55 protein-coding genes are annotated in these 56,455 nt (G+C 70.7%); 31 read left to right on the forward strand and 24 right to left on the reverse strand.

Translation table 11 applies throughout. The annotated features are described in order from the left end of the window. Nucleotides 1–75: 75 nt before the first annotated feature. From ETU37_RS05395 to ETU37_RS05420, 6 genes are all read right to left on the reverse strand, one after another. Complete coding sequence (locus ETU37_RS05395) at nt 76–621, reverse strand: arsenate reductase/protein-tyrosine-phosphatase family protein (protein ID WP_129986098.1); 546 nt, start codon at nt 619–621, stop codon at nt 76–78. Further along, complete coding sequence (locus ETU37_RS05400; RefSeq protein ID WP_165372410.1) at nt 614–895, reverse strand: PqqD family protein; 282 nt, start codon at nt 893–895, stop codon at nt 614–616. The genes ETU37_RS05395 and ETU37_RS05400 overlap by 8 nt, the downstream gene beginning before the upstream one ends. Then, on the reverse strand, nt 892–1,809 hold the full coding sequence (locus ETU37_RS05405; protein ID WP_129986102.1) for a nucleotidyltransferase family protein: 918 nt from the start codon (nt 1,807–1,809) through the stop codon (nt 892–894). Before ETU37_RS05405 ends, ETU37_RS05400 begins: the two co-directional genes overlap by 4 nt. A 15-nt stretch (nt 1,810–1,824) precedes the next feature. Next, the gene (locus ETU37_RS05410) at nt 1,825–2,337 is read right to left on the reverse strand and encodes a hypothetical protein (protein ID WP_129986104.1); all 513 of its coding nucleotides are present in this window, start codon (nt 2,335–2,337) and stop codon (nt 1,825–1,827) included. A gap of 130 nt (nt 2,338–2,467) precedes the next feature. After that, nucleotides 2,468–2,698, reverse strand: coding sequence for a hypothetical protein (locus tag ETU37_RS05415; protein WP_129986106.1), 231 nt, complete (start codon nt 2,696–2,698; stop codon nt 2,468–2,470). A 56-nt stretch (nt 2,699–2,754) separates the two neighbouring features. Continuing rightward, nucleotides 2,755–3,582, reverse strand: coding sequence for a hypothetical protein (locus ETU37_RS05420; RefSeq protein WP_129986108.1), 828 nt, complete (start codon nt 3,580–3,582; stop codon nt 2,755–2,757). Between the two features lie 227 nt (nt 3,583–3,809). On the opposite strand from ETU37_RS05420, the gene ETU37_RS05425 reads away from it, so the two are divergent. The 3 genes from ETU37_RS05425 (at nt 3,810) to ETU37_RS05435 (ending at nt 7,025) form a co-directional block, all read left to right on the forward strand. Continuing rightward, nucleotides 3,810–4,601, forward strand: coding sequence for a hypothetical protein (locus ETU37_RS05425; RefSeq protein WP_129986110.1), 792 nt, complete (start codon nt 3,810–3,812; stop codon nt 4,599–4,601). 218 nt (nt 4,602–4,819) lie between these two features. Next, entirely contained in the window at nt 4,820–6,142 is a 1,323-nt protein-coding gene (locus ETU37_RS05430) for a polysaccharide biosynthesis tyrosine autokinase (RefSeq protein WP_129986112.1), read from the forward strand. A 43-nt stretch (nt 6,143–6,185) separates the two neighbouring features. After that, nucleotides 6,186–7,025: a beta-keto acid cleavage family enzyme gene (locus ETU37_RS05435; RefSeq protein WP_129986114.1), complete on the forward strand. Its 840-nt coding sequence runs from the start codon at nt 6,186–6,188 to the stop codon at nt 7,023–7,025. A 35-nt stretch (nt 7,026–7,060) separates the two neighbouring features. Here the strand turns inward: ETU37_RS05435 and ETU37_RS05440 are convergent, their stop codons facing one another. Together ETU37_RS05440 and ETU37_RS05445 are read right to left on the reverse strand one after the other, a co-directional pair. Next, complete coding sequence (locus tag ETU37_RS05440) at nt 7,061–7,507, reverse strand: Fur family transcriptional regulator (RefSeq protein ID WP_129986116.1); 447 nt, start codon at nt 7,505–7,507, stop codon at nt 7,061–7,063. A gap of 44 nt (nt 7,508–7,551) precedes the next feature. Beyond that, entirely contained in the window at nt 7,552–7,914 is a 363-nt protein-coding gene (locus ETU37_RS05445; protein WP_129986118.1) for a DsrE family protein, read from the reverse strand. Between the two features lie 128 nt (nt 7,915–8,042). Here ETU37_RS05445 and ETU37_RS05450 point away from each other — a divergent pair, with 128 nt between their 5' ends. After that, nucleotides 8,043–8,543 (forward strand): heme-binding beta-barrel domain-containing protein, encoded by a 501-nt coding sequence (locus ETU37_RS05450; RefSeq protein ID WP_129986120.1) that lies wholly within the window; start codon nt 8,043–8,045, stop codon nt 8,541–8,543. Between the two features lie 182 nt (nt 8,544–8,725). Next, the gene (locus tag ETU37_RS05455) at nt 8,726–9,946 is read left to right on the forward strand and encodes an O-antigen ligase family protein (protein WP_129986122.1); all 1,221 of its coding nucleotides are present in this window, start codon (nt 8,726–8,728) and stop codon (nt 9,944–9,946) included. Nucleotides 9,947–10,016: 70 nt separating this feature from the next. Here the strand turns inward: ETU37_RS05455 and ETU37_RS05460 are convergent, their stop codons facing one another. From ETU37_RS05460 to ETU37_RS05475, 4 genes are all read right to left on the reverse strand, one after another. Then, nucleotides 10,017–10,922 (reverse strand): hypothetical protein, encoded by a 906-nt coding sequence (locus ETU37_RS05460; RefSeq protein ID WP_129986124.1) that lies wholly within the window; start codon nt 10,920–10,922, stop codon nt 10,017–10,019. A 388-nt stretch (nt 10,923–11,310) separates the two neighbouring features. Then, nucleotides 11,311–12,402: a glycosyltransferase family 4 protein gene (locus ETU37_RS05465; protein ID WP_165372411.1), complete on the reverse strand. Its 1,092-nt coding sequence runs from the start codon at nt 12,400–12,402 to the stop codon at nt 11,311–11,313. An 8-nt stretch (nt 12,403–12,410) separates the two neighbouring features. Next, nucleotides 12,411–13,562, reverse strand: a complete 1,152-nt coding sequence (locus tag ETU37_RS05470) for a glycosyltransferase (protein WP_165372412.1) — start codon at nt 13,560–13,562, stop codon at nt 12,411–12,413. Continuing rightward, nucleotides 13,559–14,386, reverse strand: coding sequence for a WecB/TagA/CpsF family glycosyltransferase (locus tag ETU37_RS05475; protein ID WP_129986130.1), 828 nt, complete (start codon nt 14,384–14,386; stop codon nt 13,559–13,561). The genes ETU37_RS05470 and ETU37_RS05475 overlap by 4 nt, the downstream gene beginning before the upstream one ends. A gap of 322 nt (nt 14,387–14,708) precedes the next feature. Here ETU37_RS05475 and gmd point away from each other — a divergent pair, with 322 nt between their 5' ends. The 3 genes from gmd (at nt 14,709) to ETU37_RS05490 (ending at nt 18,161) form a co-directional block, all read left to right on the forward strand. After that, complete coding sequence (gmd, locus tag ETU37_RS05480; protein WP_129986132.1) at nt 14,709–15,752, forward strand: GDP-mannose 4,6-dehydratase; 1,044 nt, start codon at nt 14,709–14,711, stop codon at nt 15,750–15,752. Continuing rightward, nucleotides 15,749–16,720 carry a GDP-L-fucose synthase family protein gene (locus tag ETU37_RS05485; RefSeq protein ID WP_129986134.1) on the forward strand — a complete coding sequence of 324 codons (972 nt, stop codon included), beginning with the start codon at nt 15,749–15,751 and terminating at the stop codon, nt 16,718–16,720. The genes gmd and ETU37_RS05485 overlap by 4 nt, the downstream gene beginning before the upstream one ends. An 82-nt stretch (nt 16,721–16,802) precedes the next feature. Then, entirely contained in the window at nt 16,803–18,161 is a 1,359-nt protein-coding gene (locus ETU37_RS05490) for a YncE family protein (protein WP_129986136.1), read from the forward strand. 17 nt (nt 18,162–18,178) lie between these two features. Here ETU37_RS05490 and manA read toward each other — a convergent pair whose 3' ends face one another. The 3 genes from manA to cysD all read right to left on the reverse strand — a co-directional run bounded on the left by manA (nt 18,179) and on the right by cysD (nt 21,709). Continuing rightward, entirely contained in the window at nt 18,179–19,414 is a 1,236-nt protein-coding gene (gene manA / locus ETU37_RS05495; RefSeq protein ID WP_129986138.1) for a mannose-6-phosphate isomerase, class I, read from the reverse strand. A 127-nt stretch (nt 19,415–19,541) separates the two neighbouring features. Beyond that, nucleotides 19,542–20,792: a sulfate adenylyltransferase subunit 1 gene (locus tag ETU37_RS05500; RefSeq protein ID WP_129986140.1), complete on the reverse strand. Its 1,251-nt coding sequence runs from the start codon at nt 20,790–20,792 to the stop codon at nt 19,542–19,544. Beyond that, complete coding sequence (cysD, locus tag ETU37_RS05505; protein ID WP_129986142.1) at nt 20,792–21,709, reverse strand: sulfate adenylyltransferase subunit CysD; 918 nt, start codon at nt 21,707–21,709, stop codon at nt 20,792–20,794. The genes ETU37_RS05500 and cysD overlap by 1 nt, the downstream gene beginning before the upstream one ends. 238 nt (nt 21,710–21,947) lie before the next feature. On the opposite strand from cysD, the gene ETU37_RS05510 reads away from it, so the two are divergent. Together ETU37_RS05510 and ETU37_RS23820 are read left to right on the forward strand one after the other, a co-directional pair. Continuing rightward, nucleotides 21,948–22,580 carry a hypothetical protein gene (locus ETU37_RS05510; protein ID WP_129986144.1) on the forward strand — a complete coding sequence of 211 codons (633 nt, stop codon included), beginning with the start codon at nt 21,948–21,950 and terminating at the stop codon, nt 22,578–22,580. 37 nt (nt 22,581–22,617) lie between these two features. Continuing rightward, complete coding sequence (locus tag ETU37_RS23820) at nt 22,618–24,384, forward strand: DUF4012 domain-containing protein (RefSeq protein WP_129986146.1); 1,767 nt, start codon at nt 22,618–22,620, stop codon at nt 24,382–24,384. On the opposite strand, the gene ETU37_RS05520 is transcribed toward ETU37_RS23820, so the two are convergent. Both ETU37_RS05520 and cysC read right to left on the reverse strand, forming a co-directional pair. After that, entirely contained in the window at nt 24,362–25,354 is a 993-nt protein-coding gene (locus ETU37_RS05520; RefSeq protein WP_129986148.1) for a sulfite exporter TauE/SafE family protein, read from the reverse strand. The genes ETU37_RS23820 and ETU37_RS05520 overlap by 23 nt on opposite strands. A gap of 30 nt (nt 25,355–25,384) precedes the next feature. Then, the gene (cysC, locus tag ETU37_RS05525) at nt 25,385–26,602 is read right to left on the reverse strand and encodes an adenylyl-sulfate kinase (protein WP_129986150.1); all 1,218 of its coding nucleotides are present in this window, start codon (nt 26,600–26,602) and stop codon (nt 25,385–25,387) included. 59 nt (nt 26,603–26,661) lie between these two features. On the opposite strand from cysC, the gene ETU37_RS05530 reads away from it, so the two are divergent. The 10 genes from ETU37_RS05530 to ETU37_RS23090 all read left to right on the forward strand — a co-directional run bounded on the left by ETU37_RS05530 (nt 26,662) and on the right by ETU37_RS23090 (nt 36,282). Beyond that, nucleotides 26,662–27,621, forward strand: coding sequence for an asparaginase (locus ETU37_RS05530; protein ID WP_129986152.1), 960 nt, complete (start codon nt 26,662–26,664; stop codon nt 27,619–27,621). 75 nt (nt 27,622–27,696) lie between these two features. Then, nucleotides 27,697–29,265 (forward strand): hypothetical protein, encoded by a 1,569-nt coding sequence (locus tag ETU37_RS05535; protein ID WP_129986154.1) that lies wholly within the window; start codon nt 27,697–27,699, stop codon nt 29,263–29,265. Nucleotides 29,266–29,425: 160 nt separating this feature from the next. Continuing rightward, nucleotides 29,426–29,803, forward strand: a complete 378-nt coding sequence (locus tag ETU37_RS05540; protein ID WP_129986156.1) for a helix-turn-helix domain-containing protein — start codon at nt 29,426–29,428, stop codon at nt 29,801–29,803. Nucleotide 29,804: 1 nt separating this feature from the next. Further along, nucleotides 29,805–30,419, forward strand: coding sequence for a hypothetical protein (locus ETU37_RS05545; RefSeq protein WP_129986158.1), 615 nt, complete (start codon nt 29,805–29,807; stop codon nt 30,417–30,419). 95 nt (nt 30,420–30,514) lie between these two features. After that, complete coding sequence (locus tag ETU37_RS05550) at nt 30,515–30,802, forward strand: DUF2516 family protein (protein WP_206053745.1); 288 nt, start codon at nt 30,515–30,517, stop codon at nt 30,800–30,802. 148 nt (nt 30,803–30,950) lie between these two features. Beyond that, entirely contained in the window at nt 30,951–32,414 is a 1,464-nt protein-coding gene (locus ETU37_RS05555) for a sugar transferase (protein WP_206053747.1), read from the forward strand. A 94-nt stretch (nt 32,415–32,508) separates the two neighbouring features. Then, the gene (locus ETU37_RS05560) at nt 32,509–33,507 is read left to right on the forward strand and encodes an ATP-binding cassette domain-containing protein (RefSeq protein ID WP_129986160.1); all 999 of its coding nucleotides are present in this window, start codon (nt 32,509–32,511) and stop codon (nt 33,505–33,507) included. After that, entirely contained in the window at nt 33,504–34,361 is an 858-nt protein-coding gene (locus ETU37_RS05565; protein ID WP_129986162.1) for an ABC transporter permease, read from the forward strand. The genes ETU37_RS05560 and ETU37_RS05565 overlap by 4 nt, the downstream gene beginning before the upstream one ends. An 11-nt stretch (nt 34,362–34,372) precedes the next feature. Next, entirely contained in the window at nt 34,373–34,870 is a 498-nt protein-coding gene (locus ETU37_RS05570) for an O-acetyl-ADP-ribose deacetylase (protein WP_129986164.1), read from the forward strand. A gap of 212 nt (nt 34,871–35,082) precedes the next feature. Beyond that, nucleotides 35,083–36,282, forward strand: a complete 1,200-nt coding sequence (locus ETU37_RS23090) for a hypothetical protein (RefSeq protein WP_165372413.1) — start codon at nt 35,083–35,085, stop codon at nt 36,280–36,282. A gap of 71 nt (nt 36,283–36,353) precedes the next feature. Here the strand turns inward: ETU37_RS23090 and ETU37_RS05585 are convergent, their stop codons facing one another. From ETU37_RS05585 to ETU37_RS05595, 3 genes are read right to left on the reverse strand one after another with little or no spacing between them, the layout of a single operon-like run. Further along, nucleotides 36,354–37,106: an SDR family NAD(P)-dependent oxidoreductase gene (locus ETU37_RS05585; protein WP_129986170.1), complete on the reverse strand. Its 753-nt coding sequence runs from the start codon at nt 37,104–37,106 to the stop codon at nt 36,354–36,356. Continuing rightward, nucleotides 37,106–38,299 carry an acyl-CoA dehydrogenase family protein gene (locus ETU37_RS05590; protein ID WP_129986172.1) on the reverse strand — a complete coding sequence of 398 codons (1,194 nt, stop codon included), beginning with the start codon at nt 38,297–38,299 and terminating at the stop codon, nt 37,106–37,108. The genes ETU37_RS05585 and ETU37_RS05590 overlap by 1 nt, the downstream gene beginning before the upstream one ends. A 41-nt stretch (nt 38,300–38,340) precedes the next feature. After that, the gene (locus ETU37_RS05595; RefSeq protein ID WP_129986174.1) at nt 38,341–39,393 is read right to left on the reverse strand and encodes a LacI family DNA-binding transcriptional regulator; all 1,053 of its coding nucleotides are present in this window, start codon (nt 39,391–39,393) and stop codon (nt 38,341–38,343) included. A 295-nt stretch (nt 39,394–39,688) separates the two neighbouring features. Here ETU37_RS05595 and ETU37_RS05600 point away from each other — a divergent pair, with 295 nt between their 5' ends. The 11 genes from ETU37_RS05600 to ETU37_RS05650 all read left to right on the forward strand — a co-directional run bounded on the left by ETU37_RS05600 (nt 39,689) and on the right by ETU37_RS05650 (nt 52,328). After that, a complete protein-coding gene (locus tag ETU37_RS05600; protein WP_129986176.1) occupies nt 39,689–41,218 on the forward strand; it encodes a sugar ABC transporter ATP-binding protein in 1,530 nt (509 codons plus the stop codon). Beyond that, nucleotides 41,215–42,288 carry an ABC transporter permease gene (locus ETU37_RS05605; protein WP_129986178.1) on the forward strand — a complete coding sequence of 358 codons (1,074 nt, stop codon included), beginning with the start codon at nt 41,215–41,217 and terminating at the stop codon, nt 42,286–42,288. The genes ETU37_RS05600 and ETU37_RS05605 overlap by 4 nt, the downstream gene beginning before the upstream one ends. Next, the gene (locus tag ETU37_RS05610; RefSeq protein WP_129986179.1) at nt 42,285–43,352 is read left to right on the forward strand and encodes an ABC transporter permease; all 1,068 of its coding nucleotides are present in this window, start codon (nt 42,285–42,287) and stop codon (nt 43,350–43,352) included. The genes ETU37_RS05605 and ETU37_RS05610 overlap by 4 nt, the downstream gene beginning before the upstream one ends. Before the next feature lie 5 nt (nt 43,353–43,357). Further along, on the forward strand, nt 43,358–44,401 hold the full coding sequence (gene rhaS, locus ETU37_RS05615) for a rhamnose ABC transporter substrate-binding protein (RefSeq protein ID WP_129986181.1): 1,044 nt from the start codon (nt 43,358–43,360) through the stop codon (nt 44,399–44,401). Between the two features lie 69 nt (nt 44,402–44,470). Further along, entirely contained in the window at nt 44,471–44,833 is a 363-nt protein-coding gene (locus ETU37_RS05620; RefSeq protein WP_129986183.1) for an L-rhamnose mutarotase, read from the forward strand. A 5-nt stretch (nt 44,834–44,838) separates the two neighbouring features. Then, nucleotides 44,839–46,002 (forward strand): L-rhamnose isomerase, encoded by a 1,164-nt coding sequence (gene rhaI, locus ETU37_RS05625; RefSeq protein ID WP_129986185.1) that lies wholly within the window; start codon nt 44,839–44,841, stop codon nt 46,000–46,002. A gap of 1 nt (nt 46,003) precedes the next feature. Continuing rightward, a complete protein-coding gene (locus tag ETU37_RS05630; protein WP_129986187.1) occupies nt 46,004–48,040 on the forward strand; it encodes a bifunctional aldolase/short-chain dehydrogenase in 2,037 nt (678 codons plus the stop codon). Next, nucleotides 48,037–49,503, forward strand: coding sequence for a rhamnulokinase (locus tag ETU37_RS05635; RefSeq protein ID WP_129986189.1), 1,467 nt, complete (start codon nt 48,037–48,039; stop codon nt 49,501–49,503). Before ETU37_RS05630 ends, ETU37_RS05635 begins: the two co-directional genes overlap by 4 nt. Before the next feature lie 5 nt (nt 49,504–49,508). After that, complete coding sequence (locus ETU37_RS05640) at nt 49,509–50,243, forward strand: (Fe-S)-binding protein (RefSeq protein WP_129986191.1); 735 nt, start codon at nt 49,509–49,511, stop codon at nt 50,241–50,243. A gap of 59 nt (nt 50,244–50,302) precedes the next feature. Further along, complete coding sequence (locus ETU37_RS05645) at nt 50,303–51,721, forward strand: lactate utilization protein B (protein ID WP_129986229.1); 1,419 nt, start codon at nt 50,303–50,305, stop codon at nt 51,719–51,721. Next, the gene (locus ETU37_RS05650; protein WP_129986193.1) at nt 51,705–52,328 is read left to right on the forward strand and encodes a LutC/YkgG family protein; all 624 of its coding nucleotides are present in this window, start codon (nt 51,705–51,707) and stop codon (nt 52,326–52,328) included. The genes ETU37_RS05645 and ETU37_RS05650 overlap by 17 nt, the downstream gene beginning before the upstream one ends. 9 nt (nt 52,329–52,337) lie before the next feature. Here the strand turns inward: ETU37_RS05650 and ETU37_RS05655 are convergent, their stop codons facing one another. From ETU37_RS05655 to ETU37_RS05670, 4 genes are all read right to left on the reverse strand, one after another. Further along, nucleotides 52,338–53,621: a TRAP transporter large permease gene (locus tag ETU37_RS05655; protein ID WP_129986195.1), complete on the reverse strand. Its 1,284-nt coding sequence runs from the start codon at nt 53,619–53,621 to the stop codon at nt 52,338–52,340. Beyond that, entirely contained in the window at nt 53,618–54,190 is a 573-nt protein-coding gene (locus ETU37_RS05660; RefSeq protein WP_165372414.1) for a TRAP transporter small permease, read from the reverse strand. The genes ETU37_RS05655 and ETU37_RS05660 overlap by 4 nt, the downstream gene beginning before the upstream one ends. Nucleotides 54,191–54,291: 101 nt before the next feature. Then, nucleotides 54,292–55,335, reverse strand: coding sequence for a DctP family TRAP transporter solute-binding subunit (locus tag ETU37_RS05665; RefSeq protein ID WP_129986199.1), 1,044 nt, complete (start codon nt 55,333–55,335; stop codon nt 54,292–54,294). A gap of 287 nt (nt 55,336–55,622) precedes the next feature. After that, complete coding sequence (locus ETU37_RS05670; RefSeq protein ID WP_206053748.1) at nt 55,623–56,399, reverse strand: GntR family transcriptional regulator; 777 nt, start codon at nt 56,397–56,399, stop codon at nt 55,623–55,625. Nucleotides 56,400–56,455: the final 56 nt, after the last annotated feature.

Consider the following 56,455-nt stretch of genomic DNA (forward strand, 5'->3'; position numbering starts at 1 on the left):
CTGACCGACGCCACAGCGCACTCGGAGGACGCCCGCCAATCAGCCGCCTGGCACCAACGTGATGGCCGGGTACAGCTAGCGGGCCGCGACCAACGCGTCCGCGATGGTCCGGCAGGTGTCGTCGAGCAGGTCCGCCACCTCGCGGTGCACGGTCTCCGACTGCCCCATCGGGTCGGGCACGTCGTGGTCGGGCACGGGCACCCCGGCCCGCAGCCGCGCCGCCGCCCGGACCAGGTCCTGGGGGCTGGTCGCGGCCTCCTTCGCGCGCGGGTCCTGGGCAAGCGTCTCGAACTCACGCAGCGTGAACGCCCGCTTCATCAGCCGCGGCGCCTCCCGCACCACCTGCTCGCGGATCTCCTTCGTGGCCGTCAGCACGAGCTCCGCCTGACCGGCGAGCGCGGGCGTGAACTGCCGCGCCGCAAACCCGGCCCCGTCGCTGCCCAGGCGCGCGAGCTCTCGTGCCGCGTTGGGCTCGACCGGGTAGCCCACCATCGCGCCGACCCCGGCGCTCGCGACCTCGAAGTCGCCTGCCGGCAGCCGGGCGGCCAACAGCCGCTCGGCCAGCGGGGACCGGCACACGTTGCCGACGCAGACCACGAGGACGGCGAACCGCTCAGCCATGCCGGCCGTCCTCCCTGGTGATCAGTCCTCGAGCCTCCAGGTCCTCGAGGAAGGACCGTACGTCGTCGGCGACCGTGTCGGCCGGCACGTCGAACAGCTCGGCCACGCTCGTGATGACGTCCTCGCCCCAGCTGGCATGGCCGATGGTGTGCCAGATAGCCGCACTCGAGCCAGTGAGCACGGCCGGCTCGTCCGGCCGCTTGAGGTCGACGAGGGCGACCCGGGAGGTGTCGCCCACCCAGGCCACGTCCGCGCCAATGGTCCAGTGGCTCACGAGCGGCGCCGCTCTCGTCGAACCACCCGGACAGCGGTAGGGAGGTCTCGCAATCCGGCTCTTAGGCGGCGAATGCGGGCGGTGAAGAGTCCCCATCGACCGGGTGCGGCGTCGGGGAACGAGTTGCGGATCTCGGCTTCGGTCAGCACCAGGGCGTGCCACAGCCGGCCGGGGAGTCTGCGCCAGGGCAGCGCGGACAGTTCGGTCACCCAGCCGACTGTCTTCACGCTGGTCGTCTGGGTGCGAATGCGCCAGGCGGTGGTGTCGAAGGTGGGAGCCGGGAGCGGCGCGACACCCAGCCGCTCGAGCAACGGCGCAAGGGTCTCGTTCGCCCCGGTGACCGCGCAGACCTGGGCGAGCTGGCTCAGGTCGGCTGACGTGAGCTGCGACTCCAACGCCGTCACCAGGTAGTCGAGCTTGGGAGCGTGCGCGTCGGTGCCGTCCCGCAGCCAGTGCAGCGCGGCTACGACGGCGTGGCTGACCACGTCGGGACAGCGCACTGGTTGAGCGCCGATCCGGACGGAGCTGCGGCGTCGCCAGAGCTCGTTGAACACAAGTTCAGCGTCGGCCAAGAAGCCCGGGAACCGATCGTGCAGGTCGACCTCACAGGGCCACAGGCGGTGCCTGAGAGTCCGCGAATGCTGAGGCAGCGCAGTTGCACCCGTGTGGGGAACCGCTTCATGCCAACCGATCGCGGCTAACGCCTCGAGCGCACGGTCACGGTCGGCGGGGCGGACCAGGACGTCGACGTCGACCGACGGGTGCGGCTCCCGCAGCCCCTGTAGCACGAGAGCATTGCCCTTCAAGCAGAGAGCCTCAATGTCGACAGCCTCGGTTGCGCGCAGCACCAGCGGGTGAGCGAGGGCGACCGCTTCGGCCGGAGTGAGTGCGCCGCTTCGCTGCGCCGAGATCACCGGTCCAGGGTAGGTCTACTTGGCACTGAACGTGGTCGAACCCGTTGTCGTGCCACCCGACGACGCCACGACCGAACCGGTGAGTGCCCCGGACTCGGGGCCGCTCGTCGGAGAGAAGTGCGCGGAGAACAAGATCGTCTTGCCCGCGCCGAGCCCGCCCTTCGAGACGACCGTGATGGGGTCCGAGCCGGCGCTGGGTGTGTTCCAGTCGCGATCTGTTTTGTCCGACCACGACTTCCACGTGAGCTCGCGACCGTCGAACTCGATCGTGAGCGTGACCACGCCACACGGGAGGGTGCTGGTGTTGACCACGAGCACCTTGAGGTGGAAGCCCGCATTGCCGGTCCACTGCTGCTTCTCGATGGTGAGGACACACGAGCAGGTCGGGTCGTTGCTGCCGGCGAAGGCCGGCACCGCTGAGACGAGCTGGACTGCCGGCACCGTCCACGCGACGGTCGCGGCTCCCTTGACGAGACTGCGACGGCTGATGCTGCGCGCCTCGGACGGCAAGTGCTGGTTGGCACTCATGAAGTTCCCCCACCCCTGGACTGGTGCGAATGTCGATGAACCTTGCCGCCCCGAAGTGCCCCCACTCGGAGACGGCATCGAGAGGATCGTACGGGTTGTCCGGAATTTGGGGAACCAGGGCGGGCCAGAATCAGCCGTTCGGCCGATCCTCCGCGTCGCGCACCTCCACCACGCCGTCCGCGGCCAGCTCACGGACCAGGTCGGCTGTCGCTTTTTCCGCGCTCCTCCCGTCCGTCGGGGGGCCGACCGCCGCCGCCAGCGACGCCGCGAGCCCGTCCACGTCGGTCCAACCCTCACCTATCAGGGCTAGCAGGCGGGTCGCCAGCGGCGAGAGCACCAGCACCCGACCATCGATCAGCACGGCTGCTTCCCCCGAGCCGTCGCGGTACTCGTCGGTCGATTTCCCCCTTCGCACTTTCACGGCGTCGCCCCCACATGCCGACTCACAACGTCCGCGAGCTGCGCCGCCTCGCCGTACCGCACGCTGACGAGTCCCCCGGCTCGCTCGACGATCGAAGCGACGGTCGCCAGGGGCCGGTCCAGCCGGGTGAGGTAGGAGATCTGCGGTGCCAGGAGCGCAAGCGCGCGCACCGTGGTCACCGGCTCGACCTGTGGCGCCGTACGGGACGGGTCTCGGTCGAGGAGGAAGATGCCCGTCAGCTCGGGCCCCCGTCCTCCGGCGACGATCAGCCCCTCGTCGCTCGGTGCCAGCTGGGTCTTGATGCCGTTGCCGCCTTCCGCGAGCACGGACAGCGGCTTGGGATACGGGAGGACCCTGCCGCCGGCGTCCACGGCAACGGTCTCGTCGGTGAGGTAGCGCATCGTGCGTCCGAGCAGGCGTGATGCTGTCGTCTTGCCGGTACCGGACGGAGCGACGAGCGCGACCGTCCGGCCCGTCCCGGGGTCTGCCAGTCCCGCGGCGTGCAGCATCACCAGGCGGCCGGCGTGCGCCTCGACCAGTGCCGCCGTCAGTCGCGGGCTGAGCACGTGGAGCAGCTCGTCGAGACCGGTTGCCGCGACCGCACCGCGCGCCCCGGCCTGCCCGACCGTGCCTACATCGGGGTCGAGAACGACGTCGAGCGTCACGGACTCCGGGTAGGAGGTCAACCCGTCGCCGAGGCAGTCCGACCAGCAACGCTCGACAGCCTCCCGCGCCTGCCGGGCATGAGCGCCGGCGTAGCGGAGCACGACGGAGAGGCCCATCGCAGACAGATGGGTGTCCGCAGCAGGTCGTGGCTGGGTCACCGGGCGGAGTCTAGTGAGCCGGTCGTTCACGAGCGTTGACCTTCCGCCGGAATGACTACGGCGGAACCACCCGACTGAAGGGCGGGCCGCACTGGACGTTCGGTCAACTTTCCCTCAACCCCTGTGAGTTCGGCTCGCCGCGTGGCACGATCCTGTGTGAAGCCGCGATGCGGCGTGGGGGACCCCGGGGGGCCGGGGCAAGTTCTGTTCCGGTGGGGAGCCACAGCATGACCTTGCAAGAGCACGCTTCCGAGCGTCGTCTGATCGATCGACGGACGGTAGTCCGAGGCGCGGCGGTCGCCGCCTGGACCGTCCCCGCCGTGCAATTGGTCGGCGCCGCCCCCGCCTTCGCCGGGTCAGGGCCTACGTCGTTCTCGGGTCTTTCGGGAAGCGGGTCCTACTCGACTCCATCGCGTCTTCTTCTGCTCGTATCGTTTAACAATGCAGGGGCGAGCCCGGCAACCGGGGTGCAGGTCACAGTGAAGATGCCGAGGGCGATGCCGTCAGCCCCCACGGCCGCCGGATGGAACGTCTCCGGCTCCGGCGACACCTTCGTCTTTACGCTGAACGCAACTGTCCCTGCCGGCCAAAGTCAGAGTCTGCAGGCCGATTTCACAGTGAGCGATACGACGATCGAGGGCACGGCGGCCGTCGCGCTGACGGCGACCAACGTCACGGGAACATCGAATACCAACGCGCCCATCACGCCCGCCTACAAGGTTTCGTACAGCGGCCCGACAGTCAGCAACGTGACGGGCAATCGCCGGGTCTCCGTTACAGCTATCGACAACATCGGCTCGCTGGCCGGCGTCCTTCGAGTGGCGCTGACCTTGGACCGTGCACGAACGCTGGTGGGCGGCGCGCCATCTGGGTGGTCGCATCAGGCTTCGAACGGCAATAGAACGCACACCTTCACCAGGGGACCTTTCGGTCCGAGCGACTCTGTGGTTGCGTGTGAGCCGGTCTTCGACGGAAACCTCATGGTTACATCCCACTCCGTGACCATCACCGCCAGTTGAGATTCGCTCGATTGCCGGACCGGCACCTGAAGTTCCGCCTATCCTGACCTCTGTCGCGTTGCCCGACCCGGGGGAAGAGCGTGGAACTCACTGATTACTTGCGTGTGTTGCGCGCACACTGGCTCGGTTTTGTCGCCCTGATGCTGGTCGGTGTCGGAGCTGCAGCGATCTTCAATCTCACTCAGCCGCGGGTATACGCCGCCGACGCCACTGGCTTTGTGAGCGCAGGTAACGACACCAACCCCGCGTTGGGGTCGGTAGCAGACACCCTGGCGAAGTCGCGCGCCAAGTCGTACGTCGACATCGCCCGCAGCCGCGCCACGGCCGAGGGAGTCATCGACGAGCTGGGCCTCGACGACTCGCCGGCCTCGCTCATCGGCAAGATCTCCGTCGAGCAGCCGCTGGACACCGTGCTGATCAAGGTGACCGCCAGGGACGCCACTCCGCTGGGAGCTCAGCAACTCGCCGACGCGTGGGTCTCGGCGTTAGCGGACCAGGTCGCCGAGATCGAGAATCCGCGCGGCGAAGCGGGGGCCCTCAAGGTCGTCCCGATCGAAGCGGCCGCCCTGCCGTCGGCACCGGTGTCACCCCGCGTCGAGCTCAACCTGCTAATCGGCGGTGTCGTCGGTGTCCTGCTGGGCCTGGCCTACGCGCTGCTGCGCAACCAGCTCGACCGTCGGCTGCGGTCGTCCCAGGCCGTCGAGCGGCAGTTCGGCGTCACCGTCGTCGGCGCGATCCCGACCGCCAGCGACCTCGCCTCGACGGACGGCGCCGGCCCGGTCGCCGTCCAGGACCGCAGCGGCTCGCAGCGCCGCTCGGAGTCGGCCGAGGCGTTCCGCAAGCTGCGCACCAACCTGCAGTTCATGGACGTCGACAACCCGCCCCGGGTCATCATCATCACCAGCCCGCAGCAGGGCGACGGCAAGTCGACGGTCGCGGCCAACCTCGCCGGCGCGCTGGCGGTCTCCGGTGAGCCGGTGATCCTCATCGACGGCGACCTCCGCCGACCCACGGTCGCCGAGAAGTTCGGGCTCGTCGAGGGCGCGGGCCTCACCGACGTGCTGATCGGGCGGGTCGACTTCGAGGACGTCGCCCAGGAGCACCCCGATTACCCCAACCTGCTGCTCCTCGCCGCCGGCGGCGTACCGCCCAACCCGAGCGAGCTGCTCGGCTCCCAGACCATGCGCCAGCTGCTCACCGAGCTGGCCAAGACGGCGCTTGTCATCGTCGACGCGCCGCCGCTGCTGCCGGTCACCGACGCCGCGGTGCTGACCGCCGTCGCCGACGGCGCGTTCGTGGTCATCTCCAGCGGGCGGACGGTCGACACCGAGCTCCGCGACGCCCTGGCGAACCTCGACGCCGTCCGCGGCCGGGCGCTGGGCGTGATCCTCAACCGGGTCGCCCGCCGCGACGCCGCGGCCGGCTACTACGGCGGCACCTACGAGCTCTCAGACAAGGACAAGGTCCCCGCCGCCGTGGGGGCCACCGACGAGGCCGACGCGACCGAGGTCTCGAGCAAGCACCGCCGCCGGACCGCCTGACCCGCGCGTCGCCGTACCGCTCGGCGTCTGCCACGATGCGGCCATGACCGTCCCGTCCGACCGCCTCCTGATCACGCTCGCCCCCACCGGGGCCGAGACGTCCAAGGAGGACTGCCCGCAGCTCCCGACCACGCTCGAAGAGCTCGTCGACACCGCCCGCCGCTGCGAGGCCGCCGGCGCCGCGATGATCCACGTGCACATCCGCGACGAAGAGCACAAGCCCAGCCTCGACCCGGGCCGGCTGGCGGCGACCGTCGAGGCGCTGCGCGACCAGACCAACCTCGTCGTCCAGTTGTCCACCGGCGGCAGCGTGCACGACCCGCTCGACGCCCGGCTCAAGGTGCTCGACGCCGAGCCCGACTCCTGCAGCCTGACCATGGGCACCACCAACTTCGGCGACGATGTCTTCTCCAACCCCTGGCCGTTCATCACCGAGCTCTACCGGCTCTCCCAGGAGCGCGAGGTGGTCCCCGAGTTCGAGCTGTTCGACCTCGGCCACGTCGCCGCCCTGCGGCGGTTGCTGGACAAGCTCGGCCTGCCGTACGGCGGCCGGGTGCACGTCGACCTCGTGATGGGCGTGCCCGGCGGGATGCCCGGCACCGCCGACGCGCTCGTCGCCGCCGTCGCGGCGCTGCCCGAGGCGGTGACGTCGTGGTCGGCCACGGGCATCGGACGGTCGACCCTGGCCGTCGCCCTGGCGTCGCTGAGCAAGGGCGGCCACCTGCGGGTCGGCATGGAGGACGTGCTCACCCTGGCCAAGGGCGTCCCCGTCGAGCACAACGAGCAGCTCGTCTCCCGGGTCGTCGAGCTCGGCCGGATCGCGCAGCGCACCCCGATGACGCCGACTGAGGCGCGCGACCTGCTGCAGGTCAAGCGGCGGTAGCCGGTCGGAACGCGGTTGGGCCGGCCGGGGCGCGGTCAGCCCGCCGGCGCCTCGCAGTCCAGGCAGGTGCCGAACACCGTCAGGTGCGCCACATCGACCTCGAACCCCTCGCCCTCGCGGAACGTCGCCACCAGCTCGGCCGTGCGCGGCTGGGAGAGCTCGCGGACCCTGCCGCAGCGGCGGCACACCGTGTGCGCGTGCGGCGGCGACGTCGTCGAGTGGTAGGTCGGGGCCCGGTCGTGCAGGTGCGCGTGCCGGACCAGCCCGAGCTCCTCCAGCAGGTCGAGGGTGCGGTACACCGTGGACAGGCTGACCGCCGAGGTCGACTTGCGGACCTCGGCCAGCACCTCGTCCGGGGTGGCGTGCCCGAGCGTGTCGACCGCCTGCAGCACCAACTCGCGCTGGGCGGTCAGCCGGTGCCCGCTCGCCCGCAGCCGCTCACGCCAGCTGTCGCCCGCGGTCGCGTCGTGTGTCTCGGCCACCCGCCCATCCTAGGAGCCGGCCGAGGCGCTTCCGTCCGGACGAGTCAGTAGACCAGGGCCTGCGTCCCCTCGGCCAGCGCCTCCTCGACGAACACCGCGGCCCCGGCGATCCGCACGCCCGGCAGGGTGTCGTCCTCGCCCAGGCCACGCCGGGCCGCGCACTGCGTGCACAGGGTGACCTGGCCGCCCTCGCGCACGATCGTGACCAGCGCGCCGGCCGGGGAGGCGTGCGGCAGCCCAAGGTCCGGCGTACGGTCCCCGGTCGCGAACCACGCCGCCTCCCCGGTCAGCCACAGGCTGACATCGGCCCCCGCCGCCACCGCGGCCGACGCCACGGTCAGGCCCTGGTTGCTCCGCTCGGGGTCGTCGGTGCCGCACGTCACCTTGACCAGCAGTCGTCGTGCCATGCCCCGAACACTAGACTCCGCCTCATGGAAGCCGTGTTCATCGCCCTGATGGCGCTGGTCGTGCTGCTCAGCGGCTACGTCAGCCTGCTCGTGCTCTACCGCCTGTTCAAGGCGGACGAGCAGCGGTAATGCCGTTCGAGATCCCGGACAACCTCCACCCCGACTGCGCGCCCGTCGCCTGGCTGCTCGGCACCTGGCGGGGCAACGGGCACGGGGACTACCCCACGATCGAGGCGTTCCAGTTCGGCCAGGAGTGCATCTTCACCCACGACGGCCGGCCCTTCTTCCACTACATGAGCCGCGCCTGGATCGTCGACGACAACGGCGACAAGGTCCGTGACGCCGCCATCGAGACCGGGTTCCTGCGTCCCAAGGCCGACGGCTCGCTCGAGCTGCTGCTCACGCACAACACCGGTTTCGTCGAGATCTGGTACGGCACCGCCGAGATCGGCACCCCGCGCGTCGAGCTCACCACCGACGCCGTCGTCCGCACCCAGACCGCCAAGGAGTACACCGGCGGCCACCGGATGTACGGCATGGTCGAGGGCGACCTGCTCTGGGCCTACGACATGGCCGCGATGGGTCAGGCGCTCCAGCCGCACCTGTGGGGGCGGCTAGTCCGCCAGTAGTCCGATGCTCGTCAGCACTCGTCCAGCCGTGTCACCGTCGCGTCCGTACCGCGCCACGAGGGGGCGCCACCAACGTCGCCGAGCACGTGCTGGGCTAACGTCGCCATAGGTCCTGACTCAGCAGGCTGGGGAGTTCGAACACTTAGCCACGCTCCGGCGTCTGCTCGCGTAGCCTCGTGCGAGTGATTCGGGGGACGGGGCGCTGGGCGCCGCACGAGCTCGCGGTTATCGCGATGGGCTTCCTGCTACCGCTGGGTGGCGACCAGACGGTACCGCCGTGGCTGGCCTACGACTCGGTGAAGTTCCTGACGATCGCGGCTGCGGCCGTGCTTCTCGTCTACAACCAGCTCGGTCAGCGGCCGTCGTTTGCCCTCGATCACCGTTTGCGACGGAGTCTCGTCCCGCTCATCGCCTACGGTCTAGTTCTTGGCGTCGCGAGCCTGGCGTGGTCCTTGCCGGGAAACCGAATGGCACTCTACGTCGCACACATCGTCGCCACGGTCGGCGCGTTCATCCTGGCTGAACGCGGCCGGCCAGGTGCGTGGCTCGACATCGTCTACCGGATCAGCGTGCTGCAGCTGGCCTACCACGCGGTGGTTGGGCAACGGGCCGGACTGTTCGGGGAGGTTGAGCGGCTCAGCGGCGGCCTCAGCGCCGTGTCGCTCGGCTTCGTAGCGGCAATGGTGCTGGGCTACTCGATTCACCGGTTCGAGCGCGGGAAGCGCGCCCTGTCGCTGCTCGTGGCGGGCCTGGCTTTGTACATGCTGTACGCCACGTTCAGTCGGGCGGCGCTCGTCTCGGCGGGGCTCGGGATCTTGCTGGTCATCGCCCTGCGCGGCCGCAGTCGGTTCGTGCGCATGCTTGTCGTGGTTGGTGGCGGTGTGCTCGCGTATCAGGCGGCCGGCGACGCTCTGCTCAATGCGCTCTCTGGCGCCGAGCGGGCTGGCGTGGACACACTCACCGGGCGGGTTCCGATCTGGCAGACGATCATCGACGTCAACGAGCACTGGTGGCGGGGTTACGGATACGCCGCGCTTCGATTCGACGATGGCGCCGGGCCGGACAGTGGCCTCTACGTAGCCACTGGAAAGTTGCCCGCCGAGAGCGGCCTGCTCAACGCACTCGTGATGGGGGGAGTCGTCGCGGCTGGCTTGTGGTTGTGGTTCATCCTCTGCGTATTTCGCGACCTCTGGCGGGCCCGCCGAGAGGCTCCGGTAGCGGCCTACTTCCTTGTCGTTCTGGCGGTGAACGCGGTGTTGTCTAATGGCACCTCAGGTAGTCCGCCCGTCTTTTGGTGGGTGCTAGGCGCCTTGTCCTTGTTGGCTTCGCTCGGCAACAGGGCGGACAGCGGACACGTCAGCGCTGAGCCACCAGCAGTCGTGCAGCGACGCGCATCCTGGTGAAGGTGACGTCGATGCGGTATCGCTGACGAACCGAGGCCTTGGAGGGGGCTTTGCGGTTGCGCTGGCCAAGTCACGGGTCTCTGTGGCTGACGCGGAGAGGTCTGAGTTCCGATGATGATCGGAGACCCTTGTAACGCGACGTGGCTACGACGAGACAAGAGTTGGCCACGAGGATGTTTGAGGCCAGCCCTGGGGCTCCAATCAGACGGCCAAGCAGAAGCGTCGCAGCCAACTCGACGACCGCGATGGCGGCACGAAGAGGGAGCCATCGGCGCCAGCCCCAGCTTCGGCGGACCAGGGTGAGCCAGATCGCCATGCCACTGCCCATGGAGAATCCGAGTCCGAGGAGGACCACGCACAGTCGAAACTCCGCGTTTGGTGGGAACCCAACGGTCTCGAGCGCAGCGGTGGGCAACGCGAACAATATGAGGACGAGCGCGCCTGTCGCGCTGATGGCCACCGCTGTTGTCTGAAGGGCGACCTTGGCGACCGATCTCGCATTCGACAGATCGATACGGGGGATGGCGATTGTCTGAGCCAATGAGCTGTAGAGGCTCAGGGGAGTCACCGCGATGAGGGCGGAGCGGGCGGTGCCGATCACAGACAGGGGGACGATCGTGCTCGCCAGGATGGGTGTCAGCGCACTGAGGCCGTAGGTCAACGATGCTTCGACTGTCAGAGGAGTCGACCCCAATGTCGATGTTTCGCCACGTCCGCGCATGCGGCGTGTGGCGAACCACAAAGCGACAACGGCGCAAAGGGCACCGCCGGCGTAGGAGATGACAACCGCTCCGCCCGCACCGGGAGTCGCCACCAGAAATGAGATGGCCGGCCAGGGCAGGAACACAATCAGCCAAGTCACGTCGCTCAACAAGGCAAGTTGGGCGCGCTGAGCTCCGAACGAACGGACTCGGAGCGTCTCTTGGGCGACGACGAGCGGGATGGTGGCTGCCGCGATATAGAGGTACGTGGGCATGGCAAGCATCGCGACCAGGAGAGTCGACACTGCGGTCGCCCCCACTGTTGTGAGAGAAAGAGTCGCCCGGAGGCGTGGCACCTCATCAACCGAGTGACCCCGGAGGAGTGTCTGGTTCGAGACCGTGCGCGCAATGGCGAGTGCCGCAGCCTGCGGTGCAAGTGTGACGGCGTAAGCGCCTAGGTCCGACACCGAAGTCAGCGCTTGCAGCGTTAACGGTACAAGGGCATTGGTCCCACCACTTACAACGGCGCTGGCGACGACCGCCTGACGCTGCCTCACCGCTTTGACACAGGGAACGTGCGGAATTTCTGCCTGGATCCCACTGCTGTGTGCTGTACCCGTGGGCACGCAGACGCGGGTCGCGCGTTCGAGCGCTGCGGCGTGTTCAACCCCGAGCACTTCCGAGCGCGTTCAAGATCCCTCCTGTGAATCTGTCGGCCATCTCGTCGACCGAGAACATTCTGCTTGATGCGATAGCTCCCTCCCGTAGCGCCGAGAGACGAGAAGGGTCGAGCAACAGGTCGGCCACTGCCATGGCGAAGTCGGCTGCGCTCGCTTCGCCTGGGAGGACGAGCCCGTTCCGACCATCCTCGAGGTACTCGAATTCGGGACTGTGCCAAGGGATCCTGGTCGTGACCATGGGGCTGCCGGAGGCGAAGGAGTCCAGGACTCCCAAGCCGACCAGGCCGGGCATCAGGGTGAGAGACGACGATGAAACCGCCTCGGCCTTCGCCTTCCCGAAGAGTGCTCCTCGGTAGGTCAGCCAGCGTGCCTGACGCGCGGTTTGTTCAACGCGGGCACGGTCAGGGCCGTCACCAACGACGAGCAACTCGAATCCGTCGACGCGCTCGGCCACCAGGGCGGCTGTCTCGAGCAGAAAATCTAGGCGCTTGTGCTCGTGCAGGGAGCCGACATAAACGCAGCGACGGGGGGAGCGTTCAATACCGTTCACCGCGTAGTCCGAGGTGTCGATGGCGTTCTGCACGACTGTGACGCGGTCGCTAGGAAAGCCCGCGCGCCGGACGCGCTCTGCAGACCCTTCTGTGTACGCGAACCACCAGTCCGGCCAGCGGGCGGAGGCCGCTTTGAAGCGTTCCTCAAACGAATCTGGCCTACTGGACTGGAGGTTCGCGCCGTGACCCCAGAAAGCGACATGAGGCTTGCGTGCGACCTTCGACGTCAGAAGCAGCGGGTAATTCAACAACTGCCGATTTGCATGCTCGACGATGGTGAGGTCGGAAGCAAGCGCTTGCTTCAGGGCCGGCTGCCAGACGGCTGCCCGGCGTCTCCCGACCGGCAGTTGGATGGACCTCACGGTCGTCGCCCAGTCAAGGTGAGCCTCATCGCCCCGCATCGCTCGCTGCCCGGATGCTCGACCATGCACCAAGTCCAGTTGGACATCGGCTCGGTTCAGTTGCTCGCGGAGGCGCTCGTAGAACGGCACACGATACTGAGCAAGCAATTCCTGCACGATCACAACGCGAGTCATCTCTGCGTGAGCTCCTGGTAATGCTGAATGAGAGTTCGCACGGACTGTTGCTCTCCATAACGCGTGACGAACCGAGCCCGAGCGCTGTGGCCCCTCGCGTCGAGGTCGGATTGCAGGGCGCGCTCTAGCGCCCCCTCGAGAGGTTCCGAGTCGACACGCCAAACCTCGCCGACGTCCGGATCGACCAGTTCCGGCAGTGCACCTCTATCGGAAACGACCACGGGTCGACCGCCGGCGAAAGCCTCGGCAACGACGCGCCCGAAGGTCTCCGGCCCCAGGGAGGGGACCACGACTAAGCGGGCTCGCTCGCGCGCCTCTGCCAGTTCGACGGTGGTAAGGCTGCCAAGGTACTCAACGGACGGATCACGGGATGCCACCGCTGCTACTTGGTCGACGAGTGGCCCGTGGCCGGCGATGAGCAGCCGTGTCGACGGTGGTCGTCGCAGTCGCTGCCAGGCGTTCAACAGCTGTGACAGTCCCTTTTCCTCCGAGAGTCGTCCTGCGAACAGGACGTGATCCCCGAGCTTTCCGGCATGCCCCGCGTCACGAACACCGTTCGGCTTGATGTAGACGCGCTCGTCAGGGAAACCGATTGCACAGAGGTGGTCCCTGACAAATTGGCTCACTGCCAGGAAGCGACTGACTCGTCGCCAGGAGCCATGATGTGCCACGGCTCCCAAAGCCATCGGAAGTGTCTGGACTGCCGACTCCCGGTAGCAACCGTGGGTCAAAGCAGGCAGAGGCAGCCTCCTACCGACGCAATCCATGCATGCCCGATCGTCGCGAAAGTGTGTGCCCTTCACGCAGCTGTGTCGGAAGTTGTGCACCGTTTGAATGACGGGGACCCCGGCCTCAGTGGCGACGCGGACGATCCACGGTGAGAGCAAGGGAAAGACGTTGTGGACGTGCATTACATCCGGCCGAACGCGCTTCAGCTGCGAGCGGAGTTCGCGAACGGAACTGTGGGAGTAGACGGGGCCTGCGGCCGCAAGTGCAACACGCATTCTCGTCAGGTCGTCGCTGTTTCGCTCCAGCATGTGAACATCAACGCCGCTCTCACTGAGCGCCGTCACCTCCTCGTCCACGACCATGTTCTCGCCACTGGGTACATCGCTTCGGTACCGGTTGTGAGCAATGAGGACCCTCACCGGCCAGCGCGCCCGCGTGAGAATGTGTATCGCAGAGCGATCAAGATGAAGGTCGGATTGCCGAGCAGGTAGCGACGCCAGAGACGTCGCGGCTCCTTCAGGAGTCGGTACGCCCACTCCACGCCACTTCCGTGCAGCCAGCGGGGCGCTTCGCGGACGCTGCCCGCCCAGAAGTCGAAGGCTGCGCCCACAGGCACTGCGGGACCGTCAAGCCTGTCCCTGATGTCGGCGACCAGGTAGTCCTGGCGCGGCGTGCCGAGGCCGATCCAGAGGACGTTCGCGCCGCTCGCTCGGACCCGATCCGCCAAGGCCGCGACGTCAGCCTTGGTCAGGGAGCGGAACGGAGGCGTCTCGGTGCCGACGATGGCGACGCCAGGGAAGTCCCGCTCGAGGCGCGCGCGCATCAAGTCGGCGACACCGTCGTGCCCGCCGTATAGGTAGTGCTTGAGTCCGATCTCCCGGCCGCGGTCGACGACCTCGCCCACCAGCTGCGGTCCGCGCACGGGGGAGTACTGCCCCCTGCGCCGGCCGAGCCAGGCGATGGGCGTGCCGTCGGAGAGGTTGAGATCCGCTTCTTGGAGTGCGGTCATGAGCCGCTCGTCGGAGTCGCTGAGGGTCACGGTGTGTGCGTTGCACAGATGCACCGCGAGCCGTTCGCCGCGGGAGGCGGCCCCCGTGATCCGATCCGCCGCGGAGCCGGGGTCCGCCACGTCGATCGGCACGCCGCACGCGTCGTACCGGGCGATCGCCGTGACGGTGTCGGTGGCCGGGTAATCGCTCGACACCGAGCCCTCCGCCAGGTGCACGACTCGCCGCTTGCGCAAGCCCTTCACTGTGTTCCCCCTTGTTCAGCCGCCGGCTCAGCGAGTCGAACTCGCCTCGGGTCCCCACCGCGGTCGGCTGTCGATGTTTACCTTCGAGAGCGTGAGGCCCTCGGCCCGCCATAATCTACCGACTGGCTGACGCTACGTCCGCGGAACCTGTTGGCTCATCTCTTCGCACGTCAGGCTGCCGATGCGGTACTCACCGATGCCGAGGACCGTCGATTGGCTTGAGTCCGGGTCAGCCGTCGTCCGAGCGCCGGGCAGCGCCTAGACTGTCTCACTGTTTGCCACCGAACCAATGCACGGCCAAGGGGACTCACGCATGACCAAGAAGGCACTGATCACCGGCATCACGGGTCAGGACGGCTCGTACCTGGCCGAGCTCCTGCTCGGCAAGGGATACGAGGTGCACGGCCTGATCCGGCGGGCGTCGACCTTCAACACCTCGCGGATCGACCACCTCTACCAGGACCCGCACGACCCCGAGGCCAAGCTCTTCCTGCACTACGGCGACCTGTCCGACGGTGCCCGACTGGTGACGCTGCTGCACGAGATCGACCCCGACGAGGTCTACAACCTCGCGGCGCAGTCGCACGTGCGGGTCAGCTTCGACGAGCCGGAGCACACCGGTGACACCACCGGCATCGGCGCGATGCGCCTGCTCGAGGCCGTGCGGATGGCCGGCGTCAACTGCCGCTACTACCAGGCGTCCAGTTCGGAGATGTTCGGCGCGACCCCGCCGCCGCAGAACGAGGAGACCCCGTTCTACCCGCGCTCGCCGTACGGCGCGGCCAAGGTCTACGCCTACTGGGTGACGCGCAACTACCGCGAGGGCTACGGGATGTTCGCTACCAACGGCATCCTGTTCAACCACGAGTCCCCGCGCCGCGGCGAGACGTTCGTGACCCGCAAGGTCACCCGCGCGGTCGCCCGCATCCAGGCCGGCCTCGACGACTACGTCTACATGGGCAACCTGGACGCGATCCGCGACTGGGGCTACGCGCCGGAGTACGTCGAGGGCATGTGGCGGATGCTGCAGGCCGACGAGCCGGACGACTTCGTACTCGCCACCGGGGGCAACTTCACCGTCCGCGACTTCGTGGTGACCGCGTTCGAGCACGCCGGCCTCGACTGGGAGAAGCACGTCAAGTTCGACGAGCGCTACCTGCGCCCGACCGAGGTGGACGCGTTGATCGGCGACGCCTCCAAGGCCAAGGACAAGCTCGGCTGGGTGCCGAAGGTGCAGACCGACGAGCTCGCTCGGATCATGGTCGACGCGGACGTCGAGCTGCTCAAGCACGAGGGCCGCCACTGGATCGACCGTCCCACCCTGGAGGACTGGCCGACCTTCGGCACCAGGGCATGAGCGACTCCTTCACGCCCGGCCCCCTCGACCGCGACGCGACCGTCTACGTCGCCGGTCACCGGGGCCTGGTCGGGTCGGCGATCTGGCGGCGCCTCGCGGCGGAGGGCTTCACCCGTCTCGTCGGCGCCACCTCGTCCGAGCTCGACCTGAAGGACCGCGACAAGGTGTTCGCGTTCCTCGCCGAGCACAAGCCTCGGTACGTCGTGCTGGCGGCGGCCAAGGTCGGCGGGATCATGGCCAACAACACCTACCCGGTCGACTTCCTCAGCGAGAACCTCCAGATCCAGCTCAACGTGATGGACGCGGCGCTTGAGCAGCGGGTGCAGCGGCTGCTGTTCCTCGGCTCCTCGTGCATCTACCCCAAGCTCGCGCCGCAGCCGATCCCCGAGGACTCCCTGCTCACCGGGCACTTGGAGCCGACCAACGACGCCTACGCGATCGCCAAGATCGCCGGCATCCTGCAGGTCCAGGCGGTACGCCGCCAGTACGACCTGCCCTGGATCTCGGCGATGCCGACCAACCTCTACGGGCCCGGCGACAACTTCTCGCCGCAGGGCTCGCACGTGCTGCCCGCGCTGATCCGCCGGTACGACGAGGCCGTCCGCGACGGGGCTACCGAGGTCACCAACTGGGGCACCGGCTCGCCGCGGCGCGAGTTCCTGCACGTCGACGACATGGCCCACGCGTGCCTGCACCTGCTGGAGCACTACGACGGGCCCGAGCAGGTCAACGTCGGCACCGGCAAGGACAGCACGATCAAGGAGATCGCCGAGACGATCGCCGGCGTGGTCGGCTTCGAAGGCACCACGAACTGGGACACCTCCAAGCCCGACGGGACGCCTCAGAAGCTGCTCGACGTGTCCAAGCTCGCCAAGGCCGGCTGGACGGCGCGGATCGGGCTCGAGGAGGGCCTGCGGTCCACGGTCGAGTGGTACCGCGCCCACCAGGGCGAACTGCGCGAGAAGTAGCCCGGCGAGGGCGACACGCGTAACTCCGTCGCGTCCGACGCGTTGACCAGCGCAGAGGTACGTCGACCCCCGGAGGACCCGCATGCGCCGAGCGCCTGTCCTGCTCGCCACCGCCGCGCTCGCCGCCGTCACCGGACTGAGCGTGTCGCCGAAAGCCCAGGCCGAACGAGTGACGGCGACGCGTGCTCCCGACGGGCGCGACGTGATGGTCGTCGGCAACAACTGGGCCGGCACCGCGGACGTCGTCGACGCCCGCACCTTCGAGGTCGTCAAGCGGCTCGACATCGTGCCCGACCGCGACGAGCGGATGCGCGAGATCGTCACCGACCCGGCCCGGCTCGGCTTCTACCTGGCCATCCAGCAGGCAGTGGGTGAGGGGCACGACCAGCTCGTCGACGACCTCTTCACCACGCGCGACGGCACGCTGCTCGCCGCGTCCCGGCCCAGCTTCGGCGACGTCGTGTGGATCGACCTGGCCAGCGGCGCGATCGTGAAGCGGCAGCGCATGGACGGCTACCGCACCGACCACATGAACGTCTCGCCGGACGGCCGGCGTCTCGTGGTGAGCGACTCGACCTCGAGGTCGGTGCACGAGTACGTCCTCGGCGGTAAGGGCAACCCGCGCACCGGCACCCGGCTGCGCACCTTCGAGTCCGGCGAGACGCCCCACGAGAGCAACTACACCGCCGACGGCCGTCGCATCTTCCACGCGAGCATCGGCCGCGTCTACACGCCAGTGGACGCGGGCGAGCTCGACCCGGTCGGCGACGTGGTCAAGTCCGACCGGTGGTTCGAGATCGTGCGCACCAAGGACTTCTCCATCGCGCGGCGCTGGGACATGGGCCTCGAGCTCGAGGAGGCCGGCTACGACAACATGAGCTCCGCGGTGCGCCCGATGGCGATCTCGCCCGACGAGCGCTACGTCTACTACCAGGTCTCGTTCTTCCACGGCTTCGTGGAGTTCGACCTGAAGGCGAAGGACCCCACCGGCGGTGGCGACTACACCACCGGCGGCAAGCCCGAGCCTGCCACCGGCAGAGTCACCCGGCTGATCCCGCTGCCCAACCAGGTGCCCGACATGCCGCGCGAGCAGTACGTCCTCGACTCCGCCCACCACGGCCTCGCGATCAACGACAAGGGCACCAAGCTCTGCGTCGCCGGCACCATGGACGACTACGCCGCGGTCGTCACCCGCCGCACGATGCGGGCGACGATCCTCGACGGCCGGGGCGACGCGGAGGACCGCAAGTACCTCAAGCCCTACTGGGCCACCGACGGCCCGGGCAACACCTGCTGGATGTCGATGAGCGGCAACGACGCCGTCGCTGTCATCGACCTGCGCACCAAGCGCGAGATCGCCTGGGTGAAGGTCGGCGACCACCCGCAGCGGGTCCGACCGGGCACCATCGCGCCCGAGGTCGAGGCCGCCTGGCGCTCCTAGCTCCTGAGCTGGTGGCCTCAGTGGGCCGGGCGCCCGACGGCGACCCGGCCGTGCCCGTCGATCGTGGCCGCGCCGTCGCCTGCGCCGACGAAGACCGACTCGCCGACCCTCAGCGCCTCGCTGCCCGCGGCGGTCGAGACGGTGACCTGCCCCTCGAGGCAGAGCACGACCTGCGCGGTGGCGGCGAGCTCCACCGTGCTCGCGAGCCGGTGCACGACGAGCTCGAACTCGGCGACCGGGGGAGACAGCACCGTGCAGGTGGCGTCGCCGTTGGCGGCCCACAGCGGCGGCGGCATCGGGGTGAAGTTCGTGACCTCGAGCAGCTCGGGGATGTCGACGTGCTTGGGCGTCAGGCCGGCCCGCAGCACGTTGTCGGAGGCCGCCATGATCTCCACGCCGAACCCCGACGTGTAGGCGTGGATGACGCCGGCGTCGATGAACATCGCCTCCCCGGGCGCGAGCACGACGTGGTTGAGCAGCAGGGTGACCAGCACGCCGGGGTCGTTCGGGTACCGGTCGACGAGCTGGGTGGTGGCGGCGTACACCCGCACCGACTCGCGCTCCACGGCGGTCGGGTCCTCGTTGAGGGAGCCGCGGCGTCCGGCGACGGCGGCGTGCAGGCCCAGCTCGGCCGAGGCGGCCGCGGCGCGGAGCTGCTGCAGCCGATGGCTGAGATGCTGCCCGGACAGGGCCAGCATGTCGGTGACGACGCCGCGCAGCGTCTGGAACGGCGTCGCGCTGGCCTCGATGGTCGCGGCGATCTCGTCGAGCCACGGGAGGCCCAGACCGCGCAGGATGGCGGCGGTCTTCACCGGGTCGCGGAACCCGGCCATGCCCTCGAAGCGCGTCAGCGCGTAGATCAGCTCGGGCTTGTGGGAGGAGTCCGGGTAGGTGCGCTCCGGGGCGTCCAGCGGGATGCCGGCGGCGTCCTGCGCGGCGTGCCGGATCCGCGCCCGCTCGGAGGTCGGGTGCACCTGGAGGGACAGCGGCTCGGCGGCGGCGAGCAGCTTCATCAGGAACGGCAGCCGGTCGCCGAACGTCGCCCGCAAACGAGGCCCGAGCAGGGTCTCGGCGTCGGCGGCGAGCAGGGCGTCGAGCGTGCCGTCGCCGTCCACCCGGGACGGCGCGGAGGGGTGGGCGCCGAGCCAGAGCTCGGCCCAGGGCTCGCCGTCGGGCGGGACGCCGAGCAGCTTGGGGATGTGCGTGCGAGAACCCCATGCGTAGTGACGCACGGGGTTCTCGAGGCGGTACATGGTGCTCCGTGGGTTGGGGTGGTGGTCTCGACAAGCTCGACCAGCCGGAGGTGGGGCCCGACCGGCCTAACGCACGCACCGCCCGGGTGGTCTCGACGAGCTCGACCAGCCGGGCGGTGCGGGAAGATCAGCTGCCGGAGTTGATCATGCCGGCGCCGACGGTCACGCCGGTCGCCTCGTCGATCAGGATGAACGAACCGGTGGTGCGGTTCTTGGAGTACGGGTCGCACAGCAGCGGGACGGTCGTGCGCAGCTGCACGCGGCCGATCTCGTTGAGCGCGAGCTCCTTGGTGTCCTGGTCGCGGTGCAGGGTGTTGACGTCGAGGCGGTACTGGATGTCCTTGACCATCGCGCGGCCCGTGCGGGTCGTGTGCTTGATCGCGAGCTTCTGGCGCGGGCGCAGCGGCTCGTTGGTCATCCAGCAGATCATCGCGTCGATGTCCTGGCTGGGCTTCGGGGCGTTGTTGACCCGGGCGATCATGTCGCCGCGGCTGACGTCGACGTCGTCCTCGAGGCGCACCGTCACCGACATGGGCGGGTAGGCCTCGGTGATCTCATGGTCGAACAGGTCGATCCCGGCGATCTTGCTGGTCAGGCCCGAGGGGAGCACGACGACCTCGTCGCCGGGCTTCAGCACGCCGCCGGCCACCTGGCCGGCGTAGCCGCGGTAGTCGTGGAACTCGTCGGACTTGGGCCGCACGACGTACTGCACCGGGAACCGGGTGTCGACCAGGTCGCGGTCGGAGGCGACGTGGACGTTCTCCAGGTGGTGCATCAGCGACTGGCCGTCGTACCACGGCATGTTCTCGCTGCGCTTGACCACGTTGTCGCCGAGCTTCGCCGAGATCGGGATGATCTCGAGGTCGGGGATCGACAGCTTGGTCGCGAAAGAGGTGAACTCCTCGTGGATCTTGTCGAAGGTGGCCTGGTCGTAGTCGACGAGGTCCATCTTGTTCACCGCGAGCACCAGGTGCGGCACCCGCAGCAGCGACAGGAGTACGGCGTGCCGGCGGGACTGCTCGGTCAGGCCCTGGCGGGCGTCGACGAGCACGAGGCCGAGGTCGGCGGTGGAGGCGCCGGTGACCATGTTGCGGGTGTACTGCACGTGGCCGGGCGTGTCCGCGATGATGAACTTGCGCTTGGGCGTCGCGAAGTAGCGGTAGGCCACGTCGATCGTGATGCCCTGCTCACGCTCGGAGCGGAGCCCGTCGGTGAGCAGCGCGAGGTCGGTGTAGTCGTAGCCGCGCGACTGCGAGGTCGACTCCACGGCCTCGAGCTGGTCCTCGAAGATCGCCTTCGAGTCCAGCAGCAGGCGACCGATCAGGGTGGACTTGCCGTCGTCGACGGAGCCGGCGGTGGCGAAACGGAGCAGGTCCATCAGAAGTAGCCTTCCTTCTTGCGGTCTTCCATGGCTGCCTCGGAGAACCGGTCGTCGCCGCGGGTGGCGCCGCGCTCGGTCACCTTCGCGATGGCGATCTCGTCGATGATCTCGGCCGTCGTCTTGGCGGTGCTCTCGACGCAGCCGGTCTGGGACTTGTCGCCGACGGTGCGGAACCGCACGGTCAGCGTCTCGGTCTGCTCGCTCTCCTTGGGCACGACGGCGTCGGAGACGGAGAGCAGCATGCCGTCGCGGCGGACGACCTCACGCTCGTGGGCGAAGTAGATCGAGGGGATCTCGATCTCCTCGCGGTGGATGTAGTCCCAGATGTCGAGCTCGGTCCAGTTGCTCAGCGGAAAGATCCGCATGTGCTCGCCGCCGTGGATGCGGCCGTTGTAGAGGCTCCACAGCTCGGGGCGCTGGTTCTTGGGGTCCCACTGGCCGAAGTCGTCGCGGTGGGAGTAGACGCGCTCCTTGGCGCGGGCCTTCTCCTCGTCGCGGCGGCCACCACCGAAGGCGGCGGTGAAGCCCTCCTCCTCGATGGTGTTCAGCAGCGTGCCGATCTGGAGGCGGTTGCGGCTGGTCTTGCCGTCGTCGACCACGATGCCCTTCTCGATGGCCTCCTCGACCGAGGCGACGATCATGCGCAGGCCCAGGCGGTTGACCCAGTTGTCGCGGGTCTCCAGGACCTCGTCGAAGTCGAGGCCGGTGTCGACCTGGAGCACCGGGAACGGGATCTTGGCCGGGTAGAAGGCCTTCTCGGCCAGGCGCAGCATCACGATGGAGTCCTTGCCGCCCGAGAACATCAGGACCGGCTTCTCGAACTCCGCCGCGACCTCGCGGAAGATGTGGATCGACTCTGCCTCCAGCTGATCCAGCTGGCTCAGGCGGTAGTCGGCATGCGTGTTAGACGTCATGAGACTGAGGGGACCTCTCTGTAGAGCAGCCGTCATGCTACCGAGTACCCCGGTTGAGGGCGATTCGCGCCCAGAGCGGGCCGCGGGCCCGGTGACGAGCGTCACCCGGGGTCGGCCGAACGGACATTTTTCGTCTAGTCCCGTAGCGGTGTCCGGTTTGGGTTGTTACCTTTCTGCAGCGGAAGTGGGGGGCCACGACCGTTTCTTCGGTACAACTTTCGACTCTGGGGGATCTTCCATGGTGTCGCTGCTCAAGCGAGTCCTGTCCGCGTGCGCTGCCGTCGCACTCCTGGCGACGGGTTCGGTCGCGTTCGCCGGTACGGCGTCCGCGCTGAACGCGCCGGCCTGCCCGTCGTACGGCACGCCGGCCCAGACGACCACGTCGGTGACCCTGACGCCGCCCAACCCGTCCGCGGGTGACAAGTTCCGTGCGACCGCGACCGTCGAGGTCGACGGCCGGCCGGTCACCGGCGGGACGGTCGTCTTCAACTACCGCGGCACCAAGGACACCCAGACGGTCGTGAACGGCACCGCGACGTCGCGCGAGTTCACCGCCAAGAAGGGCAGCAACCAGGAGGTGCGCGCCAACTACCGCGGCAGCTGCACCAACGGCACCGCCGCGGTCTCCGCGAGCCAGGGCGCCCAGATCCTCGGTGTCGAGGCCTTCGCCGGCAACGGCAACAACAACGGGAACGGCAACGGCGGCACCCTCGGCGCGGCCGGCACCAACGCCGGCGGCGGCGCGGTCGGCGGCCTGGCGGCCACCGGTCTCACCCCCGGCGCGCAGCTGATCGGCCTCACCGGCATCGCGCTGCTGGTCGCCGGCGCGTCTACCCTGGTGATCCGCCGCCGTCGCGTGACTGTCATCTGACCGGTCACCCGCCCCGAGAGGGCTTGCGCCACCACTCGTGACCTCGCACCACGGACGACCGCACCGGCTCCGACGAGCGCTCCTGCTCGTCGGAGCCGTCGTCGTGCTGGCCGGGATCGCGTTCACCGCCTGGGAGGCGTTCCGCGCCCGGACCGCCCTGCAGCAGATGGCCGCCGACGTGGAGACGCTGGCCGGCCAGCTCACCGAGGGTGACGTCGCCGCGGCGCCCGCCACGCTGGACCACGCGCAGGCCGAAGCCCGCACCGCGGTCGACAGCACCACCGGCCCCGGCTGGTGGCTGGCCGCCCGGCTGCCCTGGGTCGGCGACGACGTCCGCGCCGTCCAGGTGGTCGCCGGGGTGGGCCGGGACCTCACCACCGACGCCCTGCCCGGGGTGGTCACCTCCGCCGCGGCCCTCGACCCCGCCCGACTGCGGCCCGTCGACGGCCGGGTCGACCTGCAGCCCATCGAGGACGCCGCGCCAGGCGTCGTCCGCGCCGCGGAGGTCATCGCAGAGCTGCGCGGCCGGGCCGACACGCTCGACCCCACCGCGCTCGTCGACCAGGTCGCGACGCCCGTGGTCGACCTGCAGACCCGGCTCGAGGAGGCGGCCGTCCTCGCCGACCGGGCGTCGCGCGCGGTCCGGCTGCTGCCGCCGATGCTCGGCGCCGACGGCCGCCGCACCTACGTGCTGGTCTTCCAGAACAACGCCGAGGCCCGCGCGACCGGCGGCATCCCCGGGGCGTTCGCCCAGGTCGTCGCCGACGACGGGCGGCTGGTCCTGGGCCGCCAGTCCGACGCCGCCCGCCTCGGCGGTCAGCCGGAGCGCCCGGTGCTGCCGCTCACCGAGCGCGAGGTCGCGCTGTTCACCGATCGGCTCGGCCGGTTCAGCCAGGACGTGAACCTCACCCCCGACTTCCCCCGCACCGGCGAGCTGGTGCGCGCGATGTGGCAGAAGCGGTACGGCACCCGCGTCGACGGCGTGCTGTCAGCAGATCCGGTCGCGCTGTCCCACCTGCTCCGCGCCACCGGCCCGGTCGACGTGGCCGGCGAGCCGGTCGACGCCGACTCGGCGGTCCCGCTGCTGCTCAGCCAGGTGTACGCCGACGTGGCCGACCCGGCCGCGCAGAACCGGTTCTTCGACCGGGTCGCCCGGAGCGTCTTCGGCGCCGTCGTCACCGGGCAGGGCGACGCCCGCGGGCTGCTCGACGGGCTGGTGCGCAGCACCGAGGAGGGCCGCACGCTCGTCTGGTCGGCGCATCCCGAGGAGCAGGACCTGCTCGCGCCGACCCGGCTCGGCGGCGCGTTCCCGGTCGCCGATGACGCCACCCCGGACGTCGGCGTCTACCTCAACGCCGTCCCGGCCTACAAGCTCGACTACTACCTCGACCACCGGGTCGACGTCGTGGCCGACCGGTGCGCGCGCGGGCGCCAGCACCTCACGGTGACCGTCCGGCTGTCGTCGCGGGTGCCGCGGGGCTACCGCCGGCTCTCGGAGTACGTCGCGCCCGAGGTGCCGGTGTTCGGCCGCGGGGCGATCGTGCAGACCCTCTACCTCGCCGTCCCGCGCGACGGCCGGCTGCTGTCGATGAGCGTCGACGGCCAGGCGCTGGAGCCCCAGCTGTCGTCGTACGGCGACCGCCCGGTGGTGATCCGCACGGTGGCGCTGCAGCCGGGGAAGAGCCGCGAGATCGTGCTCGAGCTGCGCACCGGGAACGGCCAGACCGGCGACCCCGACGTCCGGACCACGCCGGGGGTCCGCTCGTCCGGGCTCGGTGAGGTCAGCGCGTCGGCGTGCGCCTAGCTTCGTCCTCGTCGCCGGACGACACGGAGGACGAGGACCGCTCGGGCAGCCGCCACGCGGCGGCGTTGTTGTCGAAGGCCGGCAGCCCGCGGGTCTGCCGGATGAAGCCCCACACGAGCGGGCCGAGCAGCAGCATGGCGGCGCCGATGAGGCCGACGATCTCCGGCGGGACGCCGAGCATCTTCAGGCCGGTCAGGCTGAGCACGATCACGATGCCGCGCCGGATCACCGACTGGGAGACCCAGTTGGCCAGCCGGGCGCCGAGGAACGTGCCGGGGGTGCCGCCGACGATCAGCGGGATCAGCACCGCCCAGTCGACGCCGGTGACCAGCACGTGGCTGATCGCGGCGGAGAGGACGAGCGGGACGGCCTGGACCAGGTCGGTGCCGACCAGCTTGATCGCGCTCAGTGTCGGGTAGAGCAGCAGCAGCGCGACCATGATCAACGAGCCGGAGCCGACGGACGTGATGCCGACCAGGAGGCCGCCGGTGGCGCCGACCAGCAGCGTCGGCACGACCCGAAGCTTCGGGTCCTCCTCGGAGATCGTGTTGCCCGAGGTGACGTGCCGGAGCTGGAGGTACATCCGCAGGGCGTAGGTCGCGGCGGTGAACAGCAGCGCGCAGCCGATCGCGTAGGTCAGGAAGCTCTCGGTGGACTCGGCCTCGCCGCCGCCGAGCGCCTTGACGATGAACGCGCCCGCGAACGCGGTCGGCACCGAGGCGACGATCAGCAGCGACGCCAGCCGGATGTTGGGCTTGCCGTGCTTCCAGTGCACGGCGGCGCCGACCGACTTGTTGACGCTGGCCGCGACCAGGTCGTTGGCGACCGCGGCGGTCGGGTTGACGCCGAGGAAGATCAGCGCGGGGGTCATCAGCGCGCCGCCGCCCATGCCGGTCAGGCCGACGACGATGCCGACGCCGAAGCTGACCAGGAGGACGGACAGCGCGGCCGTCGTGAACAGCTCGCTCATGTAATGCGCACCCTTTGTTGTCTGCCGGCGTCAGCCGGCCGGTCGGTGGAGGATCCCCTCGTCGTACAGGTGGTCGAGGACCTCGTCGAGGCAGTCCTCGATGCTGCGGCCGGTCGTGTCGATCCGGACCGCGGCGTCCTCGGGCTCCTCGTAGGGCGAGGAGATGCCGGTGAACTCGGGGATCTCGCCGCGCCGCGCCTTGGCGTAGAGGCCCTTGCGGTCGCGCCGCTCGCACTCCTCCAGAGGGGTTGCCACGTGGATCAGGACGAAACGGCCGCCGGCCGCGTCGGTCATCGCGCGCACCTGCTTGCGGGTTGCGTCGAACGGGGCGATCGGCGAGCAGATCGCCACGCCGCCGTGGCGGGAGATCTCGGCACCGACCCAGCCGATCCGGCGGATGTTGGTCTCGCGGTCGGCCTTGGAGAAGGTCAGCCCCGCGGAGAGGTTGCGGCGGACCACGTCGCCGTCGAGGCTCGTCACGGTGCGCTCGCCCTGCTCGAGGAGCACGTCGTGCAGCGCCCGGGCGATGGTCGACTTGCCGCTGCCCGACAGCCCGGTGAAGAACAGCACCAGCCCCTGCTCGTCGGGCGCAGGCAGGTCGCGCTCGACGACCGCCGCGATGTCGTCGGGCAGGTCGCCCTCGCCGGTGAGCCCGAGGACGGGGCCGGGGGCGTAGGACTCGACGACCCCCTTGCCGAGCGCGTGGTCGACCTCGGCGTCGCCGTGGCTGGCCAGGGGTACGGCGACCACGGACGCGTCCGCGAGGTGCGCGGCGGCCAGCAGCGACGCCCGCACCAGCGCGGGGCCGGACAGCAGCGGCGTCCCGGTGCCGATCAGAGCCAGCAGCAGCACCGGGGCGCCGCCGGCGACGTGGCCGATCCGGTCGAGGTCCGCGTAGGTGAGCGCGTCGGTGACCGGCACGGTCAGCGTCGTGGCGTCGTACGCCTCGCGGACCTGGGCCGGGGTGAGGTGCAGCCGGCGGAAGGCGCCGTACTGCGCGTGCGTGAGCGGCGTGATCGTCCCGTCCGGCAGCGCCACCCGCGCCAGCGGCAGCCCCTCGGGGTCGACCAGCTCGACCGCGCCGGCGGCCTCCGCGGCCGCGCGCACGTCGTCGGGCAGCGCGAGCGTCACCGGGCTGCCCGGCTCGTCGAACCGGGTCAGCGGGGCCAGCGCCCCCGACACCAGCAGCTCGAGGTCGTCGAGCTCCGTGGGCGTCGGGCAGTGCTGGGGCACGGGCTGGTCGGGCACCGGAACAGTGTGCCGCACCGGGGCCGGGACGGCCGCGACCGGCCGGTACAGTCCGCGCCATGCCCGCACCCGTGGTCGTCGCCGAGATCGTCCGTTCCGGCTTCGTGGAGGGCCACCACTACGGCTCCGTGGTCGTCCTCGACCGGGCCGGCGACGTGGACTGGTCCGTCGGCGACGTCACGTCGGCGATGTTCCCGCGCTCCTGCAACAAGCCGGTCCAGGCGCTGGCGATGCTGCGCGCCGGCCTCGACCTGCCGCCGGACCTGCTCGCGCTGGCCTGCGCGTCGCACTCCGGCGAGGCCTTCCACCTCGACGGTGCCCTGCGGATCCTGAAGGGCGCCGGTCTGGACGAGTCCGCGCTGCAGACCCCGCCGGACTTCCCGATCGACGACACCGCCCGCGAGGAGTGGATCCGCGACGGCCACGGCCGCGAGCCGCTGGCGATGAACTGCTCCGGCAAGCATGCCGCGATGCTCGCCACCTGCGTCGTCAACGGCTGGGACACCACCACCTACCGCGACCCCGACCACCCCCTGCAGGTCGCGATCGCCGAGACCTTCGCCGAGCTGACGGGGGAGCCCGTCGAGGCGGTCGCGGTCGACGGCTGCGGCGCGCCGCTCCTCTCCACCAGCCTCTCCGGGCTCGCCCGGGCGTTCCGCACGCTCGCCACCGCGCAGGACGGGCTCGAGCAGCGCGTCGCCGACGCGATCCGCACGCACCCCGAGTTCACCTCCGGCACCCGTCGCGACGAGGCCGCGCTGCTGCGCGCGGTGCCCGGCGCGATCGGCAAGGCCGGCGCCGAGTCCTGCTACGCCGTGGCGCTGCCCGACGGCCGCGCCGTCGCGCTCAAGACCGACGACGGCGCCCCGCGGGTGCGGCCGGTGCTGATGGCCGCCGCGCTCGAGCGGATGGGCGTCCCCGACGAGACCGGCGTCGACGGCGACGCCGTCCGCCGTACCGGCGTGGTCGAGCTGCTGGGCGGCGGCGTGCCGGTCGGCAGCCTGCGCGCGGTGTTCTGACAGCTGCCGCGGCGGCCCGCGAATAGGATGCCGTGGAGGACAGGGGGTGTCGTGACGGGCAGACGACCGGGTCGCGTGCAGCAGATCGCGTACGACGCCACGCCCCTCAACGCCGTCACGGTCGACGTCGAGGCGCGGATCGGCTGGCTGCTCGCGATGTCCCGGCTGCACCACCCGGACCCGTCGTTCCAGGACGGCCGCGTCTTCATCGAGGCCCTCGGTGACGCCGGGATGCCCACCAGCCGGAGCCTGCTGTCGCGCTGGGAGTCCGGTGAGATCCCGATCTCCTACGAGGCGATGGCCGCCTACGAGCAGGTGCTGGGCATCGAGTCCGGCCAGATCTCCTCGATCACGGCGTACGTCGGCGCGATCCTCCCGCGGATCAAGGCCCGGCTGGCCCGGCCGAAGCTCGACCCGGCCACCCCGGAGTTCGCCGACCGGCTCGACGCGCTGATCGACCTGTGCGAGGACGGCGGCGCGCTGTCCCGCGACTGGCAGGACCTCGGCTGGCACCTCGCGGCCGTCCCGCACGCGTTCCTGCGCTCCTCGGTGTGGGCCGCGCTGTGCGGGCGGCTGGTCAACGAGATGCCGCGCACCGTCAAGCTCGCCTACCGCCAGTACAGCGCCGCCGCGTTCAACCTCGCCCAGGTCCCCCGCGCCCAGCCCTACCTCGTCGACGCCGTCGCGACCTGGGTCGCCGACCCGCGCGCGCAGGTGCTGACCACCCCGGTCGGCATGCTCGACCGGCTGCCCACCCGGGCCGCGGCCTCGCTCGTGCTCGACATGATCGAGAAGCCGCCGACGCAGTCGGTGTTCAAGGTCGGCATCTGGTCGGCCACCGAGAAGCTGGCGCGCGGCCAGTTCGACGACGAGGAGCGCGCCCGGCTCGACATGCTGGTGCTGCAGCTGTGGCGCCGGGACCCGGTGCGCGCCAGCGAGGACCTCGCCGAGCTGATCGCCGGCATGCCCGAGGGGATGCGGTCCACGCTGGTGCACGCGGCCGACCGGGCCGGCCGCCGCAGGTTGGGGTACGCCGTCGAGCACGGCGAGGAGGTCGTCGCGACCCGCGCCCGCGCCATCGCGGGCCAGATCGCCGAGCAGGCCCGCACGCTCGTGCCGCAGGAGCCGACGTACGCCGAGGACCGGATGCTCACCCGGCTGGTGCGCGAGGCGCTGTTCCACCGCGACTCCGAGCGCCGGCACCTGTCCTCGCTGCTGATCGCGTCCTCGCCGTTCGGCCGCGCCGTCACCGACTGCCTGCTCGTGCTGCTCAAGGACACCGGGCACTCGAACTGGATGCGAGGGCGCACCGCGACGCTGGCGCGCTACCTCAGCGACGAGACCCACCGGCTTCGGATGATCAGCCTCCTCGACGACCCCGCCGAGGACGTGGTCACGCCGGTCGCGCAGGCCCTCGGCCACATGCCGTACAGCGCGATGTCCGACCAGGTGCTGCGCAGCTCGCTGGGCCGCGAGCTCACCAACGCCGCGCGCGGCAAGATGTACGCCCTCGGCATGTCCGGTTCGCCCGGGCTCGCGGCGATCGCCACCTCCGACCAGGTGCCGGAGTGGCAGCGCGTCGCCGCCGCCTGGTGGCAGGAGCACGGCTCCGCGATCCGCCCGTCGCCCGAGCCCGGCGCCTGAGGCCGACCACCGGCCGCCTGTCCGCCACCCGTGTGCAACCGGTTGCATGCACGCCGTACACCTGAGAAAACCCTGTGCTGTAACGGCTTTGTGGGATGCTTCACGCCGAAATCGGTTCGGTGCGCTTGCAAGAGTTAGCACTCCGGGGCAGAGTGGAGGCATGGCAAAGTTCGGGGTCGGAAAGACCGTCGGCACGCTGGGCGACTACCTCCGCGAGCAGCGAATGGCCGCCAAGCTCTCGCTGCGACAGCTGTCGGAGCAGGCCGGCGTCTCCAACCCCTACCTGAGCCAGATCGAACGCGGTCTGCGCCGTCCCTCGGCCGAGGTGCTCCAGCAGCTGGCCAAGGCGCTCCGGATCTCCGCCGAGACGCTGTACGTCCGCGCGGGGATCCTCGACCCGGACGAAGGCGAGGTCCGCTCGGTCGAGCTGGCCGTGCTCGCCGACACCGGCCTGACCGAACGACAGAAGCAGTCGCTGCTCGACGTCTACAACTCGTTCCGCGCAGCGAACTCCCACACCGAAGCCTCAGGAGGCTGACATGGCTACCAAGACCAAGGCACCCAAGTTCGACGCCACCCGCCCGTTCTACGCCGCCGTCGGCGCCGGCGACCTCGCGGTGGGCTTCGCCCGCACGACCGCCGGCGACGTGCAGGCGCGCTTCGCCAAGCTGGACCTCGAGCCGAAGATCCTGCGCGACCAGGCCGTCACCCTCGTGACCGCCCGCGTCGAGGAGCTCCAGGGCGACGCCAAGAAGGCGCAGACCGCCGTCGAGGCCCGCATCGCCGAGCTGCAGACCGACGCCAAGGGTCTGCCGGCCCGCGCGCAGAAGCTCGTCAACGAGTACCTCGCCGAGCTGAACAAGACTGTCGCCGAGCTCAACAAGAGCTACGCCGAGCTGGCCACCCGCGGGCAGGACTTCGTCGCCAAGGTGCGCGGCCAGGAGTCAACGCAGCAGGCCAAGGCCGCCGCCAAGACGACCACCACCAAGGCGAAGACCACCGCCACCACGGCCAAGAAGTCGACCAAGAAGGCCGCCAAGAAGACCGGCTCCCCGGCCAAGGCGACCAAGACCGCCGCCAAGGAGACCGCGGCCAAGACCGCCGAGGCCGCCGGCGACGCCGCCGACAAGGCCGGCGACAAGTCCGACTCCTGAGCAGCACCGCACCACCCCTTCCGCGCCCCCGCGCTCGCTGTCGAGCCGGGGGCGCGGTCGTGCCCGGATCCGGCCGAGGTCGCTACTCTGGTGACGTGCTCGATCTCTTCGCCTTCCAGAACGGCCTCATGCTGCTCGCCACCCTGGCGATGTTCGCCGTCCAGGCGTTCGCGTTCGTCGACGCGGTCTCGCACAAGCCCGAGGCGTACGTCGCCGCCGACAAGCTCACCAAGCCGGCCTGGCTGATCATCCTCGGGATCGCCCTGGCGGCCCACATGCTCATCTGGAGCCCGATGAGCTTCCTCAACCTGATCGGCACCGTCGCGGCGATCGTCTACATCGTCGACGCCCGCCCGGCGCTGCGCGCCCTCACCCGCCGCTGAGCCCTCGGCCGCGCAGCCCTAGCACCTCGTCCACGGTTGCGGACGGTTTCTCCCGTCTTCGCCCGCTCGGTCCCGTCGACGTCCTATCGTGGCGGGATGCTCGGGTCGGGTCCCGGGCTGTACGTGATCGACCCGGGGGTTCTCACAGGTGGCGTCCACGCAGCGCCTCGCCGAGCAGGCGGAGGTCGTCGACCGCTCGCGCACCGTCCGCGACCTGCTCGTGCTGCGCGTCTGGCTGGTCTTCCTCGACCTGATCGTCATCGAGGCCGCCCTGCTGTTCGGCTGGCGCCTGCGCGTGGGCATCGAGGGCTGGCTCGACCCCGTCGCCCGCGACAACGCCGTGGTGCTCGCGGCCGGCCCGTGGATCGTGCTGACCTGGCTGTTGCTGCTCGCCCTCCAGGGCGCCTACTCCGTGCAGTCGCTCGGCGCCGGCACGGCCGAGTACCGCGCGGTCGCGATGGCCTCGGTGATGGCCGCTGGTCTCGTCGGGCTCGGCTGCTACATGTTCAAGATCCCGCTGTCCCGGGGATTCCTGCTGCTCACCTTCCTCGTCGGCCTGCCGCTGGTGCTGCTCAGCCACTTCGTCGTACGACGGTTCATGCACCGGATGCGCTCGCGGGGCCGGCTCGTGCACCGCGTGGTCGCGGTGGGTGGCGCGACGGGCATCGGCGAGGTCGTCTCCGTGCTGGAGCGCGAGAAGTACCTGGGCTACCAGGTGATCGGCGCCTGCACCCCGCGCAACGTCGAGCCCGACGAGGTGCCGGTCCCGATCTTCGGCGGGCCCACCGACATCCGCCGGATCTGCATCGAGGAGGGCGCCGACACCGTGCTGGTCGCCCGCGGCGGCTACAACACCGCCGGCGAGCTGCGCCGCATCGCGTGGGCGCTCGAGGGCGCGGGCGTCGAGCTCGTCGTCGTGCCGTCGCTCACCGACGTGGCCGGCCCGCGCATCCGGATGCGACCGGTCGCCGGTCTGCCGCTGATCCACCTCCAGGAGCCGCAGGCGGGCGAGGCGGGCGGGTTCGGCAAGCGGGCGTTCGACATCGTCCTCTCGCTCGCCGCCCTCGTGGTGCTGTCACCGGCGATGGTCGCGTGCGCCCTGCTGGTCCGGCGCGAGGACGGCGGCCCGGTGCTGTTCCGGCAGCCGCGCGTGGGCAGGACGGGCCAGCTGTTCGACATGCTGAAGTTCCGCTCGATGGTGGTCGACGCCGAGGCGCGACGGGCCGAGCTGGTCGGGCAGAACGAAGGCGCCGGCGTGCTGTTCAAGATGCGCGAGGACCCGCGGATCACCCGGGTCGGCCGGGTGCTGCGGCGCTACTCCCTCGACGAGCTGCCGCAGCTGCTCAACGTGCTCAAGGGCGACATGAGTCTGGTCGGCCCGCGCCCGCCGCTGCAGGACGAGGTCGACCGCTACCACGACGACATGCGCCGCCGGCTGCTGGTCCGCCCCGGCATCACCGGGCTGTGGCAGGTCTCCGGGCGCTCCGAGCTGAGCTGGGACGAGTCGGTCCGGCTCGACCTCTACTACGTCGACAACTGGTCGATGCTCTCGGACCTGGTCATCCTGGCCAAGACCGTCCGGGCGGTCGTCGGCTCCTCCGGCGCCTACTGACGTCCCCCGCACGCCGTACGACGGACACCGACCGTTCTTGCGCCGGTGGCGAAACCCACTGGAAACGGTCGGTGCCGCCTGGTGAGATCGAGGCATGACCCTGACCCCTGCCGTCGAGGCGATCGACCTGGTCAAGCGCTTCGGCGACAACACCGCCGTCGACCACGTCAGCTTCGCCGTGCCCGCCGGCACCGTGCTCGGACTGCTCGGCCCCAACGGGGCCGGCAAGACCACCACGGTCCGCATGCTCACCACGCTCAGCAGGCCCACGAGCGGCACCGGCCGGGTCGCCGGCTACGACATCCTCGACGAGCCTGAAGCCGTGCGGCGCAGCATGGGCCTCGTCGGTCAGGCCGCCACGGTCGACGAGCTCCTCACGGCCCGCGAGAACCTCTGGATGATCGGCCGCCTCGCGGGGCTGCCGACCTCCTACGTGCGGCCCGCCGGCGACGACCTGCTCGAGCGGTTCTCGCTGACCGACGCGGCCGACAAGGTCGTCAAGCAGTTCTCCGGCGGCATGCGCCGGCGCCTCGACCTCGCGGTCAGCCTCATCGCCGCACCGCCGGTGCTGTTCCTCGACGAGCCGACGACCGGCCTCGACCCGCGCAGCCGCAACGACCTGTGGGACGTCCTGCGCGGCCTGGTCGGGGAGGGCACCACGCTCGTGCTCACCACGCAGTACCTCGAGGAGGCCGACCAGCTCTGCGACGACATCGTCGTGATCGACCGGGGCACGGTCATCGCCTCGGGCACGCCCACCCAGCTCAAGGACCAGGCCGGCGCCGCCTCCGTCGTGCTGACGCTGACCCACACCGCCGACCTCGAGCGCGCCGAGAGCCTGCTGCGCTCGTGCGCCCCCGAGGTGTACGTCGAGCCCGCGGCGCGCCGGCTCACGGCCCAGGCACACGGCCTCGACGACATGACCCGGATCGCGCACGCGTTCGCCGACAGCGGCATCACCGTGGACGACCTGGGCCTCCAGCGCCCCAGCCTCGACGACGTCTTCCTGGCGCTCACCGGCCACCGCGCCGAGGAGACCGGCGGCGACGACCTGGACGACGAGCTCGACAGCCTCGAAGGAGCCACCCGATGACCACCACGCCGACCCGCCCGGCCGCCGCGGAGGTCGCCCGGCCCGAGCGCCCCGAGGTCTCCCCGCCGTCGCTGCTGGGCGCCTCGCTGATCGTCGTCCGCCGCAACCTGATCCACATCAAGCGGATGCCCGAGCTGCTCCTCGACGTGACCATCCAGCCGATCATGTTCGTCTGCCTGTTCGCGTTCGTGTTCGGCGGGTCGATCGCGGTCTCCGGCAGCGACTACCGGGAGTTCCTGGTGCCCGGGATCATGGCCCAGACGATGGCGTTCGCGTCGTTCATCGTGGCGATCGGGCTCAACACCGACCTCGACAAGGGCCTGGTCGACCGGTTCAAGTCGCTGCCGATCTCCCGGGCGTCGATCCTGGTGGGGCGGAGCGTCTCGAGCCTGCTGCACTCCAGCATCGGCATCACCGTGATGGCGCTGACGGGCCTCGCGATCGGCTGGCGGGTGCACAACGGCGTGCTCGACACGGTGCTCGGGTTCGCGCTGCTCCTGCTGTTCGGCTTCGCGATGATCTGGCTCGGCATCCTCGTCGGCTCGATGATGCGGTCGGTCGAGGCGGTCAACGGCTTCATGTTCACGGTGATGTTCCCGATCACGTTCGTCGCCAACACGTTCGCCCCCACCAGCAACATGCCCGACTGGCTCGCGACCATCGCCGAGTGGAACCCGCTGTCCTCCCTGGTCCAGGCGCTGCGCGACCTGTGGGGGAACGGCGAGCCGGCCACCGCCGACTCGGCCTGGCCGCTGCACCACCCCGAGCTGGTGACGGTCGTGTGGGCGGTGGCGCTCACGGCGATCTTCATGCCCCTCGCCCTGCGCGCGTTCGCCGCCCGTTCGCGCGACTGAGGGGAGCGACCGTGCGGCTCACCGTGATCCGCGGCGACATCACCGCGCAGGACGTCGACGCGGTCGTCAACGCCGCCAACCGCCGGATGCGCGGGGGCGGCGGCGTCGACGGCGCGATCCACGCCGCCGCCGGCCCCGGCCTCCTCGACGAGTGCGTGGAGCGGTTCCCCGACGGCCTGGCCACGGGCGGGGCGGGCTGGACGACCGGCCACGACCTGCCCGCGCGCTGGGTGATCCACGTCGTCGGCCCCAACTACCGCGCGGGGGAGCGGGACCGGTCGTTGCTGGAGTCCTGCTACCGCGGCGCCCTCGAGGTCGCCGACGAGGTCGGTGCCCGCTCGGTGGCGTTCCCGCTGGTGTCGGCGGGCATCTACGGCTGGCCGCTGGAGGACGCCGTCCGCACCGCCGTGCGGACGGTGCGGGCCGCGGCGACCGGCGTCGAGGAGGCGCGGTTCGTCGCGTTCAACGAGACGATCTACGGTCTTTTGTCCTCTCAAAGTGAAATCTGAGCCAAGTTGTGCACATGCTGACCGTTTTTGTGGTTTACGCGGGGGTGCGTCCGGGGATGTAATGAAACCTGGGAATGGGAGGCCCACGTTGGGGGCGCCGGGGGGCGGCGCCCGTGGTTCATTCTCGAAACCGTCACCACTCAGGGGTGATGGGGGGAAGAAGGTTTCGCATGTCGCGCACTCCGCGACCTGCTCTGCGTCGCATCCCTGTGATGCTGGCGTTGCTGCTGGTCGCCTTCAGCATGTTCACCCTCGGTCCGGCGAACGCCGACCCGGGCAACGGAAACTCACACGGCAACGGCGGTCAGCCGCCGGGTCAGGTCACCGACCCACCGGCAGCCGCGGAGCCCGCTCCGGCGGCACCCGCGGCCCCGGGCAACAGCGGTGACGCGGCCGCGGCCGCGGCTCCCGCTCCGGCAGCTTCCGCGCCGGCGGCGGCTCCGGCGGCGGCTCCGGCGGCGAAGTCGAACGGCAACGGCAACGGCAAGGCCAAGGGCGCCGCGAACGGTGCCGGCGGCAACGGCGCCGCGTCCGACCACGCCACCAAGGGCACCGCCGGTACGTCGGGCGACCCGACGCAGCCGCAGCCGATCAGCGGCGCCGACGACAACACGGGCGGGGCCAACGGCCAGTGCCCGGACGGCGTCTACTGCTCGACCCGTGACGGCTCTCCGTCCGGCAACGGCAACGACGTCGGCAAGGCCACCGGCAAGCCCTGTGCGGGCTGCGTCGGCAAGGCCGACAACAAGAACCCGCCCGGTCAGATGCCGAATGCCGCCGACGACGGCAACAACGGCTACGAGTGCGACACCAACAACGGCATCGGTGTCGGCAAGGACGGCAAGAGCGCCGGCAACCCCGCGCACACGGGCTGCACGTCGCCGCCGACCGTGGCACCCTGCGTGCCGAAGCCGGGGGAGGACGCGTCCTGCAACCCGGTGACGCCGCCGTGCGAGCCGAAGCCGGGGCAGGACAAGGACTGCAACCCGGTGACGCCGCCGTGCGAGCCGAAGCCGGGGCAGGACAAGGACTGCAACCCGGTGACGCCGCCGTGCGTCCCCAAGCCGGGAGAGGACAAGGACTGCAACACCGTCACCACCCCGCCGGGCAACCCGGTGTGCGTGCCGTCGGAGTCCAACCCGTGCGTCACGCCGCCTCCGTCGGAGTGCATCCCGGCGCCGGAGAACGACTTCTGCACCGAGATCCTCGGTGAGGAGGAGACCGCACCGCCGCCGGGCAACAACCGTCCGCCGACCGTGGTGGCAGGTGTCGAGCAGATCGCACCCCAGGGTGGCGTGCTGCCCAACACCGGCGCGTCCACGCTGATGGGCGGGCTCGGCGCGGCCGGTGTGCTGCTGCTCCTCGCGGGCGGCGCCACGCTGGTGCTGCAGCGCAAGCTGGTGCGCCGCTGACCTGGGCGCACACGCAGTGACAGGACGACGGGGAGGCCGCTCGGAGGGAGCGGCCACCCCGTCGTCGCGTGTCAGCGCGGCGCCATGCGCAGCGCGCCGTCCATCCGGATGACTTCGCCGTTGAGGTAGTCGTGGTCGATGATCGCGAGCGCGAGCTGGGCGTACTCGTCGGGGCGGCCGAGCCGCTGCGGGAACGGCACCCCGGCGGCCAGACCGGCGCGGAACTCGTCGGAGACGGTGGCCAGCATCGGGGTCTCGACGATGCCGGGGGCGATGGTGGCGACCCGGATGCCGTACTGCGCCAGGTCGCGCGCGGCGGGCAGGGTCAGCCCGACGATGCCGCCCTTGGACGAGGCGTACGCCGCCTGGCCGACCTGTCCGTCGTACGCCGCGATCGAGGCGGTGTTGATCGCGACGCCGCGCTGGCCGTCCTCGAGCGGGTCGGTGGCCGCGATCTTCTCGGCCGCCAGGGTCAGCACGTTGAACGAGCCGATCAGGTTGACCTTGACGACGGTGGCGTAGAAGTCGAGGTCGTGCGGGCCCTTCTTGCCGAGGATCCGCATGGAGGGGCCGACGCCCGCGCAGTTGACCACGATCCGCAGCGGGTGCGCGGAGGCGGCTGCCGTGTCGACGGCGGCCTGGACCTGGGCGGGGTCGGTGACGTCGGTGGCGACGTAGGTGACCCCGTCGACCTGGGGTGCGCCGTCGACGTTGAGGTCGAGGGCGTAGACGTCGACGCCGTGCTTGGCGAGCGCGACCGCGGTCGCGTGGCCGAGGCCGGACGCGCCGCCGGTGACGATGGCGGCGGTGTCGGTGAGCTGCATCAGCTGGTCTCCTGCTGCTGGGTGACGTGGAGGGTCGCGGGCGCACCCTTGGCGAGTGCACGCCCGATCACCATGCGCTGGATCTGGTTGGTGCCCTCGAAGATCTGCATGACCTTGGCCTCGCGCATGTAGCGCTCGACCGGGAAGTCGCGCGTGTAACCGTAGCCGCCGAGCACCTGGACGGCGTCGGTGGTGACCTTCATGGCGTTGTCGGTGGCGACGAGCTTGGCGACCGACGCCTGGGTGGAGAACGGCAGGCCCTGGTCCTTGCGGCGGGCGGCGGCGAGGTACGTCGCCCGGGCGGTCTCGACCGCGGCCTCCATGTCGGCGAGCACGAACGCGAGGCCCTGGTGGTCGATGATCGCCCGGCCGAACGTCTCGCGCTCCTGGGCGTAGGCGACGGCCTGGTCGAGCGCGCCCTGGGCGAGCCCGGTGGCGACGGCGGCGATGCCGAGCCGGCCGGAGTCGAGGCCGGCGAGGGCGATCTTGAGGCCCTCGCCCTCCTCGCCCAGCCGGCGCTCCGCCGGGACGCGCACGCCGTCGAACCGCATCGTGGCGGTGGCGCTGCCGGTGAGGCCCATCTTCTTCTCGGGCGCGTCGGCGGTCAGCCCCGCGGCGTCGGCGGGCACGAGGAAGCAGGAGATGCCGGCGCGGTCGCCCGGCTCGCCGCTGGTGCGGGCCATCACCTTGTAGAAGTCGGCGTGTCCGCCGTGGGTGGTCCAGGCCTTCGCGCCGTCGAGGACGTAGTCGTCGCCGTCACGCCGGGCGCGGGTGGACATCGCCGCCGGGTCCGAGCCGGCCTGCGGCTCGGACAGGCAGTACGCGCCGAGAAGGTCGCCGCCGAGCATGTCGGGCAGGAACTTCTGCCGCTGCTCCTCGGTGCCGCGGGTGGCCAGGCCGAAGCAGCTGAGCGCGTGCACGCTGACCCCGACGCCGACGCTGCTCCACGCGGCGCCGATCTCCTCCAGCACCTGGAGGTAGACCTCGTACGGCTGCGCGCCCCCGCCGTACTCCTCCGGATAGGGGAGCCCGAGCAGACCCGCGCGGCCGAGCAGCCGGAACACGTCGCGCGGGAACGTCTCCGTCGCCTCCGCCTCGGCGGCGCGGGGCGCCAGCTCCTTGGTCACGAGGTCGCGGACGAGGCCGATCAGGTCGGCGGCCTCCTCGGTGGGCAGCACACGGGACGCAGGCATGGGCGCATGATAGTTGGACGCCCTACTAGTTTCCGATCCGGTCAGGACCGCCGGGTCGAGGCCCGGGCCACCAGCTCCGGGGTGAACAGCACCTGCTCGTGCCGGTGGTCGGGGTTGGTCGCCTCGTCGAGCAGCAGCTCGGTGGCCCGTCGGCCGAGCTGGCCGCGCGGCTGTCGCACCGACGTCAGCGGTACGGCGGCGGCCGCGGCGAACTCGATGTCGTCGAACCCGACGATCGCGAGATCGTCCGGCACCCGCAGGCCGAGGCCGACGCAGCTCTGCAGCAGGCCCAGGGCGACCAGGTCGTTGGCGCAGAACGCCGCGGTCGGCCGAGTCGCGGATGGCATCCCGGCGATGCGCTCCCCGGCGTTGCGCCCCTCGGAGACGGTGAGCGCCTCGGTCCTGACCTCGACGAGCGCGTCCGCGGGCAGCCCGGCGTCGGCCAGCGCGGCTTGCGCGCCGCGGCGGCGGTCGCGGACCTGCCCGATCCGCTCCGGGCCGCCGACGAACGCGATCCGCTGGTGGCCGAGGTCGACCAGGTGCTCGATCGCGAGCCGGCCGCCCAGGACGTCGTCGACGGCGACGGAGCAGTGCGAGTCGACGTCGCGGACGCGGTCGACGATGACCACGGGAGTGCCCTGCCGGACGACCTCGTCGAGCAGCGGTTCGTCGGGGTCCACCGGCGTGATGAGGACGCCCTGGACGCGCTGCTCCTGCAGCCGGGTCAGGTACACCCGCTCGCGCTCGGCGCTCTGGTCGCTGTTGCACAGGAACAGCGACAGGTCGGCCTGCTCCGCCGCGCGCTCGATGCCCTGGGCGACGTCGGTGAAGAACGGGTTGGTCGCGTCGAGCATGACGTAGGCGAGCGTGCTGCTGCGGCCCGCGCGGAGCAGCCGGGCGGACTCGTTGCGGACGAAGCCGAGCTCGGCCATCGCCTGCTCGACGCGCTCGCGGGTGCGGGCGCTGACCCGGTCCGGGCGGTTGAGCACGTTGGAGACGGTGCCGAGCGAGACCCCGGCCCGGGCGGCGACGTCCTTGACGCCGGCCGAACGGGCAGGGCCGGCCGTGCCGCCCTCGTCGCCCACGCGTGCCATGCCGCCCCTCCTTCCCGCTGCCCGGCTGGTCGAGCCTTCGAGACCCACCCGGTCGGTCGAGCCTGTCGAGACCCACCCGGTCGGTCGAGACCTTCGACAGGCTCAGGAACCACCTGTCGAGGCCCTCGCGTTGAAACGTCGTCAACGCCGGCGACAGCGTACGGCACGGACCCGTTTCCGTGCAGACACGGAAACTTTCGCATCACAGCCCTTGACCGCTGTGGCGGTGGTCACGTAGCGTCCAGGCACGGGTTGAAACCTTTCAATCCAACGACGACGACGGAGGGTCCCCCGCATGAGTCAGCCGACTCCCGCCACCGGCCCGGCCGCAGCGCTCGAGCTGCGCGACGTGGCCAAGGCGTTCGGCGCCGTGGTCGCGCTCCGCTCGGGCAGCCTGCGCGTCGAGGCCGGCTCGATCCACGCCCTGGTGGGGGAGAACGGCGCCGGCAAGTCCACCCTGGTCAAGATCGTCGCGGGCGTGCACCGCCGCGACGCCGGCGAGCTGCTGCTCGACGGCCGCAGCATGGACTTCGGCTCCACGGCCGAGTCGAAGGCCGAGGGCATCGCGGTGATCTACCAGGAGCCGACGCTCTTCCCGGACCTCTCGGTCACCGAGAACATCTTCATGGGCCGCCAGCCCGTGGGCGCCGGCCGCCGGATCGACCGCGCGGCGATGCACACCGAGGCCGAGCAGCTGTTCCGTCGCCTGGGCGTGCACATCGACCCGCGCCGCCCGGCGCTCGGCCTCTCCATCGCCGACCAGCAGATCATCGAGATCGCCAAGGCGATCTCGCTCGACGCGCGCGTGCTGATCATGGACGAGCCGACCGCCGCGCTGAGCGGCGTCGAGGTCGAGCGGCTGTTCGCCGTCGCCCGCAGCCTGCGCGACGAGGGCCGGGCACTGGTCTTCATCTCGCACCGCTTCGACGAGGTCTTCGACCTCTGCGACACGATCACCGTGATGCGCGACGGCTCCTACGTCGACGCCGTCCGCACCGCCGACACCGACGTCGACTCCATCGTGGCGATGATGGTCGGCCGCGAGGTGGGCGACCTGTTCCCCAAGACCCCCGCCGAGATCGGCGAGACGGTGCTGAAGGTCGAGGGCCTGAGCTCCACGGGCGAGTTCCACGACGTCTCGTTCGAGGTCCGCGCCGGCGAGATCGTCGGCCTGGCCGGCCTCGTCGGCGCCGGCCGCAGCGAGATCGCCCGCGCGGTGTTCGGCGTCGACCGGTACGACGCCGGCTCGGTCACCCTGGCCGGGAGGTCGGTGAAGCCGCACGACCCGCGGTCGGCGATCCGGGCCGGCATGGCCTTCGTGCCCGAGGACCGGCGCAAGCAGGGCCTCGTCACCGAGTCGTCCGTGGCGCGCAACATCTCCGGCGTCATCCGCGGCGGCCTGGCCAGGGCCGGGCTCCTCACCGGTGCGGCCGAGTCGCGCTCCGCGGCACCCTGGGCCGGCAGGCTCGAGGTCAAGACCGGCGCCCTCGACATGAACGCCGCGACCATGAGCGGCGGCAACCAGCAGAAGGTCGTCATCGCCAAGTGGCTGGCCACCAACCCCCGGCTGCTGATCATCGACGAGCCCACCCGCGGCATCGACGTCGGCACCAAGGCCGAGGTGCACCGCCTGCTCTCCGAGCTGGCCGGGCAGGGCATGGCGATCCTGATGATCTCCTCCGAGCTCCCCGAGGTGCTCGGCATGGCCGACCGCGTCCTCGTCGTCTGCGAGGGCCGCATCACCGCCGACATCCCCCGCGACGAGGCGACCCCCGAGAACGTCATGCGGGCCGCCACCCGCAGCAGCCAGGAGGCGGCGTCATGAGCGACACGTCCACGACCCACGCGCTGGGCCACGACGCCGCCGTCGACCGGCTCGTCGAGCCCAGCCGGCAGTCGCCGGCGCGGCGCTGGTTCGACACCGTCGTGCGCTCGCGCGAGATGTCGATCCTGCTGGTGCTGATCGCGCTGATCACGGTCACGACCGTCAAGCAGCCGAACTTCCTGTTCAGCGCCAACTCCTGGCGCGACCTGCTGCTCACCCCGGCGATCCTGCTGATCCTCGCCGCGGGGCAGGCGGTCGTCATCATCACCCGCAACGTCGACCTGTCCGTCGGGTCGGTGCTCGGGTTCACGGCGTACCTCACCGGCCGGATGTTCATCGACTTCCCCGGCATCCCGATCGTCGCCGTCATCGCGATCGGTGTCCTGGCCGGGGGACTCCTCGGCCTCGTCAACGGCATGCTCGTCTCGTTCGGCCGGGTGCCGGCGCTGGTGATCACGCTCGGCACGCTCTACATCTACCGCGGCATCGTCCTCACCTGGGCCGGCAGCAACCGGATCAACGCCGGGGACCTGCCCAAGGACTTCCTGCGGCTCGGCACCCGCTCGGTCCTCGGCATCCCGATCCTCTTCCTCGTCGCCGTGGTCGTCGTGGCCGCGGTCGGCTACTACCTGTACTCCCACCGCGGTGGCCGCGAGCTCTACGCCATCGGCTCCGACCCCGACGCGGCCGTCCTCTACGGCCTGCGGGTCCGCCGGCGCGTCCTGTCCGCCTTCGTCCTGAGCGGTGCGCTCGCCGGCCTCGCCGGCGTCCTGCACGCCGCCCGGTACGGCACGGTCAGCTCGGCAGCAGGCGTCAACATCGAGCTCGAAGCGGTCGCCGCGGTGGTGATCGGCGGTGTCGCGATCTTCGGCGGCAGCGGCACGGTCTGGGGCGCCGCGATCGGCGCGATCCTCCTGGTCACCATCGACCGCGCACTCCCGATCCTCGGCATCCCGGACTTCTGGCAGCGCGCCGTCGTCGGCGTCCTGATCCTCGGCGCCATCGTCCTCGACCGGGTGCTCTCAGCCCGCCAGGCCCGCAAGCTCATCGAAGCGAGGGACGACTCATGACCACCCTTCAGGCCACCACCCGGTCGTACGTCGCCCACGAGTACCCGCTCTGGCGCCGGCTGCTGCTCACCCGCGAGACCGCGATCATCGCCGTGCTCGTCGCGGTCGTCTTCTACTCGATCGGCAACGTCGAGAACTTCGACGGCCCGCTGACACTGACCTACCTGCTGCTCGACACCGCGCCGATCCTGCTGATCGCGCTGCCCATGACGTTGGTGATCGTCACCGGAGAGATCGACCTGTCGGTCGCCAGCGTGGTCGGGCTGAGCAGCGTCCTGCTCGGCGTGCTGTTCGAGGCCGGCTACTCCATCCCGGTCGCGGCGCTCGTCGCGGTGCTGGCCGGCGTGGCGTGCGGCGCGCTCAACGGCTTCCTCGTCGCGTACGTCGGGCTGCCGTCGCTGGCCGTGACGATCGGGACGCTCGCGCTGTTCCGCGGCGTCGCCGCCGGCCTCGTCGGCACCAAGGCGGTCACCGGGTTCGACGACCGCTGGACCGACCTGGCCACCGCCAAGATCGGTGCGACCGGCGTCCCGGTGGTGATGATCCTGTTCGTCGTGCTCGCGATCGCCTTCGCGTTCCTGCTGCACTTCACGTCGTTCGGCCGCGGCGTCTTCGACATCGGCCTCAACAGCGAGGCCGCACACTTCACCGGCGTACCGGTCGAGCGCACCAAGCTGATCCTGTTCGTGCTCTCCGGCGCCGTGTCCGCGCTCGCCGGCGTCTACTTCACACTCCGGTTCGGCAGCGCCCGCGGCGACAACGCCACGGGCATGGAGCTCCAGGTCATCGCCGCGGTGCTGCTCGGCGGCGTGTCCATCTTCGGCGGCCGCGGCCGCCTGCACGGCGTGATCGCCGGCGTCCTGCTGATCGGCGTGATCTCCAGCGCCCTCCGGCTCGAGGGCGTCACGGTCAACGTCACCAACATCATCATCGGCCTGCTCCTCGTGGCGTCGGTGATGACCCCCAGCGTCCTGGCGGCCCTCTCGGGCCTCGCCTCCAGGCGGAACAACCGGGGCCCGAGCCCCTCCAGCGCGCCGGTCGGCGTGGGAACACAGGAAAGGTAGAACTGATGAAGTTCCACTCGAAGCGGGCAACCGCCTTCAGCGCGTTGCTGCTCAGCGGCGCGATGGTCCTCACCGCGTGCGGCGGGGACTCCGAGAGTGCCGACGGCGGCGACGGCGGCAGCAGCAGCGAGGCCGTCTCGATCACGATGCTGCCGAAGAACCTCGGCAACCCCTACTTCGACACCAGCACCAAGGGCGCCAAGGCCGCGGCCACGGACCTCGGGGACGACCTCGAGGAGGTCGGGCCGGAGACGGCCAGCCCCGACGCGCAGGTGCAGTACATCAACACCGCGGCGCAGCAGGGCGTCGGCGCGCTCATCGTGTCGGCCAACGACCCGACCGCGATCTGCGACGCCCTCAACGAGGCCCGCGACGCCGGCACCAAGGTCGTCACCTTCGACTCCGACACCGACCCGGAGTGCCGCGACCTGTTCATCAACCAGGCGACCGCCGAGGGCATCGCCAAGGTCCAGCTCGAGCTGATCGCCGAGCAGATCGGTGGCTCCGGTGAGATCGCGATCCTGTCGGCCTCGGCCAACGCGACCAACCAGAACGCCTGGATCAAGATGATGGAGTCCGAGCTGGAGTCGAACCCCGACTACGCCGACATCGAGCTCGTCGACACCGTCTACGGCGACGACGACGACCAGAAGTCCTTCGACGAGACCGCGGCGCTGCTGCAGTCGCACCCGGACCTCAAGGGCATCATCAGCCCGACCACGGTCGGCATCTCCGCCGCGGCGCGCTACCTGTCCGACTCGGACAAGAAGGGCAAGGTCATGCTGACCGGCCTCGGCACGCCGAACCAGATGCGCGAGTACGTCAAGGACGGCACCGTCACCGCGTTCGCCCTTTGGAACCCGGAGGACCTCGGCGCCCTCGCGACGTACGCCGCCGACGCCCTCGCCACCGGCGAGATCAACGGCGACCCGGGCGACAAATTCCAGGCCGGCGACCTCGGCGAGTACACCGTCGAGGAGGACAACTCCGTCCTGCTCGGTGACCCGTTCGTGTTCGACGAGTCCAACATCGACGACTTCGACTTCTGAGTCGTCACCGCGACGGTCGGGCTTGTCGGGATCAGTGGTCTCGACAAGCCCGACCACCCGGAGGAACCGATGCAGCGCGTGTGCTTCCAGCTCCAGGTGAAGCCGGAGCGGATCGACGAGTACAAGGCCCGGCACGCGGCCGTGTGGCCGGACATGCTCCGGGCGCTGGCCGCCAGCGGCTGGCACAACTACTCGCTGTTCCTGCGCGACGACGGGCTGCTCATCGGGTACGTCGAGACGCCGTCGCTCGAGGACGCGCAGGCGGCGATGGCGGCCACCGAGGTCAACGCCCGGTGGCAGGCCGAGATGGGCGAGTTCTTCGAGGAGCTGGGCGACGCCCGGCCCGACACGGGGTTCGTGCAGCTCGAGGAGGTCTTCCACCTGGAGGACCAGCTCGCGGCGCACGACAGCAGCAGCACTGAGACGAGATGAGTGAGATGACCAGCTTCGAGGCGGTGGCCGACCAGCTCGACCACCTCGCGGTCGAGGTCCCGTCGTGGGCCTACGGCAACTCCGGCACCCGGTTCAAGGTGTTCGGCAGCCCCGGCACCCCGCGCACGGTCGAGGAGAAGATCGCCGACGCCGCGGCCGTGCACCGGTTCACCGGGCTCGCGCCGACCGTGGCCCTGCACATCCCGTGGGACCTGGTCGACGACTTCGGCAAGCTCAAGGCGTACGCCGACGACCAGGGCGTCGCACTGGGGACGATCAACTCCAACACGTTCCAGGACGACGACTACAAGCTCGGCAGCCTGACCCACGCCGACCCGAAGATCCGGCAGAAGGCCGTCGACCACAACCTGGCCTGCATCGACGTGATGGACCAGACGGGGTCGCGCGACCTGAAGATCTGGCTCGCCGACGGCACCAACTACCCCGGCCAGGGCGACATCCGCGCCCGCCAGGACTGGCTCGCCGAGGGCCTGCGCACGATCTACGACCGGCTAGGCGGAGACCAGCGGATGGTGCTGGAGTACAAGTTCTTCGAGCCGGCGTTCTACCACACCGACGTCCCGGACTGGGGCACGTCGTACGCCCACGTCAGCGCGCTCGGGCCCAAGGCGTTCGTCTGCCTCGACACCGGGCACCACGCGCCGGGCACCAACATCGAGTTCATCGTCGCGCAGCTGCTGCGGCTGGGCCGGCTCGGCTCGTTCGACTTCAACAGCCGGTTCTACGCCGACGACGACCTGATCGTCGGCGCGGCCGACCCGTTCCAGCTGTTCCGCATCCTCGTCGAGGTCGTGCGCGGCGGCGGGTACGGCGAGGGCAGCCAGACCGCGCTGATGCTCGACCAGTGCCACAACATCGAGAAGAAGATCCCCGGCCAGATCCGGTCGGTGCTCAACGTGCAGGAGATGCTCACCCGCGCCCTGCTGCTCGACACCGCCGCGCTCGACGCGGCGCGCACCGACGGCGACGTGCTGCTCGCCAACGAGATCTACATGGACGCGTTCTACACCGACGTACGACGTGACCTGGCGGGCTGGCGCGAGCAGCGCGGCCTGCCCGCCGACCCGATGCGGGCCTTCCTCGCCTCGGGCTACCAGGACGACATCGAGGCCGCCCGCGTGGGTGGCACCCAGGCAGGATGGAACTGACGTGAGTGACCAGACCCCCGGCGACCTGATCGCCCGGTCGAACCGTCTCGGGGCGGACGCCCGCAACACCAACTACGCCGGCGGCAACACCTCCGCCAAGGGCACGGCGACCGACCCGGTCACCTCCGAGCCCACCGAGCTGCTGTGGGTGAAGGGTTCCGGCGGTGACCTCGGCACCCTCACCGAGGCCGGCCTCGCGGTGCTGCGGCTCGACCGGCTCCGGTCCCTGGTCGCCGTCTACCCGGGCGTCGAGCGCGAGGACGAGATGGTCGCGGCGTTCGACTACTGCCTGCACGGCAAGGGCGGCGCGGCGCCGTCGATCGACACCGCGATGCACGGGCTCGTCGACGCGGCACACATCGACCACCTGCACCCCGACTCCGGCATCGCGCTCGCGACCGCCGCCGACGGCGAGGCGCTGACCAAGGAGTGCTTCGGCGACAAGGTCACCTGGGTCGACTGGCGCCGCCCCGGCTTCCAGCTCGGCCTCGACATCGCCGAGGTCAAGCGCAACAACCCGCAGGCGATCGGCGTGATCCTCGGCGGGCACGGCATCACCGCGTGGGGCGACACCTCCGACGAGTGCGAGCGCAACTCGCTGGAGATCATCCGCACCGCCGAGCAGTTCCTCGCCTCGCACGGCAAGGCCGAGCCGTTCGGTGCGGTCGTCCCCGGATTCGAGGCGCTGCCCGAGTCCGAGCGTCGCGCCCGCGCCGCCGCCCTGGCGCCGGTGGTCCGGGGCCTCGCCTCGACCGACGCCCCGCAGCTCGGCCACTTCGACGACAGCGACGTGGTGCTGGAGTTCCTCTCGCGCGAGAAGCTGCAGCCGCTCGCCGAGCTCGGCACCTCCTGCCCCGACCACTTCCTGCGCACCAAGGTCCGTCCGCTGGTGGTCGACCTGCCCGGCACCGCCCCGCTCGAGGACGTGGTCACCCGGCTCAAGGAGCTGCACGTCGCCTACCGGGAGGAGTACGCCGCCTACTACGACCGGCACGCGACGCCCGAGAGCCCCGCCATGCGCGGTGCCGACCCGGCGATCGTGCTGGTGCCGGGCGTCGGGATGTTCTCGTTCGGCAAGGACAAGCAGACCGCCCGCGTGGCGGGTGAGTTCTACGTCAACGCGATCAACGTGATGCGCGGCGCCGAGGCGGTGTCGACCTACGCCCCGATCGCCGAGAGCGAGAAGTTCCGCATCGAGTACTGGTCGCTCGAGGAGGCCAAGCTCCAGCGGATGCCGAAGCCCAAGCCGCTCGCCGGCCGGGTCGCGCTCGTCACCGGTGCCGGCTCCGGCATCGGCAAGGCGATCGCCGAGCGGCTCGGCGCCGAGGGTGCCTGCGTCGTCGTGGCCGACCTGAACGCCGACGGGGCCCGTGCGGTCGCGGAGGGCATCGGCACCACCGACCGTGCGATCTCCGTCGTCGCCGACGTCACCGACGCCGACGCGGTGCAGGCGGCCGTCGACGCGGCCGCGCTCGCCTTCGGTGGTGTCGACCTCGTCGTCAACAACGCCGGCCTCTCGATCTCCAAGCCGCTGCTGGAGACCACCGAGAAGGACTGGGACCTCCAGCACGACGTGATGGCCAAGGGCTCGTTCCTGGTGTCGCGCGCGGTGGCGAAGACGATGGTCGAGCAGGGGATGGGCGGTGACATCGTCTACATCTCCTCGAAGAACTCCGTGTTCGCCGGCCCGAACAACGTCGCCTACGGCGCCGCCAAGGCCGACCAGGCGCACCAGGTGCGGCTGCTCGCGGCCGAGCTCGGCGAGCACGGCATCCGGGTCAACGGCGTGAACCCCGACGGGGTCGTCCGCGGCTCCGGCATCTTCGCCCAGGGCTGGGGCGCCCAGCGCGCCGCCGTGTACGGCGTGGAGGAGAAGGACCTGGGCGCGTTCTACGCCCAGCGCACCCTCCTCAAGCGCGAGGTGCTGCCCGAGCACGTCGCCAACGCGGTGTTCGCGCTGACCGGCGGCGACCTGACGCACACCACGGGCCTGCACGTCCCGGTCGACGCGGGCGTCGCGGCCGGCTTCCTGCGATGAGCGGGACCCGTCCGCTGCGCGTCGCCGCGGTCGACCTCGGCGCCAGCAGCGGGCGGGTCATGGTCGGCACGGTCGGCCCGGACCTCCTCGACCTCGAGGAGGTGCACCGCTTCCGCAACGGGGCGGTCGAGGTCGACGGCGCGCTCACCTGGGATGTGCGCGCCCTGCACGCCGAGGTGCTCGCCGGCCTCCGGGCCGCCGCGGCCGGGGGACCGGTCGACGGCGTCGGGATCGACTCCTGGGCCGTCGACTACGGCCTGCTCGACACCACCGGCGAGCTCGTCGGGCCGGTCGTCGCCTACCGCGACAGCCGCACCGACGGGGTCCGCGAGCGGGTCGTCGAGGTCGTGCCGGAGGAGGAGCTCTACGCCACCACCGGCCTGCAGCAGCTGCCCTTCAACACCCTGTACCAGCTCGTCTCCGCGCCCGACCTCCTCGGTGGCGCGGAGACGATGCTGCTGGTCCCCGACCTCCTGGCCTACTGGCTGACCGGCCAGGTCGGCGCCGAGCGCACCAACGCCTCCACCACGCAGCTGTACGACGTGCGCGGACGCGACTGGGCGACCGGGCTCGCCGAGAAGGTCGGTGTGCCGGCGCGGATCCTGCCGCCGCTGCGCGACCCGGGCACGACCATCGGCTCGCTGCTGCCGGACGTCTCCGCCGCCGTCGGCCTGCCGGCCGGCACTCCCGTCGTCGCGGTCGGCTCGCACGACACCGCGTCCGCCGTCGTGGGCGTGCCGTTCACCCACCGGTCGCGCGCGGCCTACATCTCCTCGGGCACCTGGTCGCTGGTGGGCGTCGAGCTCGACGAGCCGGTGCTCAGCGACGCGGCTCGCGAGGCCGACTTCACCAACGAGGGCGGCGTCGACCGGACGATCCGCTTCCTCCGCAACGTGTCCGGGCTCTGGGTCCTCTCCGAGGCGATCCGCACCTGGGAGTCCCGGGGCGAGGACGTCGGGCTCGCGGACCTGCTCGCGGAGGCGGCCGCCGTACCCGCGCTGCGGTCGGTGGTCGACCTGGAGGCCCCGGAGTTCCTGCCGCCCGGCGACATGGAGGCCCGGATCGCGGCGGCGTGCGCGGCCTCCGGCCAGCCGGTGCCCGGCACCCGCGCCGAGGTCGCCCGATGCGTCCTCGACAGCCTCGCCCTCGCCTACCGCCGCGTCGTCCGGCGAGCCGCCGCGCTCTCCGGCGTCGGCGTCGAGGTCGTGCACGTCGTCGGCGGCGGCGCCCGCAACGAGCTGCTCTGCGCGCTGACCGCGTCGGCCTGCGGCGTCCCCGTGCTGGCCGGCCCGGTCGAGGCCGCCGCGCTCGGCAACGTGCTCGTCCAGGCCCGCGCGCTGGGCGCCGACCTGCCCGACCTCGCCGCGATGCGCGCGCTGGTCCGCGCCACCCACGAGCTGGTGCGCCACGAGCCCGCGGAGGTCGGCGACTGGGACGCCGCCGAGCGGGCTGTGCGAGGGTGAGCCGCATGCGGGTGGCGCTGATGGTGACGTGCCTCAACGACGCGCTGTTCCCCGACGCGGGGAAGGCGGTCGTGTCGCTGCTGCGTCGTGTCGGGGTCGACGTGGAGTTCCCGCAGGCGCAGACCTGCTGCGGGCAGCCGATGGTCAACACCGGCTACCTCGACGAGGCGGTGCCCGTCGTCCGCACCTTCGTCGACGCCTTCGCCGGCTACGACTACGTCGTCACGCCCTCCGGTTCCTGCGCCGGCTCGGCCCGGCACCAGCACGCGCTGGTCGCCCGGCGCTCGGGCGACAGCGGGCTGGAGACCTCGGTCGCCGAGGTGGCGCCGAAGGTCCTCGAGCTCACCGAGTTCCTCGTCGACGTGCTCGGCGTGACCGACGTCGGGGCGTCGTTCCCGCACACCGTCACCTACCACCCGACCTGCCACTCGCTGCGGATGCTCGGCGTCGGCGACCGGCCGCTCCGGCTGCTGCGCGAGGTGCGGGGCATCCGGCTCGTGGACCTGCCGCAGGCCGAGTCGTGCTGCGGCTTCGGCGGCACGTTCGCGGTGAAGAACGCCGACACCTCCATCGCGATGGGCTCGGACAAGGCCCGCAACGTCGTCGCGTCCGGCGCCGAGGTGCTCGTCGCCGGCGACTCGTCGTGCCTGATGCACATCGGCGGCCTGCTGTCGCGGCAGCGCAGCGGCATCCGGGTGATGCACCTCGCGGAGGTGCTGGCGATGAAGGAGGGAGGGTAGTGGTCTCGACAGGCTCGACCACCCGGGGCGGCTCGACCACCCGAGCGACCTTCGTCGGGATGCCGGCCTTCCCCGCGGCCGCCCGGACGGCGCTCGCCGACTCCCAGCTGCGCGCCAACCTCGCCCACGCCACGGGCACGATCCGGGCCAAGCGGCTCCACGTCGTGTCCGAGGTGGACGACTGGGAGGAGCTGCGGCTGGCGGGCGCGGCGATCAAGGACAACACCCTGCGCCACCTCGACGAGCACCTGCTCACGCTCGAGACCGCGCTCACCGCCCGCGGCGCCACCGTGCACTGGGCCCGCGACGCCCAGGAGGCCTGCCGGATCGTGGCGCGGGTGGCCAAGGACAACGCCGTCGACGAGGTCGTCAAGGTCAAGTCGATGGTCACCCAGGAGATCGGCCTCAACGAGGCGCTCGCCACCGAGGGCGTCGCGGCCTGGGAGACCGACCTGGCCGAGCTGATCGTGCAGCTCGGCGACGACCTGCCCTCGCACATCCTCGTGCCCGCGATCCACCGCAACCGCGCGGAGATCAAGGCGATCTTCGAGCGGTCGATGGCTGCCGCCGGCCGGCCCGCCCCCGACGACCTCACCGACGACCCGGCCCGGCTCGCGGAGGCCGCGCGGCTGCACCTGCGGGAGAAGTTCCTGCGGGCCCGGATGGCCGTCTCCGGCGCCAACTTCGCCGTCGCCGAGACCGGCACGCTGGTCGTCGTCGAGTCCGAGGGCAACGGCCGGATGTGCCTGACCCTGCCCGAGATCCTCGTGTCCGTCGTCGGGATCGAGAAGGTCGTGCCGACGTACGACGACCTCGACGTGTTCCTCCAGCTCCTCCCGCGGTCGTCGACGGGGGAGCGGATGAACCCCTACACCTCCACGTGGACCGGGGTCACGCCCGGCGACGGGCCGCAGCAGGTGCACGTGGTGCTGCTGGACAACGGCCGCACCCGGGCGCTCGCCGACGAGCTCGGCCGGCAGGCCTTGCGCTGCATCCGGTGCTCCGCGTGCCTCAACGTCTGCCCGGTCTACGAGCGCACCGGCGGCCACGCCTACGGCTCGGTCTACCCCGGCCCGATCGGCGCGATCCTCAACCCGCTGCTCAAGGGCGCGGGCCACGACCCGCAGACCGACTCGCTGCCCTACGCCTCCACGCTGTGCGGCGCGTGCTTCGAGGCCTGCCCGGTGCGCATCGACATCCCGTCGATCCTGGTCGACCAGCGCGCGAAGGTCGTCGACGCCCACCGCGGCCGCCCCTCGGTCACCGGCGTCGCGATGAAGGGAGCCGCCGCCACGCTCCGCACCGGACGCCGGCTCGGCCTCGCCGAGAAGCTCACCCCGCTCGGGCTCCGGGCCGCCCGCTTGCTCGGCGTCGCCCACCGCTGGACGTCCGCCCGCGACCTCCCGCCACCGGCGGCCGAGTCGTTCCGCGCCTGGTGGCAGCGCACCGACGGGGGCCGCGATGACGACCAAGCCTGACGCGCGGTCCGAGATCCTGGCGCGTGTCCGCGGCGCGCTCGCCGGCACCGACGTGGCGCCCGTGCAGGTGCCGCGCGGCTACCGGTCCCGACCGGAGCGGCTCGACCGCTCCGGGCTGCTGACGCGGTTCGTCGAACGGGTCGAGGACTACCGCGCCCAGGTCACCCGCTGCGCCGAAGCCGACGTGATCCGCACGGTCGCCTCGATCCTGCCGACCGGTGCCCGGGTCGTGCTCCCGCCCGGCCTGCTTTGGGACGTGCCGGGTGTCGCCGACGACGGGTTCACCGCCACCGACCTCGACGGGTACGCCGCCGTCGTCACCGCCGCCACCGTCGGCATCGCCGAGACCGGCACGATCGTGCTGACCCACGGGCCCGGCGAGGGCCGCCGCGCGCTGTCGCTGGTGCCGGACCTGCACGTGTGCGTGGTGCGTGCTGACCAGGTCGTCGCCGACGTGCCGGACGCCGTACGCCTGCTGGACGCGGAGTCCTACCGGGGCCGCCCGCAGACCTGGATCAGCGGGCCGTCCGCGACCAGCGACATCGAGCTCGACCGGGTCGAGGGCGTGCACGGCCCCCGCACCCTGCACGTCGTGCTCGTGTCCTGATCTCGCTGGTCACTCCAGGAGGACCTGGGTGAACCACGGGACGTAGGTGACCACCAGGAGTGCGCCGAGGAGCACGACGGCGGAGGGGATCGAGGCCTTCGCGACCCGCAACACGCTCATCCCGGACAGGCCGCTGGCGACGAACAGGTTGAGCCCGAGCGGCGGGGTGATCATGCCGATCTCCAGGTTCATCACCATGATGATGCCGAGGTGGATCGGATCGATGCCGAGCTCCATGGCGATCGGGAAGAGGATCGGCGCGAGGATGAGGATCGCGCTCGACGTCTCCATGAAGCACCCGGCGATGAGCAGGATGACCGTCACCATGGCGAGGAAGCTCCACGGTGCGAGGTCCAGCGACACCAGCGCCTCGGTGATGTCGTTGGGGATCCGCTCCGAGGTCAGCACGAACGAGAACAAGATGCCGTTGGCGATGATGAACATGACCATCGCCGAGGTCCGCGCCGACGCGAGCAGGATCGAGCCGAGGTCCTTGACCGTGATCTCCCGGTAGACGAACAACGAGATGATCAGCGCGTAGAACACCGCCATCGCCGCGGCCTCGGTCGGCGTGAAGAAGCCGCCGTAGATGCCGCCGAGCACGAACAGCGGGAGCAGCAGGCTCAGCGCCGCGTCGCGGAACGCGCGCACCTTCTCCTGCCTTCTCAGGACGAAGGCGTTCTCGCCCGAGCCGTAGCCGCGTCGCCGCGAGACGACGACGACCATCACGAGCAGCAGGGCGCCGGCGAACAGCCCCGGCACGATGCCCGCGATGAACAGGTCGCCGATCGACTGCTCGGTCGCGATCCCGTAGACGATGAGCGGGATCGACGGCGGGATCAGGATGCCGAGCGAGCCCGACGTCGCGATCAGGCCGGTGGAGAACTGCCGGTCGTAGCCGTTCCTGATCATGGCCGGGATCAGGAGCGTGCCGACCGCCACCACGGTCGCGGGGCTCGAGCCGGAGATCGCCGCGAAGAAGACGCACGACAGAACGGCGGTCATCGCGAGTCCGCCGCGGAAACCGCCGACGGCCGCGATCCCGACCTTGGTCAGGCGCTCGCTGATGCCGCCCCGGCTCATCAGGGTCGCGGCGAGCACGAAGAACGGGATCGCCATCAACGGGAAGGTGTTGAGCGCGTTGAACAGTGTCTCGGGCACCTGGGTGAGCGGGATGGTCGTGAAGTAGAAGAAGTAGACGAAGGTCGTGAGCCCGAGCGCCACCGCGATGGGGGCGGACGAGAAGAGCAGCGCGAAGAGCACCACCAGCAGGGCGATCGTGGCCTCGGTCACCGGTCGTCCTTCCGGTCGTCGGGGCGGTCGGTCTCACGAGTGGGCGGTAGCCGGTCCCCGGCGTCCGCCTCGGCGTCGAGGCCGAGCGCGGCGCCGCCCTCGGCCTCCAGCAGGGTCGCTGCGGAGCCTGGGTAGGGGTCCTGCCCCCGCAGCAGCCGCACCAGCACCTGGACGGTGCGCACGAACATCAGCGTCAGGCCGATCGGCACCGGCAGGGTCACCACCCACAGCGGCAGATCCATGGCCGGGGTGAGCGTGGCGCTCGAGCGCGGATCGAGGACCAGCGCCCAGGCGAACCAGCCGATGGCGCCGAGGTAGACCAGTGTCACCACGGTGGCGATCCCGGCCATGACCCGCTTGCCGCGCTCCTTGAGGAAGACCGCGATGACATCCACGTTGACGTGCTCGTTGTGGCGCAGCGTGACCACGGCGCCGAAGAACGTGGAGCAGATGACCAGGTAGATGATCGCCTCCTCCGACCAGAACAGGATCTGGTTGAACCCCGTCCGCAGGATCACGGCGACGATCGCGAGCACGGCCGCGGCCGCCAGGGAGCCGGCGGCCAGCACGTTCTCGACCTTGGCCAGTCCGTCATCGAGCGGGTGCGATGGACGAGTGGGCGCATGGTCGGGCCGTCCGGACCCGGGCGACCCCGTCCTTCCCGTCACGGTCACCGCTGGGCGAGGAGCTCGTCGACCAGGTCCTGGCCGATGACGTCGGCGTACTGCTTCCAGACCTTGGGCACGACGGCGTCCTCGAAGACCTGCCGCTGCTCGTCGGTCAGCTCGGTGATCTCCGTGCCGCCGGCCTTCTCGATGACCTGCTTCGCCTCGTCGTTCAGCTTCGCGGCGACCTCACGGTTGTACGTCGCCGCCTCCGCCGACGCGTCGTCGACACAGGTCTGCAGCTCCGCGGGCAGCGAGTCGTAGAACTCCTTGTTGATGGTGTGCACGTAGCCGATGTAGCCGTGGTCGGACTCGGTGATGTGCTTCTGCACCGTGTGCATGTTCTGCGACTCGATGTTGGAGTACGGGTTCTCCTGGCCGTCGATGACGCCCTGCTGGAGCGCGTTGTAGACCTCCGCGAACGCCATGGGCGTGGTCTCCGCGCTCCATTCCTCGAACTGGCTGCGCAGCACGTCCGACGGCTGGATCCGGAACCGCAGCCCGCGCAGGTCGCTAGGCTGCGTCATCGCGTCGTCGGAGGACAGCTGCTTGAGCCCGTTGTCCCACAGGCCGAGGACCTTGATGCCGCGCTTGGCCAGCTCCGGGTTCTCATAGATCGCCTTCCCGGCTGCGGTGTCGGGAGCCACGACCTTCGGGATGTCCTCGACCGAGTCGAAGAGGAACGGGAGGTCGAGGACCTGCAGCTGTGGGGCGATGGTGGTGAACTTGGCGCTCGCGGGGGCCAGCATCTGCACGGCGCCCGACTGCAGTGCCTGCAGCTCGTCCTCGTCGCCGTACAGCTCGGAGTTGGGGTACACCTCGACGCTGAGCTGGTCGCCGCAGGTCTCGTCCACGACCTTCGCGAAGCGCTCGGCCGCCTGACCCTTCGGCGTGTCCGGGGTGACGACGTGGCTGAACTTGATCGTGTAGCCGTCCTCGCCGCCCCCGTCGGCGCCGGCACCGCGGGCGCCGCAGGCGGTCGCCCCCAGTGCGAGGGTCAGGAGGGCGGCGGTGCTGAGGGCCGTGCGTGAGCGGGGCCTGCTGGTCATGTCCTTCTTCCCTTCCGGCGGTGGTGGCCGCCTGGCCGGGGAGTGACACGCTCGGGCGCGGCAGGGCCGGAGGCCCGAGACTCCTCCGGCGGCCCCGCCGATGCGTCCGGGACGCGAGCGGGCGAGACCATGTGCGAATAGGTACGGCCATATCTAAAAGGACTAGCCAAAGTGTGTCAACCGTCACCTGCGAGGACCGAGACGCGGGCTGCGAGACGGCTTCGGGAGGTCGGGAGGTTGGTCGGGGTCCGCGCGGTGGTCGACAGGGGAGGGCTGTCCCGGAACGGTCAGGGCGCCTCGGAGCCCCCGCGGCCGAGCCGCAGCCGGTGCGAGTAGTGCTCGGGGAGGTAGTCGCTGATCGCGAGCTCCACGGGCACGCCGGCCACGTCGATGTACAGCCGCTCGATGTGCAACAGGGGTGCACCGGGGGTGCAGCCGAGCAGCTCGGCCTGGCGGTCGCTCGCGGCGACGGCCGTGGTGACTTGCTCGGCCTCGGCGATGCGGGCGCCGCGTGACTCCAGCAACCCGATGATGGTGATGCCGCTGCGGTGCCCGGCCTCGACGAGCTCGGGCAGCGTGTCGAGCGTCGACCCGACCGCCGCCGGGAGGAGGACGCGGGTGGTGCAGAAGATCTCGCCGCGGTGCAGCCGCCGGAACAGCACGGAGTACATGGACCGCCCGGTCAGCTGCAGGCGTTCGGCGACCTCCTCGTCGAAGGTGCCGGTCAGCGGCTCGATGACCTCCAGCTCGGTGTCGAGGGTGAGGTTCATCAGGTCCTCGACCGAGCTGAACCGGCGCCGGTAGCGGGAGTCCTTCGGCGTCACGAAGGTGCCCCGGCCCGGCACCCGGAACACCAGGCCCTCCGACACCAGCTCGAGGAAGGCCCGGCGGACGGTCTGGCGGCTCAGGGAGAACGTCGCCGCGAGGGTCGCCTCGGTCGGCAGCGGCTGACCCTCGGCGAACCGGTCCTCGAGGATCGCCTCGCGCAGCGAACGGGCCAGCAGCCGGTAGCGGGACTCGCCCGGGTAGGGCGGCCGCATCGTCAGCGTGGGACTCGCGTTCATGCCGCTCCTGGGTCGGTCAGGGAGGGGTCGGTCCGGCCGGGCCGGACGGCCCGCCG

Source organism: Nocardioides iriomotensis, from assembly GCF_004168035.1.
In the GTDB taxonomy this organism is placed as follows: domain Bacteria; phylum Actinomycetota; class Actinomycetes; order Propionibacteriales; family Nocardioidaceae; genus Nocardioides_B; species Nocardioides_B iriomotensis.

Coding starts and splice junctions, on each gene's coding strand:
- ETU37_RS05540 (WP_129986156.1), top strand. CDS start 29,426: ATGGCAAAGTTCGGGGTCGGAAAGACCGTCGGCACGCTGGGCGACTAC.
- ETU37_RS05595 (WP_129986174.1), bottom strand. CDS start 39,393: ATGGCACGCGTGGGCGACGAGGGCGGCACGGCCGGCCCTGCCCGTTCG.
- ETU37_RS05670 (WP_206053748.1), bottom strand. CDS start 56,399: ATGAACGCGAGTCCCACGCTGACGATGCGGCCGCCCTACCCGGGCGAG.
- rhaS (WP_129986181.1), top strand. CDS start 43,358: ATGAAGTTCCACTCGAAGCGGGCAACCGCCTTCAGCGCGTTGCTGCTC.
- ETU37_RS05590 (WP_129986172.1), bottom strand. CDS start 38,299: ATGCCTGCGTCCCGTGTGCTGCCCACCGAGGAGGCCGCCGACCTGATC.
- ETU37_RS05500 (WP_129986140.1), bottom strand. CDS start 20,792: ATGGACCTGCTCCGTTTCGCCACCGCCGGCTCCGTCGACGACGGCAAG.
- ETU37_RS05450 (WP_129986120.1), top strand. CDS start 8,043: ATGCCGTTCGAGATCCCGGACAACCTCCACCCCGACTGCGCGCCCGTC.
- ETU37_RS05605 (WP_129986178.1), top strand. CDS start 41,215: ATGAGCGACACGTCCACGACCCACGCGCTGGGCCACGACGCCGCCGTC.
- ETU37_RS05410 (WP_129986104.1), bottom strand. CDS start 2,337: ATGAGTGCCAACCAGCACTTGCCGTCCGAGGCGCGCAGCATCAGCCGT.
- ETU37_RS05520 (WP_129986148.1), bottom strand. CDS start 25,354: ATGAGCGAGCTGTTCACGACGGCCGCGCTGTCCGTCCTCCTGGTCAGC.
- ETU37_RS05665 (WP_129986199.1), bottom strand. CDS start 55,335: ATGACCAGCAGGCCCCGCTCACGCACGGCCCTCAGCACCGCCGCCCTC.
- ETU37_RS05510 (WP_129986144.1), top strand. CDS start 21,948: ATGGTGTCGCTGCTCAAGCGAGTCCTGTCCGCGTGCGCTGCCGTCGCA.
- ETU37_RS05640 (WP_129986191.1), top strand. CDS start 49,509: ATGCGGGTGGCGCTGATGGTGACGTGCCTCAACGACGCGCTGTTCCCC.
- ETU37_RS05600 (WP_129986176.1), top strand. CDS start 39,689: ATGAGTCAGCCGACTCCCGCCACCGGCCCGGCCGCAGCGCTCGAGCTG.
- ETU37_RS05460 (WP_129986124.1), bottom strand. CDS start 10,922: ATGCCCACGTACCTCTATATCGCGGCAGCCACCATCCCGCTCGTCGTC.
- ETU37_RS05565 (WP_129986162.1), top strand. CDS start 33,504: ATGACCACCACGCCGACCCGCCCGGCCGCCGCGGAGGTCGCCCGGCCC.
- ETU37_RS05445 (WP_129986118.1), bottom strand. CDS start 7,914: ATGGCACGACGACTGCTGGTCAAGGTGACGTGCGGCACCGACGACCCC.
- ETU37_RS05545 (WP_129986158.1), top strand. CDS start 29,805: ATGGCTACCAAGACCAAGGCACCCAAGTTCGACGCCACCCGCCCGTTC.
- ETU37_RS05585 (WP_129986170.1), bottom strand. CDS start 37,106: ATGCAGCTCACCGACACCGCCGCCATCGTCACCGGCGGCGCGTCCGGC.
- ETU37_RS05650 (WP_129986193.1), top strand. CDS start 51,705: ATGACGACCAAGCCTGACGCGCGGTCCGAGATCCTGGCGCGTGTCCGC.
- ETU37_RS05530 (WP_129986152.1), top strand. CDS start 26,662: ATGCCCGCACCCGTGGTCGTCGCCGAGATCGTCCGTTCCGGCTTCGTG.
- ETU37_RS05645 (WP_129986229.1), top strand. CDS start 50,303: ATGCCGGCCTTCCCCGCGGCCGCCCGGACGGCGCTCGCCGACTCCCAG.
- ETU37_RS05425 (WP_129986110.1), top strand. CDS start 3,810: ATGACCTTGCAAGAGCACGCTTCCGAGCGTCGTCTGATCGATCGACGG.
- cysD (WP_129986142.1), bottom strand. CDS start 21,709: ATGACGTCTAACACGCATGCCGACTACCGCCTGAGCCAGCTGGATCAG.
- gmd (WP_129986132.1), top strand. CDS start 14,709: ATGACCAAGAAGGCACTGATCACCGGCATCACGGGTCAGGACGGCTCG.
- ETU37_RS05485 (WP_129986134.1), top strand. CDS start 15,749: ATGAGCGACTCCTTCACGCCCGGCCCCCTCGACCGCGACGCGACCGTC.
- rhaI (WP_129986185.1), top strand. CDS start 44,839: ATGACCAGCTTCGAGGCGGTGGCCGACCAGCTCGACCACCTCGCGGTC.
- manA (WP_129986138.1), bottom strand. CDS start 19,414: ATGTACCGCCTCGAGAACCCCGTGCGTCACTACGCATGGGGTTCTCGC.
- ETU37_RS05560 (WP_129986160.1), top strand. CDS start 32,509: ATGACCCTGACCCCTGCCGTCGAGGCGATCGACCTGGTCAAGCGCTTC.
- ETU37_RS05635 (WP_129986189.1), top strand. CDS start 48,037: ATGAGCGGGACCCGTCCGCTGCGCGTCGCCGCGGTCGACCTCGGCGCC.
- ETU37_RS05610 (WP_129986179.1), top strand. CDS start 42,285: ATGACCACCCTTCAGGCCACCACCCGGTCGTACGTCGCCCACGAGTAC.
- ETU37_RS23090 (WP_165372413.1), top strand. CDS start 35,083: ATGCTGGCGTTGCTGCTGGTCGCCTTCAGCATGTTCACCCTCGGTCCG.
- ETU37_RS05435 (WP_129986114.1), top strand. CDS start 6,186: ATGACCGTCCCGTCCGACCGCCTCCTGATCACGCTCGCCCCCACCGGG.
- ETU37_RS05620 (WP_129986183.1), top strand. CDS start 44,471: ATGCAGCGCGTGTGCTTCCAGCTCCAGGTGAAGCCGGAGCGGATCGAC.
- ETU37_RS05395 (WP_129986098.1), bottom strand. CDS start 621: ATGGCTGAGCGGTTCGCCGTCCTCGTGGTCTGCGTCGGCAACGTGTGC.
- ETU37_RS05490 (WP_129986136.1), top strand. CDS start 16,803: ATGCGCCGAGCGCCTGTCCTGCTCGCCACCGCCGCGCTCGCCGCCGTC.